48 protein-coding genes and 1 pseudogene (1 of these 49 running past the window's edge) are annotated in these 57671 nt (G+C 71.9%); 25 read left to right on the top strand and 24 right to left on the bottom strand.

Annotated elements, in window-relative coordinates; all coding sequences use genetic code 11:
- On the bottom strand, nt 1-823 hold the 5' portion of the coding sequence (gene lipA / locus SMA5143A_RS08765; protein WP_055537037.1) for a lipoyl synthase. It extends 143 nt beyond the left edge of the window; the window shows 823 of its 966 coding nt (coding positions 1-823); the start codon lies at nt 821-823; the stop codon falls past the left edge of the window.
- A 132-nt stretch (nt 824-955) separates the two neighbouring features.
- Nucleotides 956-1747: a lipoyl(octanoyl) transferase LipB gene (lipB, locus tag SMA5143A_RS08760; protein ID WP_107462336.1), complete on the bottom strand. Its 792-nt coding sequence runs from the start codon at nt 1745-1747 to the stop codon at nt 956-958.
- 334 nt (nt 1748-2081) lie between these two features.
- Between lipB and SMA5143A_RS08755 the strand changes: the two genes are divergently transcribed.
- On the top strand, nt 2082-3521 hold the full coding sequence (locus SMA5143A_RS08755) for a regulator (protein WP_099963954.1): 1440 nt from the start codon (nt 2082-2084) through the stop codon (nt 3519-3521).
- Nucleotides 3522-3597: 76 nt separating this feature from the next.
- On the opposite strand, the gene SMA5143A_RS08750 is transcribed toward SMA5143A_RS08755, so the two are convergent.
- Together SMA5143A_RS08750 and SMA5143A_RS08745 are read right to left on the bottom strand one after the other, a co-directional pair.
- Nucleotides 3598-5007, bottom strand: coding sequence for an NAD(P)/FAD-dependent oxidoreductase (locus SMA5143A_RS08750; protein ID WP_107462335.1), 1410 nt, complete (start codon nt 5005-5007; stop codon nt 3598-3600).
- A gap of 611 nt (nt 5008-5618) precedes the next feature.
- Nucleotides 5619-6542 carry a TIGR01777 family oxidoreductase gene (locus SMA5143A_RS08745; protein WP_107462334.1) on the bottom strand — a complete coding sequence of 308 codons (924 nt, stop codon included), beginning with the start codon at nt 6540-6542 and terminating at the stop codon, nt 5619-5621.
- A 102-nt stretch (nt 6543-6644) separates the two neighbouring features.
- On the opposite strand from SMA5143A_RS08745, the gene SMA5143A_RS08740 reads away from it, so the two are divergent.
- The gene (locus SMA5143A_RS08740) at nt 6645-7133 is read left to right on the top strand and encodes a GNAT family N-acetyltransferase (RefSeq protein ID WP_107462333.1); all 489 of its coding nucleotides are present in this window, start codon (nt 6645-6647) and stop codon (nt 7131-7133) included.
- Between the two features lie 151 nt (nt 7134-7284).
- Here the strand turns inward: SMA5143A_RS08740 and SMA5143A_RS08735 are convergent, their stop codons facing one another.
- A complete protein-coding gene (locus SMA5143A_RS08735) occupies nt 7285-8469 on the bottom strand; it encodes a MarP family serine protease (RefSeq protein WP_107462332.1) in 1185 nt (394 codons plus the stop codon).
- 428 nt (nt 8470-8897) lie between these two features.
- Between SMA5143A_RS08735 and SMA5143A_RS08730 the strand changes: the two genes are divergently transcribed.
- Nucleotides 8898-9641 carry a peptidoglycan recognition protein family protein gene (locus tag SMA5143A_RS08730; RefSeq protein WP_107462374.1) on the top strand — a complete coding sequence of 248 codons (744 nt, stop codon included), beginning with the start codon at nt 8898-8900 and terminating at the stop codon, nt 9639-9641.
- A 121-nt stretch (nt 9642-9762) separates the two neighbouring features.
- Nucleotides 9763-10053: a hypothetical protein gene (locus SMA5143A_RS08725; protein WP_107462331.1), complete on the top strand. Its 291-nt coding sequence runs from the start codon at nt 9763-9765 to the stop codon at nt 10051-10053.
- Here SMA5143A_RS08725 and SMA5143A_RS08720 read toward each other — a convergent pair.
- The 7 genes from SMA5143A_RS08720 to SMA5143A_RS08690 all read right to left on the bottom strand — a co-directional run bounded on the left by SMA5143A_RS08720 (nt 10043) and on the right by SMA5143A_RS08690 (nt 21115).
- Nucleotides 10043-10561 (bottom strand): DUF4240 domain-containing protein, encoded by a 519-nt coding sequence (locus SMA5143A_RS08720; protein WP_107462330.1) that lies wholly within the window; start codon nt 10559-10561, stop codon nt 10043-10045. The genes SMA5143A_RS08725 and SMA5143A_RS08720 overlap by 11 nt on opposite strands.
- A 99-nt stretch (nt 10562-10660) precedes the next feature.
- On the bottom strand, nt 10661-11740 hold the full coding sequence (locus tag SMA5143A_RS08715; RefSeq protein ID WP_107462329.1) for a helix-turn-helix transcriptional regulator: 1080 nt from the start codon (nt 11738-11740) through the stop codon (nt 10661-10663).
- Nucleotides 11741-11986: 246 nt separating this feature from the next.
- On the bottom strand, nt 11987-14689 hold the full coding sequence (gene aceE / locus SMA5143A_RS08710; protein ID WP_107462328.1) for a pyruvate dehydrogenase (acetyl-transferring), homodimeric type: 2703 nt from the start codon (nt 14687-14689) through the stop codon (nt 11987-11989).
- A gap of 455 nt (nt 14690-15144) precedes the next feature.
- Nucleotides 15145-15786: a GntR family transcriptional regulator gene (locus SMA5143A_RS08705; protein WP_107462327.1), complete on the bottom strand. Its 642-nt coding sequence runs from the start codon at nt 15784-15786 to the stop codon at nt 15145-15147.
- A gap of 257 nt (nt 15787-16043) precedes the next feature.
- Nucleotides 16044-17849, bottom strand: coding sequence for a 2-oxoglutarate dehydrogenase, E2 component, dihydrolipoamide succinyltransferase (gene sucB, locus SMA5143A_RS08700; protein ID WP_107462326.1), 1806 nt, complete (start codon nt 17847-17849; stop codon nt 16044-16046).
- 60 nt (nt 17850-17909) lie between these two features.
- Nucleotides 17910-19298, bottom strand: coding sequence for a dihydrolipoyl dehydrogenase (lpdA, locus tag SMA5143A_RS08695; RefSeq protein WP_107462325.1), 1389 nt, complete (start codon nt 19296-19298; stop codon nt 17910-17912).
- A gap of 278 nt (nt 19299-19576) precedes the next feature.
- Nucleotides 19577-21115: a leucyl aminopeptidase gene (locus SMA5143A_RS08690; RefSeq protein ID WP_107462324.1), complete on the bottom strand. Its 1539-nt coding sequence runs from the start codon at nt 21113-21115 to the stop codon at nt 19577-19579.
- Between the two features lie 388 nt (nt 21116-21503).
- Here SMA5143A_RS08690 and SMA5143A_RS08685 point away from each other — a divergent pair, with 388 nt between their 5' ends.
- Nucleotides 21504-22313, top strand: coding sequence for an endo alpha-1,4 polygalactosaminidase (locus SMA5143A_RS08685; RefSeq protein ID WP_107462323.1), 810 nt, complete (start codon nt 21504-21506; stop codon nt 22311-22313).
- Nucleotides 22314-22370: 57 nt separating this feature from the next.
- Here SMA5143A_RS08685 and SMA5143A_RS08680 read toward each other — a convergent pair whose 3' ends face one another.
- A complete protein-coding gene (locus tag SMA5143A_RS08680; RefSeq protein ID WP_107462322.1) occupies nt 22371-23168 on the bottom strand; it encodes an adenosylcobinamide-GDP ribazoletransferase in 798 nt (265 codons plus the stop codon).
- Between the two features lie 114 nt (nt 23169-23282).
- On the opposite strand from SMA5143A_RS08680, the gene SMA5143A_RS08675 reads away from it, so the two are divergent.
- The gene (locus SMA5143A_RS08675) at nt 23283-24065 is read left to right on the top strand and encodes a hypothetical protein (protein ID WP_107462321.1); all 783 of its coding nucleotides are present in this window, start codon (nt 23283-23285) and stop codon (nt 24063-24065) included.
- On the opposite strand, the gene SMA5143A_RS42940 is transcribed toward SMA5143A_RS08675, so the two are convergent.
- From SMA5143A_RS42940 to cobT, 3 genes and pseudogenes are all read right to left on the bottom strand, one after another.
- The gene (locus SMA5143A_RS42940; protein ID WP_375136471.1) at nt 23954-24739 is read right to left on the bottom strand and encodes a hypothetical protein; all 786 of its coding nucleotides are present in this window, start codon (nt 24737-24739) and stop codon (nt 23954-23956) included. The genes SMA5143A_RS08675 and SMA5143A_RS42940 overlap by 112 nt on opposite strands.
- Before the next feature lie 80 nt (nt 24740-24819).
- A pseudogene (locus tag SMA5143A_RS08665) lies at nt 24820-25356 on the bottom strand (phosphatidylglycerol lysyltransferase domain-containing protein); the annotation flags it as partial.
- Between the two features lie 261 nt (nt 25357-25617).
- Nucleotides 25618-26739, bottom strand: a complete 1122-nt coding sequence (cobT, locus tag SMA5143A_RS08660; protein WP_107462319.1) for a nicotinate-nucleotide--dimethylbenzimidazole phosphoribosyltransferase — start codon at nt 26737-26739, stop codon at nt 25618-25620.
- A gap of 348 nt (nt 26740-27087) precedes the next feature.
- Between cobT and SMA5143A_RS08655 the strand changes: the two genes are divergently transcribed.
- Nucleotides 27088-27981: a class I SAM-dependent methyltransferase gene (locus tag SMA5143A_RS08655; RefSeq protein ID WP_107462318.1), complete on the top strand. Its 894-nt coding sequence runs from the start codon at nt 27088-27090 to the stop codon at nt 27979-27981.
- Here the strand turns inward: SMA5143A_RS08655 and SMA5143A_RS08650 are convergent.
- Nucleotides 27970-29175 carry a bifunctional adenosylcobinamide kinase/adenosylcobinamide-phosphate guanylyltransferase gene (locus tag SMA5143A_RS08650; RefSeq protein ID WP_107462317.1) on the bottom strand — a complete coding sequence of 402 codons (1206 nt, stop codon included), beginning with the start codon at nt 29173-29175 and terminating at the stop codon, nt 27970-27972. The genes SMA5143A_RS08655 and SMA5143A_RS08650 overlap by 12 nt on opposite strands.
- Before the next feature lie 124 nt (nt 29176-29299).
- On the opposite strand from SMA5143A_RS08650, the gene SMA5143A_RS08645 reads away from it, so the two are divergent.
- A complete protein-coding gene (locus tag SMA5143A_RS08645; RefSeq protein WP_055715745.1) occupies nt 29300-29512 on the top strand; it encodes a hypothetical protein in 213 nt (70 codons plus the stop codon).
- 85 nt (nt 29513-29597) lie between these two features.
- Here the strand turns inward: SMA5143A_RS08645 and SMA5143A_RS08640 are convergent, their stop codons facing one another.
- Nucleotides 29598-30395 (bottom strand): class I SAM-dependent methyltransferase, encoded by a 798-nt coding sequence (locus SMA5143A_RS08640; RefSeq protein ID WP_107462373.1) that lies wholly within the window; start codon nt 30393-30395, stop codon nt 29598-29600.
- On the bottom strand, nt 30392-31021 hold the full coding sequence (locus tag SMA5143A_RS08635) for a DUF3043 domain-containing protein (protein ID WP_107462316.1): 630 nt from the start codon (nt 31019-31021) through the stop codon (nt 30392-30394). The genes SMA5143A_RS08640 and SMA5143A_RS08635 overlap by 4 nt, the downstream gene beginning before the upstream one ends.
- Nucleotides 31022-31355: 334 nt before the next feature.
- Between SMA5143A_RS08635 and SMA5143A_RS08630 the strand changes: the two genes are divergently transcribed.
- The 6 genes from SMA5143A_RS08630 (at nt 31356) to SMA5143A_RS08605 (ending at nt 40321) form a co-directional block, all read left to right on the top strand.
- Nucleotides 31356-32150: a PspA/IM30 family protein gene (locus tag SMA5143A_RS08630; protein WP_079049790.1), complete on the top strand. Its 795-nt coding sequence runs from the start codon at nt 31356-31358 to the stop codon at nt 32148-32150.
- A gap of 36 nt (nt 32151-32186) precedes the next feature.
- Nucleotides 32187-32465: a PspA-associated protein PspAA gene (pspAA, locus tag SMA5143A_RS08625; RefSeq protein WP_107462315.1), complete on the top strand. Its 279-nt coding sequence runs from the start codon at nt 32187-32189 to the stop codon at nt 32463-32465.
- Between the two features lie 218 nt (nt 32466-32683).
- Complete coding sequence (locus SMA5143A_RS08620; RefSeq protein ID WP_107462314.1) at nt 32684-33919, top strand: sensor histidine kinase; 1236 nt, start codon at nt 32684-32686, stop codon at nt 33917-33919.
- Nucleotides 33920-33941: 22 nt separating this feature from the next.
- Nucleotides 33942-34631: a response regulator gene (locus tag SMA5143A_RS08615; protein WP_107462313.1), complete on the top strand. Its 690-nt coding sequence runs from the start codon at nt 33942-33944 to the stop codon at nt 34629-34631.
- 156 nt (nt 34632-34787) lie between these two features.
- On the top strand, nt 34788-37910 hold the full coding sequence (locus SMA5143A_RS08610; RefSeq protein WP_107462312.1) for an efflux RND transporter permease subunit: 3123 nt from the start codon (nt 34788-34790) through the stop codon (nt 37908-37910).
- A 206-nt stretch (nt 37911-38116) separates the two neighbouring features.
- Nucleotides 38117-40321 carry a protein kinase domain-containing protein gene (locus SMA5143A_RS08605; protein ID WP_107462311.1) on the top strand — a complete coding sequence of 735 codons (2205 nt, stop codon included), beginning with the start codon at nt 38117-38119 and terminating at the stop codon, nt 40319-40321.
- Nucleotides 40322-40366: 45 nt separating this feature from the next.
- On the opposite strand, the gene nadA is transcribed toward SMA5143A_RS08605, so the two are convergent.
- Nucleotides 40367-41551 (bottom strand): quinolinate synthase NadA, encoded by a 1185-nt coding sequence (gene nadA, locus SMA5143A_RS08600; protein ID WP_107462310.1) that lies wholly within the window; start codon nt 41549-41551, stop codon nt 40367-40369.
- Nucleotides 41552-41869: 318 nt separating this feature from the next.
- On the opposite strand from nadA, the gene SMA5143A_RS08590 reads away from it, so the two are divergent.
- Entirely contained in the window at nt 41870-42226 is a 357-nt protein-coding gene (locus SMA5143A_RS08590; protein ID WP_055512670.1) for a HesB/IscA family protein, read from the top strand.
- A 125-nt stretch (nt 42227-42351) separates the two neighbouring features.
- Here the strand turns inward: SMA5143A_RS08590 and SMA5143A_RS08585 are convergent, their stop codons facing one another.
- Both SMA5143A_RS08585 and SMA5143A_RS08580 read right to left on the bottom strand, forming a co-directional pair.
- A complete protein-coding gene (locus SMA5143A_RS08585) occupies nt 42352-43989 on the bottom strand; it encodes a hypothetical protein (RefSeq protein WP_107462308.1) in 1638 nt (545 codons plus the stop codon).
- Nucleotides 43990-44103: 114 nt separating this feature from the next.
- A complete protein-coding gene (locus SMA5143A_RS08580; protein ID WP_055512668.1) occupies nt 44104-44313 on the bottom strand; it encodes a hypothetical protein in 210 nt (69 codons plus the stop codon).
- 135 nt (nt 44314-44448) lie between these two features.
- Between SMA5143A_RS08580 and SMA5143A_RS08575 the strand changes: the two genes are divergently transcribed.
- Nucleotides 44449-45423, top strand: coding sequence for a carbohydrate kinase family protein (locus SMA5143A_RS08575; RefSeq protein WP_181361791.1), 975 nt, complete (start codon nt 44449-44451; stop codon nt 45421-45423).
- A 21-nt stretch (nt 45424-45444) separates the two neighbouring features.
- Here the strand turns inward: SMA5143A_RS08575 and SMA5143A_RS08570 are convergent, their stop codons facing one another.
- Nucleotides 45445-46821 (bottom strand): cysteine desulfurase/sulfurtransferase TusA family protein, encoded by a 1377-nt coding sequence (locus tag SMA5143A_RS08570; protein ID WP_107462306.1) that lies wholly within the window; start codon nt 46819-46821, stop codon nt 45445-45447.
- Between the two features lie 283 nt (nt 46822-47104).
- On the opposite strand from SMA5143A_RS08570, the gene ctaC reads away from it, so the two are divergent.
- The 4 genes from ctaC (at nt 47105) to SMA5143A_RS08550 (ending at nt 51578) form a co-directional block, all read left to right on the top strand.
- Complete coding sequence (ctaC, locus tag SMA5143A_RS08565; protein ID WP_099963924.1) at nt 47105-48064, top strand: aa3-type cytochrome oxidase subunit II; 960 nt, start codon at nt 47105-47107, stop codon at nt 48062-48064.
- Nucleotides 48061-49806 (top strand): aa3-type cytochrome oxidase subunit I, encoded by a 1746-nt coding sequence (ctaD, locus tag SMA5143A_RS08560; RefSeq protein ID WP_107462305.1) that lies wholly within the window; start codon nt 48061-48063, stop codon nt 49804-49806. Before ctaC ends, ctaD begins: the two co-directional genes overlap by 4 nt.
- Nucleotides 49803-50201 (top strand): cytochrome c oxidase subunit 4, encoded by a 399-nt coding sequence (locus tag SMA5143A_RS08555; RefSeq protein ID WP_107462304.1) that lies wholly within the window; start codon nt 49803-49805, stop codon nt 50199-50201. Before ctaD ends, SMA5143A_RS08555 begins: the two co-directional genes overlap by 4 nt.
- 129 nt (nt 50202-50330) lie before the next feature.
- A complete protein-coding gene (locus SMA5143A_RS08550; protein ID WP_107462303.1) occupies nt 50331-51578 on the top strand; it encodes a L,D-transpeptidase in 1248 nt (415 codons plus the stop codon).
- Nucleotides 51579-51630: 52 nt separating this feature from the next.
- On the opposite strand, the gene SMA5143A_RS08545 is transcribed toward SMA5143A_RS08550, so the two are convergent.
- Nucleotides 51631-52032, bottom strand: a complete 402-nt coding sequence (locus tag SMA5143A_RS08545) for a response regulator transcription factor (protein ID WP_055715525.1) — start codon at nt 52030-52032, stop codon at nt 51631-51633.
- Nucleotides 52033-52186: 154 nt separating this feature from the next.
- On the opposite strand from SMA5143A_RS08545, the gene ctaE reads away from it, so the two are divergent.
- The 5 genes from ctaE (at nt 52187) to trpD (ending at nt 57627) form a co-directional block, all read left to right on the top strand.
- Nucleotides 52187-52807: an aa3-type cytochrome oxidase subunit III gene (gene ctaE / locus SMA5143A_RS08540; protein WP_055512653.1), complete on the top strand. Its 621-nt coding sequence runs from the start codon at nt 52187-52189 to the stop codon at nt 52805-52807.
- A 98-nt stretch (nt 52808-52905) separates the two neighbouring features.
- Entirely contained in the window at nt 52906-53715 is an 810-nt protein-coding gene (gene qcrC, locus SMA5143A_RS08535; protein ID WP_107462302.1) for a cytochrome bc1 complex diheme cytochrome c subunit, read from the top strand.
- Complete coding sequence (gene qcrA / locus SMA5143A_RS08530) at nt 53712-54770, top strand: cytochrome bc1 complex Rieske iron-sulfur subunit (RefSeq protein ID WP_107462301.1); 1059 nt, start codon at nt 53712-53714, stop codon at nt 54768-54770. Before qcrC ends, qcrA begins: the two co-directional genes overlap by 4 nt.
- The gene (gene qcrB / locus SMA5143A_RS08525) at nt 54767-56407 is read left to right on the top strand and encodes a cytochrome bc1 complex cytochrome b subunit (protein WP_107462300.1); all 1641 of its coding nucleotides are present in this window, start codon (nt 54767-54769) and stop codon (nt 56405-56407) included. The genes qcrA and qcrB overlap by 4 nt, the downstream gene beginning before the upstream one ends.
- Nucleotides 56408-56562: 155 nt before the next feature.
- Nucleotides 56563-57627, top strand: a complete 1065-nt coding sequence (gene trpD / locus SMA5143A_RS08520) for an anthranilate phosphoribosyltransferase (protein ID WP_107462372.1) — start codon at nt 56563-56565, stop codon at nt 57625-57627.
- The last annotated feature ends 44 nt before the right edge of the window (nt 57628-57671 follow it).

Below are 57671 nucleotides of genomic sequence, written 5' to 3'. Positions count from 1 at the left end.
CGAACTCGTGCGGCTTGACCCAGCGCTCCACGGGGTGGTGCCGGACGCTCGGCCGCAGGTACTGGGTGATGGTCACCAGCTCGCAGCCCGCGTCGTGCAGCTGCTTGAGCGCCTCGCTGACCTCCTCGCGGGTCTCGCCCATGCCGAGGATCAGATTGGACTTGGTGACCAGGCCGTAGTCGCGGGCCTCGGTGATGACCTTCAGGGAGCGCTCGTAGCGGAAGCCGGGGCGGATGCGCTTGAAGATGCGGGGGACGGTCTCGACGTTGTGCGCGAAGACCTCGGGGCGGGAGGCGAAGACCTCCTGGAGCAGCTCCGGTACGGCGTTGAAGTCCGGGGCGAGCAGCTCGACCTTGGTGTGGCCGCCCTCGCGGCCGGCGGTCTGCTGGTGGATCTGGCGGACCGTCTCGGCGTACAGCCAGGCGCCGCCGTCGGGGAGGTCGTCGCGGGCGACGCCGGTGATGGTGGCGTAGTTCAGGTCCATGGTGACCACGGACTCGCCGACGCGGCGGGGCTCGTCACGGTCGAGCGCCTCGGGCTTGCCGGTGTCGATCTGGCAGAAGTCGCAGCGGCGGGTGCACTGGTCGCCGCCGATGAGGAAGGTCGCCTCGCGGTCCTCCCAGCACTCGTAGATGTTGGGACAGCCGGCTTCCTGGCAGACCGTGTGCAGGCCCTCGCTCTTCACGAGCTTCTGCATCGCGGTGTACTCGGGACCCATTTTCGCCCGGGTCTTGATCCACTCGGGCTTGCGCTCGATGGGGGTCTGGCTGTTGCGGACCTCCAGGCGCAGCATCTTGCGTCCGTCGGGTGAGACTGCGGACACATCGGCTCCCTGTAGCTTCGATTCTTCGGCGCACCCCAGGGTACGCCCGTGCTGTTGTCGCTCCCCGAGGTGGGCAACCTTCGGCTCTCGGGTCGCATTCCCCGGGCGGCGGGCCCCCGGCCCGCCGGGACCTCACGCCGACGCGCGTTCCACGACCCTCGGCCGGAGGTCCGCGTTCTCCAGTACCTCCCGCAGGTGCTTCTCGGCGACCGGGAGGACCTCGGCGATCGTGATGTCGCGACCCAGCTCCGTCGCGAGGGACGCGACGCCCGCGTCGCGGATCCCGCAGGGGATGATCCGGTCGAACCAGCGGTTGTCGGGGTTCACGTTCAGCGCGAAGCCGTGCATCGTGACGCCCTTCGCCACCCGGATCCCGATCGCCGCGATCTTGCGGTCCTCGCGCCGCTGCCCCGCGTTGGAGGGCGCGTATTCGGGACCGTTGAGCCGGGGGTCGAACTCGTCGTCGTGCATCCGGGGGTCGAGGTCCAGGGAGAGACCGCCGAGACGCTGCTCGACGGGGTCGCCCAGCACCCACACCCCGCTGCGGCCCTCCACCCGCGTCGTCTCCACGCCGAACTCGGCGCACGTGCGGATCAGGGCCTCCTCCAGGCGGCGCACATGGGCCACGACGTCCACCGGGCGCGGCAGCTTCTGGATCGGGTACCCGACGAGCTGGCCCGGCCCGTGCCAGGTGATCTTGCCGCCGCGGTCCACGTCAATGACGGGCGTGCCGTCCAGGGGGCGCTCGTTGTCGGCCGTGCGCCGGCCGGCCGTGTAGACGGGCGGGTGCTCCAGGAGCAGCACGGTGTCGGGGACCTCGTCGACGAAGCGCGCCGCGTGCACCCGGCGCTGCTCGTCCCAGGCCTCCTGGTACTCGACGGCCTCCGTGCCGAACCCCATGCGGACGAACCGCAACCCACTCACGGCAAGCGCCTCCCTCGGCGGTACGGCCGTGCGGCGGTACCGCGATAGCTCTGTCAGGCGCGTGGCGCGCCCACGCCACTGTACGACCGTAGGACCGCGCGATGTTCGACGGCCGTCCCAGCGGCGCACGGGGCGGCGACCGCCGGCGTACGCCGCGCCTTCGCCCCGTCAGCCATGCGGCCAATCCTCACACGATCGGATGAACCGACGCGGAAGTGTGCGATCGGGCGCTTACTCTCCGCTACATTCACGCCGTTCACAAGGCCGCAAAGGCTTCTCACCAGGCAATCCGGGCACCGCGCCGACACCCGGAAGGCAGGAGACCGCACCGCAGATGACGGAACGACCCGCGCAGCGCACCCCCAACCGCCAGCTCGCCGCCCTCATCGCAGAAGCGGGGTTCTCCAACGCGGGACTAGCGCGTCGTGTGGACCAGCTCGGTCTCGAACACGGCCTCGATCTCAGATACGACAAGACCTCGGTCACCCGCTGGCTGCGAGGCCAGCAGCCGAGGGGCACCACGCCCGCGCTCATCGCCGAGGTGTTCACCCGCCGCCTCGGCCGCAGGCTCACCGCACAGGACCTCGGGCTCGACGCCTGCGCCCCCGTGTACGCGGGGCTGGAGTTCGCCGCGACCCCCGAGGAGGCCATCGACATCGTCAGCGGTCTGTGGCGCAAGGACTCCGGCAGCCACGCCGAACTGCGGAAGATCGCCTTCACCCCGGCCGGACTCGTCGTCCCCAGCCGGGACTGGCTGATCGGCCGCGCCGACGACCGGGTGGGCCGGGGCGACCCGGCCGCCACCCGCGTCCCCCCGCAGGGCCGCCCGGCCGTCCCCCGGCAGCGCAGCCAGACCGAGCGCGGCCCCGGCCAGAAGGTCACCTCCGGGGACATCGCCGCCCTCCGCTCGGTCGGCGAACTCTTCCGCGCCCTCGACAACGCCTACGGCGGAGGCCACGCCCGCCAGGCCCTCGTGCGCTACCTGGAGCACGAGGCCGAGCCGATGCTGCGCGGCGCCTACGGCGAACAGGTGGGCCGACGGCTCTTCGCGGCCGCCGCCGACCTCACCCGCCTCGCCGGCTGGACCTCGTACGACATCGGCGCCCACGGGCTCGCCCAGCGGTACTTCGTGCAGGCGCTGCGCCTGGCGCAGGCGGCGGGCGACCGGGCGTACGGGGCGTACGTCCTCATCACGATGAGCCGGCAGGCGGTCTACCTGGGGCACGGACGGGAGGCCGTGCAGCTCGCGCGCGTCGCCCAGCAGGGCGTCGGGTCCGCCGTGCCGCCGGTCGTGCAGTCGCTGCTGCACGCCGTCGAGGCCCGCGGGCACGCGGTCCTCGGTGAGGTACGGGCCTCCACGGCTGCGCTGGTCCGCGCCGAACGGGCCCTGGAGGCCGCCCGCCCCGGCGACGAGGTCCCCTACTGGGCGCGCTTCTTCGACGAGGCCCAGCTCGCCGACGAGTTCGGGCACAGCCACCGCGACCTCCAGCAGTACCGCGCCGCCGCCCAGCATGCCGAGCGGTCGCTCCAGCTGAGGGCGCCCGCCTTCGCCCGCAGCCGCCTGTTCTGCCGGGTGGTGCTCGCCTCCGCCCGCCTCGGGCTCGGTGAGCTGGACCAGGCCTGCCAGTTGGGCGCGGAGGCCGCCGGGCAGGCCGCGGAGATGCGTTCGGTGCGCGCCGTGGAGTACGTCCGCGACTTCGAGCGCCGTCTGGAGCCGTACCGGGACGCCGCCCCGGTGAGGGGCTACCGGGACAAGGTGGCCGCTCTGGGTTAGGAGGCGTGCGGCGGCCCCTGTGCCGCACGCTCAGGGGCGCCCGGAGACCCTCCGGGCGCCCCTCGCCGTGCCTCGGTCAGGCGGCCGTCTCGAGGGCCTCCTCCATGGGTGTCGGGTGGGCGTCCAGGTCCGTGAGGACGGCGTGGGCGGCCCGGCGCGCCGAGTGGAGGGCGCCCTGGACGGTGCTGGTGTCCCGGTGGTCGCCGCAGACGTACAGACCGGCCAGCAGCCGCACCGGGCGCCGCAGGTCGTGCGGCGCGGGCATCGCGGGCACGGCCTCGGGCTCGTGATGGACCGCCAGCAGCTCCCACCGGGCCGTGGACGTGCGGTACAGCCGGGCCAGTTGGGCGCGGACGGTGGCGTCCAGATGGGCCGCGTCCGGCGGTGTGCCGAGCACCGTGGAGGTGATGAGGGCGCGGCCCGCCGGTGCCCGGGTCGGGTCGACCTGGCTGATGACCGCCGTGTGAGAGACGGGGCCGCCCCGGTCGGCGTCGAGGATCAGCGCCCCCTCGCCCGGCGGGAGTTCGTCGGTGGCGTGGTGCAGCACGGTCACCGGGTGGAAGTCCGGTACGCGCAGCCCCGGCAGCAGCTCGGCCGCGGACCGGGCGTCCGTGGCCAGGACCACGGCCCGGCAGGGGAGTTCACCGTGGTCGGCCGTCGTCACCGAGGTCGTGCTGATCGCGGTGGCCCTGACCCCGGTACGGACGGTGCCCGGCGGCAGGGCCGCGGCGAGCAGTTCCGGGAGGGTGTCGGCGCCGCCCTCCGGCAGGCACAACCGGCCCGTCGCGAAGGCGTGCAGGGCCAGATCGGCACAGCGGCTGGAGGTCCGCAGGGCCGGGTCCGCGAGCAGGGCGGCCAGCAGGGGCCGTACGAAACCGTCGATCGTCCGGGGCGGGAAGCCTCGGGTCGCGAGGGCTTCGGCGATCGGGAGCTCCACGCGGGTGGCGAGCCGTTCCGGCGCGGTCGCGGCCAGTCGGGCCAGCGCCATGGCCAGCCGGGACTGGTCGGCCGGGGCGCCCAGCCGGCCCGGCCGGACACCCGCCGGCCGGGCCTGGAGGCGGCCCTGTGCGCGGCCTCCGTTCCGGGGCAGCCTGGGGGCGCTTGCGAGGGCGCGCGCGGCTGTGAGTGCGCCCCTTGCGCTCCGTAGGGGCGGGGTGGCGCCGGCCCGGTGGTGGTGACCGTCGGCGTACAGCAGGACTCCCGGGGCGAACGGGCGCAGGGGCAGGGTGTCCAGGCCCGGCGTGCGGCGCAGTTCGGGGTAGGACGTGCAGAGCAACTGGGCGGTGCGGTCGAGGCGGAAGCCGTCGATCTTCTCGGTCGACATCCGGCCGCCGATGGCGGGCGCGGCCTCCAGGACGGTGGTCGTCAGACCCGCCCTGGTCAGATGTCCGGCCGCGGCGAGGCCGGCCACGCCGGCTCCGACGACGATGACGTCCACGGTCTCCGTGTCCGCTGAGTACGTCGATTGGTACACCGACTCAAGCACGTGCCCCTCCCGAGGTCGCGCGGCTGCTGGGGACGTCATGCCCTCAACCGCCTTCTGGAATACCTGAGTTCGGGACGAGGGTGCGGTTCTCGGCGCTGACCGGGGAAGTCGCGCGCGACCCTCGCACGGGGGCATGCCGGGAAGGTGCGTGCGCCCGGCGTCCCCGCGACGCCTCCCTGGTCCCACCCCCACCGGCTCGGCCGGGGGGCCGGTGCGGTGCGGACCCGGGAGGCCGGGGGCTCGCGATGAGGGTCCGCGCCGGCCCCTGGCGAGCCCCGGAAGCGCCGGGCACAAGCCCGGTCCCTCCGTGGGGCGCTGGGCGCAAGCCCGGTCCGCCCGTGGGGTGCTGGGCGCAAGCCCGGTCCGCCCGTGGGGTGCTGGGCGCAAGCCCGGTCCGCCCGTGGGGTGCTGGGCGCAAGCCCGGTCCGCCCGTGGGGTGCTGGGCGCGAGCCCGGTCCGCCCGTGGGGTGCCAGACAACAACCTGTCCGCCCAGGGGCGCCGGCCGCGACCCGGTCCGCCCAGGGCGCCGGCCGCGACCCGGTCCGCCCAGGGCGCCGGCCGCGACCCGGCCGCGCCCAGGCACCGGGCGTCGCGTGCGGTCGGGGTCGCCTCAGTCCGTCTCGGCCGCGCGGATCGCCGCCTCGATGTCCGGGTGCGTGAACACGAAGCCCGACTCCAGGAGCCGGGTCGGTACGGCGCGCGTACTGCCGAGGACGTCGGACGAGACCCCGCCGAGGGCGAGGCGGAGGGCGGCCGCGGGCACGGGGAGGAGCGTGGGCCGACGCAGCACCCGGCCCATCGCCGCCGTGATCTCCGCGTTGGTCCTCGGGCTGGGCGCCGTCAGATTGAACGGCCCGGACAGCGACGGCGTCTCCATGAGGTGGCGCAGCGCCGCGACCTCGTCATGGAGGGAGATGAAGCTCCAGTACTGCCGCCCGTCGCCCATCCGTCCACCCACCCCGGCCTTGAACAGCGGGAACAGCGGCCCCCACGCGCCCCCGCCGCGCGCCACGACCAGCCCGGTCCGCGCGAACACCGTCCGCACACCGGCGTCCGCCGCGGGCTTCGCCGCCGCCTCCCACTCCACGCACACCGACGGCAGGAACCCCGCCCCGGCCGGCGCCAACTCGTCCACCACCCGGTCGCCCGTGTCGCCGTAGAACCCGATCGCGCTGCCGGCGACGAAGACGCTCGGCGGTGCGTCCAGGGAGGCGACGGCCTCGGCGAGCACCTTCGTGCCGAGCACCCGGCTGCGCCGGATCGTCTCCTTGTACGCGTCGGTCCAGCGGCGCGAGGCGACTCCCGCGCCCGCGAGGTTCACGAGGGCCGCGCACCCCTCCAGTCCGGCCGCGTCGACCTGTTGGGCCTCCGGGTCCCAGCGGACCTCGTCCGCCGAGCGCGGCGCACGCCGCACGAGTCGGCGTACCTCGTAACCGTCGGTGGTGAGGGACCGGGCCAACGCCGAACCGATCAGGCCGGACGCCCCGGCGATCACCACACGGGAACCGGGCGCCACGGGCGCATCTGTGTCCATGCCCCCCATCCTGCCCCTCCGTACGGCGAAACAACGGACCGGGCCCGCCGCGGCCGGCCGAGCCGCCGGACTGTCGCGGTGCGTCCCCGTACAGTTGTCCGTATGCCGCTTCCCCTCATACGGGTCGCGACCTCCGACGACGAGGACGCGCTCGCCCGGCTCGACCGGGCCACCTGGTCGACGCTGCACTCGGTGCAGGAACGCCCCCGGCAGCCGTACAAGCCGTTCTTCGACGACCGCTTCGGCCCCGGCGACCATCTCGTCGCGGAACTCGGCGGCGACGTGGTCGGCTACCTCCGACTGGGCCGGCCCACCTCGCTGGACTGCAACGCGCATGTCCGCCAGATCCAGGGGCTCGCCGTGGCGGAAGAGGCGCGCGGGGCCGGGGTGGCGCGGGCGCTGGTGCGGGCCGCGCTGGAGGAGGCGCGCGGCCGGGGCGCCCGGCGGCTCACCCTGCGGGTGCTCGGCCACAACACCCCGGCCAGGAAGCTGTACGAGTCCGAGGGGTTCGTGGTGGAGGGCGTCCTGCCCGAGGAGTTCCTGCTCGACGGGGCCTATGTGGACGACGTGCTGATGGGCGTCCACCTCTGACGCGACGTCACGGTGACGCCCACGCCGACGGCATGCCACCGCCCTGACCCGCGTCACAGGGGAGTGCCACCGTGCGCCGCGCATGACGGCGGGAAACCGCCCACCCCCGCACGGCGCCAACGCTCTCCAGCCCACCCTCTCCCCGGCATGCTCACGACGTGACGAGTTCCCCGGTGTCCACCGCCTTCGTCGCGTTCGCCGCGCTGTTCGCCTCGGGGGCGACCTCGTCGACCGTCAGGACGTACCCCGTCTCCGCGTCGGACGTGGAGCGGGCGAAGACGACGCCGTAGACCTGGCCCTCGGTGGTGAGGAGGGGGCCGCCGGAGTTGCCGGGGCGGACGGTGGAGCGGATCGAGTAGATCTCGCGGGTGACCGCGTCCGTGTTGTAGATGTTCCGGCCGGTCGCGTCGATGCGGCTGGCGACCGTGGCCGCCTGGAGGTCGAGCCCGCCGTCCTCCGGGTACCCGGCGACGACCGCCGCGTCACCCCGAGAGGCGGTGTCGTCGAAGCGGAGGACCGGCGCCTCCAGACCCGGCACATAGAGCACCGCGACATCCTTCTCCGGGTCGAAGAGCACGACCCGCCCCTCGAACGCCCGGCCCACGCCGCCCACCCGCACACTCGGGTCGTCGATGCCCGCCACCACGTGCGCGTTCGTCATCACGTGCTCGCGCGCGTACACGAAGCCGCTGCCCTCGCGGCCCTGCGTCCCCGCGACGCCCTCGATCTTGACCGTGCTGCGCTTGGCGGCGTTCGTCGCCGCGGCCGTCACACTGTCCCCGGAGGGCTTGGCGACCTCGGCCGTCGCCTCGTTCTCGAACGGGTTGAAGACCTGCGGGAAACCCGCCTCGGTCAGCGCGGACGTGGCGTTGGAGAACCAGGTCGGAGTGGTGTCCGGCATGGTGTTCTGCACGGCGCCCAGCAGCGCGGAGTTGCGGATCGAGTTGGTCACCAGCGGCGACGAGGACGCCCCGAGGACGCTCGCGGCCACCCACGCCACGATGAGCACGGCGATCGAATTGGCCGCCGCCCCGCCTATGCCGTCGGCCACGCGCAGCGGGCTGCGGTCTATCTCGCGGCGCAGCCGCAGCGCCAGCCGGCCCGCCAGTTCGTGCCCGATCACACCCGGCACCAGCACGGTGAGCACCGCCGTGACCGTCGCCGCGGGGGTGCCCGGCTCGACCAGCTCCATCATCCACGGCAGGATCCACACGCCCACCACCGCGCCGCCCACGAAACCGGCGAGGGACACACATCCCGCTACCAGGCCGCGACGGTAACCGGACGCCGCGTAGGCCAGGATCACCAGCATCAGCAGGATGTCGAGCACGTCCACTCCAGCGCCTCTCTCTTTCGGGACCCAGTAGTACGCGTGGGGTGGGCGCAGTGATCAGTCACGCCCGCACGGCACGCCGGTGGCGTGCGGGAATCGGCCACCGGTACGCCCGTCCGCCTGAATCGTGAAAACGACCCGGACCGGGACGATGGTTCCAATCCGTTCACCCGGGTGGCGCAACCCACAGGGCGGCGGGGGCGCATCGGAGTGAGGCTCGGTGCATGCGTGTGTTCCGGAAGTCGCGGGGATCGCCACGACGTCGGCCACTCCGTGCGGGGCGGCGCCGAACACGGACTCCGCGCGGCCTCACGGTCGCGCGAATACGGGGTCCGCGCGGCGCCACCGCCGCGCGGACCGCACCCGCCCCCCGGCCCGCCCGCCACCGGGGCACCCGGCGAGGGCTCCCCCGCCCGTCGCGCCCCGTCCTCCTGGCGCTGGCCTGTCTGCCCGGTGTCGCCGCCGTCCTCGCGCTGGTGCTGTGCGCGATCGGCGTGGACGGCTCGGGCGGCCGGGCTCCCAGCCCCGTGGCGGCCCGGCCCTCCCAGTCGCACAAGACGCACCAGGCACCCCGGCCGCCCATCGTGCCGAGGAGCCGCTGGCTCGCCGGGGACGGCCGCAGCCAGCCGCCCGCACGCTACGACGACCAGGTCGCCGCCGTCTTCATCCATCACACGGACTCACCGAACGGCTACGACTGCGCCGACGCGCCCCGCATCATCCGCTATCTGTACGCCGGCCAGACCGGCACCCGGGAGTGGGACGACATCGGCTACAACTTCGTGGTCGACCGCTGCGGCACCATCTACGAGGGCCGTGCGGGCGGCGTCGACCGCCCCGTCACCGGCGCCCACACCCAGGGCTTCAACCACCGCACGGCTGGTATCGCCGCCCTCGGCACCTTCACCGCCGGTGTCCCCGTCCCCCGGGCCATGACCGACGCGATCGCCGCCCTCGTCGCCTGGAAACTCGGCCTCTCCGACAGCGACCCGCGCGGCAGTGTGCGCCTCACCTCCAGCAACAGCCGCAGCCGCTACGCCGCCGGGACCACCGTCCTGCTGCCCACCCTCGCGGGCCACAGCGACGGCTACATGACCAGCTGCCCGGGCGCGGCCCTCGCCGAACGCCTGCCCGCCATCAGGGAACTGGCGGCCCGTCTCCAGGGCCGGTCGTGATCCCGGCCCCGCGGCCGGCCCGGATCCCGTGAGGTTCACAGACAGCCCGCCGCGGTCCCACAGACTCCTCCAAGATCCCCGCCCTACCGTCGTCGTGTCACATCGACCGGAGGTGGGGAACATGATCGGCGACCGTACGAAGAGCCCGGCGCGCGCAGGGCGGCGCACCTGGTCCGCCGCCCTGCGCGGCCCCTGGACGGTGGCCTGCGCGGCCGCCGTGGTCGTGCTCGGCCCGTCCGCCGTCACCGCCTCGGCGCTGGAGCGCGCCAACTCGGCCCCGCCGCACGGGGCGTCCGCGCCCGCACACCCGGCACGCGGCCACGAGGGGGAACACCAGGAGCCCCGGACGTACACCGCCGAGCAGACCCCCGCCTGTCTGCCGCGCACCCCCAGCCGGGGCTTCAGGGCCTGAAACGCTCCCAGAGCTTCGGGTAGCGCTCGGCCAGCGCGGACTCGTCCTCGAAGTCGACCGGGGAGCCCTCCGGCTCGCCGGGCGCGGGCGGAATGCCGAGGTCCGGCGCGACGAGACCGGTGAGCTGCTCGTACGCCTCGTCGGCGGCGTACCCCAACTCCTCGCCGTCGCCGTCGATCTCCTCGTCGAAGTCGTCCAGCAGATCGGCGAGCGCGTCGGGGTCGTGCACCGCGCCCTCGAAGACCTCCCGGCCCTGGCCGATCAGCCAGCACCGGAAGAAGTCGAACGCGTCGTCGCTGACGCCGTCGAGCAGCACCCAGGCGGCGCCCCACAGGTCCCAGGTGTAGGCGCGGTTGTAGCGGGACTCGAAGTGGCGGGCGAAGTCGAGCACCGCCTCCGGGTCCAGTCGGCCGAGCCGTTCCACGAGCAGGTCGGCCTGGTCCTCCGGGTCGCCCTCGGCGTCCTCCCGGGTCGTGTCCACCAGCTCCCAGAACTCCGTCTCGTCCATCACGGGTCCAGCATCGGGCCTCAGGGGGCCGGACGCACGTGGAGGACCACGGATCGGCCACGCCCGCCGGCCCGACCCGACGGGCCCGTGCGGCCCCTCTCAGCCCTGCGCCGCTCCCCGGTACAGCTCGGCGAGCCGCCGCGCGTCCTCCGCGAAACGGCTCCGCAGGCTTTCCGGTGCCAGCACCACGACCTCGGCCCCGAGCGCCGTGAGCTGGGTGCGGGCCACGTCCTCCGACTCGACCCGGAGCGTCACGGTCGCCCAGCCGTGCGGGTCGGGGGCGTCGTCCGTCGCCGCGAGGGCGTCCCGCGCCGACACGGGATCGACGACGTGCGGCAGCCTCCGCACGCCCTCCGGGGACAGCCGTACGACGACCTCGGCGTGCAGGATCGAGCGGGAGAAACGTTCCGCCTGATGGTCCCAGTACGCCGGCAGATCGAAGTCCTCGTCACGTGTGAAGCGGGCGTCCTCGGCCTCGACGCTGCTGAACCGGTCGATGCGGTACGTACGGAAGGGAGCGGAGCGGGTGCCGGAGCCGGTGTCCGGACGGGCGTCGGGGCGGACCGGAGCCTCGCGGCCGGGGCGGGCTCCGGGGACCGAGGGGGCGGCGGAGTCGGCGACGCGGGCGCACAGGTACCAGACGCCGGCCTTGAGGACGAGACCGTACGGCTCCAGCCGCCGTTCGACCTCGGTGTCGCCCCTGCGGTAGCGCGCCGTGATCCGCCGGTCGTCCCACACGGCGTCCGCGACGACGGGCAGCAGCTCCGGGGTCTTCGGCTCCTTGAACCAGCTCGGCGCGTCGAGGTGGAACCGCTGGGACGCCGTGCGCGAGGCGTCGCGGAGGGAGGGGAGGAGGGCCGCCGACACCTTCAGGCGGGCGGCGGAGGCGGCGTCCTCCAGGCCCATCTCGCGCAGGGCACCCGGAACGCCGCTGAGGAACAGCGCCTCGGCCTCGCTGCGGGCGAGACCGGTCAGCCGGGTGCGGTAACCGCCGATCAGACGGTAGCCACCGGCCCGCCCACGATCCGCGTACACGGGGACACCGGCCTCCGAGAGGGCCTGGGCGTCCCGGGTGACCGTGCGTTCGGACACCTCCAGCTCACGGGCCAGCTCGGCGGCGGTCATGGAGGGGCGGGACTGGAGAAGCAGCACCATCTTGATGAGCCGGGCAGCGCGCATGCGTTCATCATGCCGGGCCCTCCGGGGGGAGGGCGGTGGGGGTGCGTTGTCGGGTACGGGGGGTGGGGGTTGTTCGCGCAGTTCCCCGCGCCCCTGAAGGGATGGGCCTGCGGCCCGCCCTTCATATGAAAAGCACGGGCGCAGCCCGGACGCTTTTCAGGGGCGCGGGGAACTGCGCGAGGAACCACGAACCACCCGCACCCGCCGTCCGACGGGCGCCCCCCATTCAGAAGGCGCCCCACACCCTCACAGCCCGTACTTCTCGCGGGCCTCCTTCACCGCCGCCGCCCGGGTCTCCCCCCGCTTCGCCAGCTGCGCGAGCGCCGCCACGACGATGGACTGCGCGTCGACACCGAAGTGCCGGCGGGCCGCCTCGCGGGTGTCGGAGAGACCGAAGCCGTCGGCGCCGAGGGAGGAGTAGTCCTGCTCGACCCACTGGGCGATCTGGTCGGGAACCTGGCGCATGTAGTCGGACACGGCCAGCACCGGACCCTCGGCGCCCTGGAGCGCCTGGCGGACGTACGGGACGCGCTCCTCACCGCGCAGCAGCGCCGCGTCGGCCTCCAGGGCGTCCCGGCGCAGCTCGCTCCAGGACGTCGCGGACCACACGTCGGCCGCGATCCCCCACTCCTCGGCGAGGAGCTTCTGCGCCTGAAGCGCCCAGTGGATGGCCGTACCGGAACCCAGCAGCTGGATGCGCGGGGCGTTCGCCGGGACGGTCACGCCCGCGGACTCGGCCGTGTTGAAGCGGTACAGGCCCTTGACGATGCCCTCGTCGATACCGAGACCGGCCGGCTTCGCGGGCTGCGGGAGCGGCTCGTTGTAGACGGTCAGGTAGTAGAAGACGTTCGGGTCCTCACCGGGCGCGGCCTCGCCGTACATCCGGCGCAGACCGTCCTTCACGATCGTCGCGACCTCGTAGGCGAAGGCCGGGTCGTACGTGAGGGCGGCCGGGTTGGTCGCCGCGATGACCGGCGAGTGACCGTCGGCGTGCTGGAGGCCCTCGCCCGTCAGCGTGGTACGGCCGGCGGTCGCGCCGACGAGGAAGCCGCGGCCGAGCTGGTCGCCGAGCTGCCACATCTGGTCGGCCGTGCGCTGCCAGCCGAACATCGAGTAGAAGATGTAGAACGGGATCATCGCTTCGCCGTGCGTGGAGTACGCGGTCGACGCGGCGATGAAGTCGGCCATCGAACCGGCCTCGGTGATCCCCTCGTTGAGGATCTGGCCGTTCTCGGCCTCCTTGTAGTACATCAGCTGGTCACGGTCGACCGGCTCGTACGTCTGGCCCTTGGGCGAGTAGATGCCCAGGGACGGGAAGAGGCTCTCCATGCCGAAGGTGCGGGCCTCGTCGGGGACGATCGGCACCCAGCGCCTGCCCGTCTCCTTGTCGCGGACCAGGTCCTTGATCAGGCGGACGAAGGCCATGGTGGTGGCCACGTTCTGGGAGCCGGAGCCCTTGTCGAAGGAGGCGAAGGCCTTCTCGGCGGGGGCGGGCAGCGGCGCCACCGGGTGGACGCGGCGGGCCGGCGCGGGGCCGCCGAGGGCGGCGCGGCGCTCCTGGAGGTAGCGGACCTCGGCGGAGTCGGCGCCCGGGTGGCCGTAGGGCACGACGCCGTCGACGAAGTCGCTGTCCTTGATCGGCAGGTCGAGCAGGTCCCGCATCGTCTTGAACTCGTCCACCGAGAGCTTCTTCATCTGGTGGTTGGCGTTCTTCGACGCGAAGCCCTCGCCGAGGGTGTGGCCCTTGACGGTCTGGGCCAGGATCACTGTCGGCGCGCCCTTGAACTCGACGGCGGCCCTGTACGCGGCGTACACCTTGCGCGCCTCGTGACCACCGCGGGAGAGGTGGAAGCACTCCAGGATCTTGTCGTCGCTCAGCAGCTTCGCCATCTCGACGAGCGCCGGGTCCTTGCCGAAGAAGTCCTGGCGGATGTAAGCGGCGTCGCGGGTCTGGTACGTCTGCACCTGCGCGTCCGGTACCTCGCGCAGCCGGCGCACGAGCGCGCCGGTGGTGTCGAGCTGGAACAGCTCGTCCCAGGCCGAGCCCCACAGGCTCTTGATCACATTCCAGCCGGCGCCGCGGAACTGGGCCTCCAGCTCCTGCACGATCTTGAAGTTGGCCCGGACCGGGCCGTCGAGGCGCTGAAGGTTGCAGTTGATGACGAAGGTCAGGTTGTCCAGGCCCTCGCGGGAGGCGAGCGCGAGTGCCGCCGTCGACTCGGGCTCGTCCATCTCGCCGTCGCCGAGGAACGCCCAGACGTGGGAGGCCGAGACGTCCTTGATGCCGCGGTTGGTGAGATAGCGGTTGAAGCGCGCCTGGTAGATGGCGGAGAGCGGGCCGAGGCCCATGCTCACCGTCGGGAACTCCCACAGCCAGGGCAGACGCCGCGGGTGCGGGTACGACGGGAGGCCGTTGCCCGCGGACTCGCGGCGGAAGTTGTCGAGGTGGGCCTCGTTCAGCCGGCCGTCGAGGAAGGCGCGGGCGTAGATGCCGGGGGAGGCGTGGCCCTGGATGTAGAGCTGGTCGCCGGAACCGTCGGCTTCCTTGCCCTTGAAGAAGTGGTTGAAGCCCGTCTCGTAGAGCCAGGCGGCGGAGGCGAAGGTGGCGATGTGGCCGCCGACGCCGTACTTGGAGCCGCGGGTCACCATCGCGGCCGCGTTCCAGCGGTTCCACGCGGTGATGCGGCGCTCCAGCGCCTCGTCACCGGGGACGCCCGGCTCGGCGGCGGTGGGGATGGTGTTGACGTAGTCCGTCTCGAGCAGCTTGGGCAGCGCGATGCCGTTGCCCTCGGCGCGCTCCAGGGTGCGACGCATCAGGTACGCGGCACGGTGCGGGCCGGCCGCCTTGGTGACGGCGTCCAGCGAGGCCTGCCATTCGGCGGTCTCCTCCGGATCCCGGTCGGGGAGCTGGTCGAGCGCGCTCGGCTGGATGGCGTTGGGGTCGGTCATTGCGCCGCCTTCCTCAGTCGAAGGGGGTTCCCTCATCGGTAAGGGTTCGGGGGTGCCCTTGGTCTTTGGCAGGACAGGGCTGGGGCTTCGGTGGAAGCCCGTCGGCGACTGTAACCCGCTGATCGATGATCGATCAAAGGGTTCTTGAGCAAAACCTCTTGATCACGAGAAAGTCGGCACGGGGTGCCTTCGGCGGAGACACCGGGTGCCGTGGTGGGGCGGGGTTTTCGCAGGTGGGGCGGCGTTTGAGCGGGGGTGCGCCCAATAGATCGGGGGGTGTGGGGTGCGTGGGGCGGGTGCGGGTGGGTGGGGGTTGCTCGCGCAGTTCCCCGCGCCCCTGAAGGGAACGGGCCTACGGCCCGCCCTTCATGAAAAGCACGGACCGGCAGTCGGCAACGGTCCCCGACACCCACTCACCGGCGGCCGAAAACGAGCGCCCGGTCGCCCCGGAACCGCTACGCCGGCTCGTCGTCGGTGTGCGGGGCGCAGCCCAGGACGTGGGACTTGACCAGGTCCGCGATCCGCGGATCCCGGCGGCGGAACGCGGCGACCAACTCCTCGTGCTCCTCCGCGTACGACTGCTGCACCGTGCCGAGCCAGCGAATGCTGAGCGCCGTGAAGACCTCGATGCCGAGGCCCTCCCAGGTGTGCAGCAGGACGGAGTTGCCGGCGGCCCGGACCAGCTCGCGGTGGAAGGCGACGGTGTGCCGTACCTGGGACGTGCCGTCGGCGTTGCGGTCCGCCTCGTAGAGCGCGGCGACATGCGGCTCGAGGGCCGAGCAGTCCCCCGCCAGCCGCTCGGCCGCCAGCTCCGCAGCGATCGCCTCCAGACCGGCCCTGACCGGGTAACTCTCCTCCAGATCGGCCGCCGTGAGGTTCCGCACCCGTACGCCCTTGTTCGGCGCGGACTCGATCAGCCGCAGCGACTCCAGCTCGCGCAGCGCCTCCCGCACCGGCGTCTGGCTGACCTCCAGCTCCGTCGCGATGCGCCGCTCCACGATCCGCTCACCCGGCTTCCAGCGCCCGCTCACGATCCCCTCCACGATGTGCTCGCGGATCTGTTCGCGCAGCGAGTGGACGACGGGCGCGGTGGTCATGCGGGCTCCTTCGGCGGGGGACTGAGCCCCAAGGGCGTTGACCCATAGACAATAAAGCCGCGACGCCGACCATGAGGGGCGCACGGGGGCGCTTTCTCGCAGGTGAGACGAGACTTACACGCTCCCATGACGGCCCCGTCTGTAAAGACCCGTACCGGCCGAGCTGCGAAGCCCCTACGCGACGTGCCGCCCCGGGAAAACAGCGGTGCCCGCCCGGAAGCTCCGGACGGGCACCGTCGTACTGCGGTGGTGGACCCTTACAGGCCGAGCTCGACCTCGAACTCGCCCGCCTCCAGGATCGCCTTGACCGCCGTCAGGTAACGGGCCGCGTCGGCGCCGTCGACCAGACGGTGGTCGTAGGAGAGGGTCAGGTAGGTCATGTCGCGGACGCCGATGACCGTGCCCTCCTCCGTCTCGATCACGGCGGGGCGCTTGACCGTGGCGCCGATGCCGAGGATCGCGACCTGGTTCGGCGGCACGATGATCGTGTCGAAGAGCGCGCCGCGCGAGCCGGTGTTGGAGATGGTGAAGGTCGCCCCGGACAGCTCGTCCGGAGTGATCTTGTTGGCCCGGACCTTGCCCGCCAGGTCGGCGGTGGCCTTGGCGATGCCGGCGATGTTGAGGTCGCCCGCGTGCTTGATGACCGGGGTCATCAGGCCCTTCTCGGAGTCCACGGCGATGCCGACGTTCTCCGTGTCGAAGTAGGTGATCGTGCCCTCGGCCTCGTTGATCCGGGCGTTGATGGCCGGGTGGGCCTTCAGCGCCTGGGCCGCCGCCTTCACGAAGAACGGCATCGGGGAGAGCTTCACACCCTCGCGGGCCGCGAAGGAGTCCTTCGCCTTGGCACGCAGCTTCATCAGACGGGTCACGTCGACCTCGACGACCGAGGACAGCTGCGCCTGCTCGTGCAGCGCCTTGACCATGTTGTCGCCGATGACCTTGCGGATGCGCGGCATCTTGATGGTCTGGCCGCGGAGGGGGGACGCCTCCAGGACCGGGGCCTTCTTCGACGCGGCGGCGGCCGGAGCCGCGGCGGCCGGGGCCGGGGCGGCGGCAGCGGCCTTCGCGGCCTCGGCGGCGGCGATGACGTCCTGCTTGCGGATACGACCACCGACACCGGTGCCCTTGACGGACGCCAGGTCGACACCGTTCTCCGCGGCGAGCTTGCGGACCAGCGGGGTCACGTACGCACCCTCGTCCGTCGCCTTGGCGGCGGCCGGGGCGGCGGCGGCCGGAGCCGGGGTCACCGGGGCGGGCGCCGGAGCGGGGGCGGCCGGGGCAGCGGCGGCGGGCGCCGGGGCCGGCGCGGCGGGGGCGGCCGGCGCGGGGGCCGGAGCCGCGGGGGCGGCCGGGGCGGGCGCGGGGGCAGCCGGGGCCGGGGCCTCGGCGGCGGGCGCCGGAGCCGGGGCGGCCGGAGCCGGAGCGGCGGCCGGGGCGGCACCGGGAGCGCCGATGACGGCCAGCTTGGCGCCGACCTCGGCGGTCTCGTCCTCGCCGACCACGATCTCCAGCAGCACACCGGAGGTGGGCGCCGGGATCTCGGTGTCGACCTTGTCCGTGGAGACCTCGAGCAGCGGCTCGTCGGCCTCGACGCTGTCGCCGACCGCCTTGAGCCAGCGGGTGACGGTGCCCTCGGTGACGGACTCGCCGAGCGCGGGCAGGACCACGTCCGTGCCCTCGGCGGAGCCGGCGCCGGCGGCGGCCGCGGCGGTCGGGGCCGGAGCGGGGGCGGCCTGCTCGGTGGAGGGCGCGGCAGCGGCGGGCTCGGGCGCGGGGGCCGGAGCCTCCTCGGCGGCCGGGGCGGGGGCGGCGGCGGGCGCGCCCGTGCCGTCGTCGATCACGGCCAGCTCGGCGCCGACCTCGACCGTCTCGTCCTCGGCGACCTTGATGGACGCGAGGACACCGGCGGCGGGGGAGGGGATCTCGGTGTCGACCTTGTCGGTCGAGACCTCGAGCAGCGGCTCGTCGGCCTCGACACGCTCACCCTCGGCCTTCAGCCAGCGGGTGACGGTGCCCTCGGTGACGCTCTCGCCGAGCGCCGGAAGGGTTACGGAAACCGCCATGGTTTCTGTTGCTCCTTAACGAATTGCGGAAGTCTGGATCGTCGCTTCGTCGACCGAGGGTCAGTCGTGCGAGTGCAGCGGCTTGCCGGCCAGGGCCAGGTGGGCCTCGCCCATCGCCTCGTTCTGCGTCGGGTGGGCGTGGATGAGCTGCGCGACCTCGGCGGGCAGCGCCTCCCAGTTGTAGATCAGCTGGGCCTCGCCGACCTGCTCGCCCATGCGGTCGCCCACCATGTGGACGCCGACCACGGCACCGTCCTTGACCTGGACGAGCTTGATCTCGCCCGAGGTGTTGAGGATCTTGCTCTTGCCGTTGCCCGCGAGGTTGTACTTCAGAGCGACGACCTTGTCCGCGCCGTAGATCTCCTTGGCCTTGGCCTCGGTGATGCCCACGGAGGCGACCTCCGGGTGGCAGTACGTCACACGGGGGACACCGTCGTAGTCGATCGGGACGACCTTCAGACCGGCCAGACGCTCCGCCACCAGCATGCCCTCGGCGAAGCCGACGTGCGCGAGCTGGAGCGTCGGCACCAGGTCACCGACGGCGGAGACGGTCGGGACATTCGTCCGCATGTACTCGTCGACCAGGACGTAGCCGCGGTCCATGGCGACGCCCTGCTCCTCGTAGCCGAGACCGGCGGAGACCGGACCGCGGCCGACGGCGACGAGCAGCAGCTCGGCCTCGAACTCCTTGCCGTCGGCGAGGGTGACCTTGACACCGTCCTGGGTGTACTCGGCCTTCGAGAAGAAGGTGCCCAGGTTGAACTTGATGCCGCGCTTGCGGAACGCGCGCTCAAGAAGCTTGGAGGAGTTCTCGTCCTCGACGGGGACGAGGTGCTTCAGGCCCTCGATGACCGTGACGTCCGTACCGAAGGACTTCCAGGCGGAGGCGAACTCGACGCCGATGACACCGCCGCCGAGGACGATCGCCGACTTCGGCACGCGGTCCAGGACGAGGGCGTGGTCCGAGGAGATGATGCGGTTGCCGTCGATCTCCAGGCCCGGCAGCGACTTCGGCACGGAGCCGGTCGCCAGCAGGACGTGGCGGCCCTGGACGCGCTGGCCGTTGACATCGACGGAGGTGGGGGAGGACAGCCGGCCCTCACCCTCGATGTACGTGACCTTGCGGGAGGCGATCAGCCCCTGAAGGCCCTTGTACAGACCGGAGATCACACCGTCCTTGTACTTGTGGACGGCCGGTACGTCGATGCCCTCGAAGGTGGCCTTCACACCGAACAGCTCGCTCTCGCGGGCCTGGTCGGCGATCTCGCCCGCGTGCAGCAGGGCCTTGGTGGGGATGCATCCCCGGTGCAGGCAGGTGCCGCCGACCTTGTCCTTCTCGATCAGGGCGACGTCCAGGCCCAGCTGCGCCCCGCGCAGGGCCGCGGCGTAACCACCGCTACCACCGCCGAGGATCACTAGGTCGAAAACGGTGCTGGCGTCGTTCGCCACGTCACGTCCTCCATGCATGTGCGCCGTACGCCGGTCTCCAGTGACCGGGCGGCGGCTGGTGTCCGGCCGCTCTTCTTCGGCCCTGTGGTGGGGGCCCTGTCCTGCCGAGCCCCATCTTCGCACTTGTCGGGAGGGAACGAGACGCCGGGCCGGGGTGTGAGACACCACACGCTCACATGTGACGGGGCCGAACGCCGAAGGGGCGCGGGCGACCGCGCGACCGGCCACAGCCGGACCGCGGTCGCCCACGCCCCTCGGATGTCGTGCGGTGGCGGACGTCAGCCCAGGTCACCCGCGGCGGCCCGCTCGGCCAACCGCACCAGCGTCCGCACCGCGGAACCCGTACCGCCCTTGGGGGTGTACCCGAACGGGCCGCCCTCGTTGAACGCCGGACCCGCGATGTCGAGGTGCGCCCACGTGATGCCCTCGCCCACGAACTCCTTCAGGAACAGGCCGGCGACGAGCCCGCCGCCGTACCGCTCGCCCATGTTCGCGATGTCGGCGGTGGGGGAGTCCATGCCCTTGCGCAGGTGGTCCGGGAGCGGCATCGGCCACGCGGCCTCGCCGACCTCCTCCGCCGCCTCGTGCACGGCGGAGCGGAACGCGTCGTCGTTCGCCATGATGCCGAACGTCCGGTTGCCCAGCGCCAGCATCATCGCCCCGGTCAGCGTCGCCACGTCGACGATCGCGTCCGGCGCGTCCTCCGACGCCTTGGCGAGCGCGTCGGCCAGCACCAGCCGGCCCTCGGCGTCGGTGTTCAGCACCTCCACCGTCTTGCCGCTGTACATGCGCAGCACGTCACCCGGCCGGGTGGCGGTGCCGGACGGCATGTTCTCGGCGAGGGCGAGCCAGCCGGTGACGTTGACCTCCAGGCCGAGCCGCGCGGCGGCGACGACCGCGGCGAACACGGCGGCGGCACCGCTCATGTCGCACTTCATCGTCTCGTTGTGCCCGGCGGGCTTCAGAGAGATGCCGCCCGAGTCGTAGGTGATGCCCTTGCCGACGAACGCCAGGTGCTTCGTGGCCTTCGCGTGGGTGTAGGTCAGCTGCACCAGCCGGGGCGTGGCGGCGGAGCCCGCGCCGACGCCGAGGATGCCGCCGTAGCCGCCCTTGGCGAGCGCCTTCTCGTCGAGCACGGTCACCTTGATGCCGTGTTCCTTGCCGGCGCCCTGCGCGATCGCGGCGAACGCCGCCGGGTCGAGGTCGTTCGGCGGGGTGTTGATCAGGTCGCGGGCGCGGTTGAGTTCCTCGGCGACCGCGACGGCGCGCTCGACGGCGGCCTTGTGGGCGCGGTCGCGCGGCTTGGCGCCGAGCAGCGCCACCTCGGCGAGCGGGGCCTTGCCGCCCTTGGCCTTGGCGCCGTCCTTGGCCTGACGGCCGTTCTCCTTGTAGGTGTCGAACGAGTACGCGCCGAGCAGCGCGCCCTCGGCGACGGCACCCACGGCGTCGGTGTCGGCGAGCGGCAGGGCGAACGCCGCCTTCTTCGAGCCGGCCAGGGCACGGGCCGCGGCACCGGCCGCCCGGCGCAGCGTCTCCGCGCCGAACGAGCCGTCCTTGTCGGGCTCCGCTCCCAGGCCCACCGCCACCACGAGCGGCGCCTTGAAGCCGGACGGGGCGGGCAGCTTCGTCACCTCGCCCTCGGCGCCCGAGGCGCCGAGGGTCTCCAGGAGGCCGGCCAGCCTGCCGTCGTACGCCTTGTCCACGGTCTCGGCACCCGGGGCAACGACCGGGCCCTTGGCGCCCTTCGCGACACCGACCACGATCGCGTCGGCGCGGAGGCCGGACGCGGCGGCGGTGCTGAGAGTGAGAGCAGTCACGGTGGTGAAATCTCGCTTCCGATTGAGTTTTGGGTAGCCGAACGGATCGGGTCGACGTGCCGGGCACGAGCCTAGGCCCTTGTTCGGTCCGTCGGATCTGGGGCGCGGGGGCCGGTTCCGCACCGGCCGGCCGGACGGCGTTCGCTGCCACCAGCCTCCCTGACTTTCCGCCCGGCCCATGCAGGGAGATCCCCATGACTTCGGCATAGGGGGAACCCTTGTCACGGGTAGCCGATGTCGGTCACTCGTGCGGACGGTGGTCACGGGCCACGAACGAGCCACGGCCCGCGGCGTGGTGCCGACGTCGCACAGCGGGAGGTCGGTGCGTGCGGGTGCGGGTCGGCGATCATCCTTGGAGTATGTTGCCGCCCGCCCCGGAGCCCTTGCTATGAGACGCGCCCCCGCCCGCAGCGCCCTGTTGACCCTGCTCCTGCTGGTCGGGGGCTGCGCCGCCGCCCCCGACGACAAGCCGGGCGCGGACGCCGGCCCGAGGACGGGCGACCGGTGGCGGCCGAAGCCCGGCACGGACTGGCAGTGGCAGTTGAGCGGGCGCCTGGACACCTCGGTCGACGTGCCCGTGTACGACATCGACGGCTTCGACCACTCCGCGGAGACCGTCGACGGCCTCCACGACGACGGCCGCAAGGTCATCTGCTATCTGTCCACCGGCGCCTGGGAGGACTGGCGTCCGGACGCCGACGAGTTCCCCGAGTCGGTGATCGGCAGGGGCAACGGCTGGGAGGGGGAGCGCTGGCTCGACATCCGCCGCCTCGACGTCCTCGAACCGCTGATGGCCGCCCGGATCGACATGTGCGCGGAGAAGGGCTTCGACGCGGTCGAGCCGGACAACATGGACGGCTACCGCAACCGGACCGGCTTCCCCCTGAAGGCCGCCGACCAGCTCCGCTACAACCGTCTCGTCGCCCGCCTCGCCCATGAACGGGGCCTGGCGGTGGGCCTGAAGAACGACCTCGACCAGATCCCCGCCCTCGTCGACGACTTCGACTTCGCGGTCAACGAACAGTGCGCCCAGTACGAGGAGTGCGACACCCTCACCCCGTTCGTCGACGCGGACAAGGCGGTCTTCCACGTCGAGTACGAGATGAAGACGGCCGACTTCTGCCCCGAGTCCCGGCGGCTGCGGCTCAGCTCCCTGCTGAAGAAGTGGGAGCTGGGGGTGTGGCGCGAGGCCTGCTGACCCCGGCGCGCGGCGGGCCGCCCCGGTCGGCCGGTCACCCGACGGCCGCCCCCGGGCTCACCCCAGGGTGAACACGACCAGCGCCGCCGTCGCCGCCGTCTCGGCCAGCCCTCCGAACACATCGCCGGTCACCCCGCCGAACCGCCGTACGCAGTGCCGCAGCAGCGACTCGGCGACGGCGCAGCCGAGGGCGACCGCGAGCACCGTACGGGCGAGGTCGTACGGCCCGAGCAGTGCGCCCGCGCCGGCCGCAGCGCACCCCACGACCGCCGTCACCAGCACCGCGCCCCGCATCGGCACGGCGCCCGCCACCGCGGCCCCCAGCCCCTCGGGCCGGGCGGCCGGAACGCCGGTGCGGGCGGCCAGGGTCAGGGCCAGCCGGGCGGTGGTCGCCGCGACGACGGCCGCGACCGTGCCCAGGGCCCAGGACTCCCCGTACGCCTCGGTGAGGGCGGCGACCTGGGCGAACAGGACGAGTACGAGGGTGATGACGCCGAACGGACCGATGTCCGACTGCTTCATGATCCGCAGCGCGTCCTCGGCGGGTCTGCCGCTGCCCAGCCCGTCGGCGGTGTCCGCGAGCCCGTCCAGATGCAGTCCCCGGGTGAGCACGGCCGGTACGGCGACCCCGGCCACGGCGGCGAGCAGGGGCCCCGCGCCCAGGAACAGCAGCAGCCCGCCGAGCGCGGCCGCGGCGGCGCCGACCACCAGCCCGGCGGCGGGCGCACACAGCATTCCCACCCGTGCGGCGTCGCGGTCCCACCGGGGCACCCACACCGGCAGCACGGTCAGGGTGCCGAAGGCGAAACGCAGGCCGTCGGAGAGGGTGGGCGCGGGCGCCGGGGTCGTGGACACCGGCGCAGGCTACCCGGCGGCCGGTGAGGCGAGAACGGCGCCCAGAGGGGCCGGGGAGGCCCGAACGGCAGCACTGTGCGAGGCAGTCGGGGCGTATCCGCATAAAGTGCCCCTATGGGTCACTGGTGGCAACGGAACATCACCGAGCCGGGCAAACTGCCGTTGCTCCTCGCGCTCGCCGCGTTCGTCCTGACCTTCCTGATCACCCGGCTCATCACCCGGCTCATCCGGGCCGGCAAGGGGCCCTTCCGCAACATCAGCGGCAGCGGCGGCGTCCACATCCACCATGTCGTCCCCGGTGTCCTCCTCACCGTCGCCGGCGGCTTCGGTTCGGTGGCCTCCGACGGGCACGGCTTCGGCTCGCTGTTCTCCGCCGTGATCTTCGGCATGGGCGCCGGGCTGGTGCTGGACGAGTTCGCGCTGATCCTGCACCTCGACGACGTGTACTGGTCGGAGCAGGGCCGCAAGAGCGTCGAGATGGTCGTGCTGACGGCGGCCCTGGTGGGCCTCGTCCTCAGCGGCTTCCTGCCCTTCGGCGTCAACGACCTCAGCGAGGAGGAGCTCCAGGACCGGGGCGCCGCCCTGCTCACCATCGGCACGAACTTCCTCATCGCCCTGATCGCCCTCAGCAAAGGCAAGGCCCGCACGGCGATCTTCGGGGTGATCATCCCCCTCATCGCCGTCGTCGGAGCCGTCCGCCTGGCCCGCCCGACCTCCGCCTGGGCCCGCCGCTTCTACCGCCGCCGCCCGCGCGCCCGTGCCAGGGCCCTGCTGCGGTCCTACCGTCACGACCGCCGCTGGTCGGGCCCGAGCCGCCGTCTCCAGGACTGGATCGGCGGCACCCCGGACCTGCCCTCCGGGCCGGCGCCACCGCCCGACCGGGCGGAACGCCGCTGACGCACGGCCAGGAGCCCGCACAGCGCCAGCACGGCCGCGATCGCCGCCAGGTGCTCCTTGCCCGCGAGGTTCTCCTTGACCAGCACCTCGACGACCATCGCCACGACGACCGCGCCCGCCGTGACGTGCGCCCGCAACCGCCACCCGAGGAACACCGCGAGGCCCACCACGGCCGCCGACGGCCCGGTGTCGACGACCTGGGCGTCCGAGGCGGGCAGCCCCACGAAGGGGACGTCGGGGCCGAGCGCGATGCCCACGCGCGCGTACAGCGTGCCGGCCAGCGTCGCCAGATACGCCACGGCCAGCGTCCGCCCCTTCCCCAGGCAGATCTCCGCGATCCCGAACACGAGCAGGATCTGCGCGAGCGCACCCCACACGGGCAGATCCAGCGCGGGGACGAACAGGGAGAGCGGGGTCCGCAGCAGCGCCAGCCACAGCGGGTCCTCGGCCCGTACGGCGCCCACGCCCTCGATGAACCCGTAGCCCCAGGACTGCCGGTGCACCACGTGGACGACCGCCGCCAGACCGACGGCGGCGACGGTCATCGGGGCGGCCCGCAGCCGGCGCGCCAGGGCCGGGCGCACGGTGTCGTACAACGGCCCCCATTCGGCGCGGGCCGCCCGGCCGGCCCCGTTCATCCGCCGGCCCGCATCTGTGTACGTCCTCGTCCCCATGTCCCGTGCGTCTTTCCGGACGCCGGGTCCCGACGCGGACGGCCGCGCGTCCGTCGCCGGACGCCCGTCCCCCTACGCGGTCACCGGCGTGACTCCAGGTGTCTGCGGTGCAGCCACTTCGGCAGTCCCGGCGCCTCCAGGAAGCCCTCCGCGCGGGCCGCGGCGACGGCGATGCGCGGCAGGTCCGCGCTCTTCTCGAAGAGCAGGAACCGCGGCTCCCAGATGGGCCGGTACTTGGCGTTGGCCCGGTACAGCGACTCGATCTGCCACCAGCGGGAGAAGAAGCTGAGCAGCGACCGCCACAGCCGCAGGACCGGTCCCGCGCCGAGGCGCGCGCCACGTTCGAAGACCGATCGGAACATCGCGAAGTTGAGCGAGACCTGCGTGATCCCGATCTCGTCGGCCCGCTGGAGGAGGTCGATGACCATGAACTCCATCAGCCCGTTGTCGGCGTCGCGGTCCCGTCGCATCAGGTCGAGGGAGAGCCCGTGCGGCCCCCACGGCACGAAGGACAACAGGGCCCGCGGCTCACCCCGCTCGTCGGCGCACTCCAGCATCACGCACTGCCCGTCCGCCGGGTCGCCGAGCCGTCCGAGCGCCATGCTGAACCCGCGCTGAGGGGTCGCAACTGGGGCAATGGCCATATTCGGATCCTATGGCCGGTCCGCCGGTCGCTCCCGGCCGCTGGTGTGCCCCTTCGGGTGGTGACGCGTGAGCGGGGCGGCGCGTGAGCGGGGTGGCGCGTGAGCAGGGTGGCGCGTGACCGGGGGTGCGTGACCGGGGCGGCGCGGCTCGGGGGGTGCCGAGCCGGCCGTTCCGTTCCGCTCCCGCCACGGGGGTGTGCCCCGCTGATGGTGGGGTGTGCCCCCGGCGGCGTCCTACGTCGCGTCGTACTCCTCCGCGAGGTTCTTCTCCTCGGTCCCGCTGTCGTCGGCCGTCTTCTCGGGCTCCGTCGGCTCACGCTCCGGCAGCTCCGCGGCCAGCGCCGCCGCGGCCTGCACCAGGGGCAGCGCGAGCAGCGCACCCGCGCCCTCCCCGACCTTCACCCCGTGGTCCAGCAGCGGCTCGATCGCCATCCGGTCCAGCGCCTTGGCCTGCGCCGGCTCGCCACTGCTCTGCCCGGCGAGCCACCAGTCCGGCGCCCGGAAGGCCACCCGCTGGGCGACCAGCGCGCACGCCGCGGACACCACGCCGTCGAGGATGACGGGCATCTTCCGCACCGCGCTCTGCAGCAGGAACCCGGTCATGGCGGCGAGATCGGCCCCGCCCACCGCCGCCAGCAGCTGCAACTGATCCCCGAGTACGGGCCGCGCCCGCCGCAGGGCGTCCCGTACGGCGGCGCACTTGCGCATCCAGGCCAGATCGTCGATCGCCCGGCCGCCCCGCCCGGTCACCACCGACGCGTCGGTCCCGCACAGCGCGGCGACGAGGACGGCCGCGGCCGTGGTCCCGCCGACGCTGAGGTCCCCGAGCACGACCAGGTCCGTCCCGGAGTCGGCCTCCTCGTCCGCGACGGCGACGCCCGCCCGGAACGCGGCCTCCGCCTCCTCAAGGGTCAGCGCGTCCTCGATGTCGATACGCCCTGAGCCGCGCCGCACCCGGTGCCGTACGACCTCCTCGGGCAGCGACCCGGGGTCGCAGTCCAGGGCCAGGTCGACCACCCGGACCGGTACGTCGAGGCGCCGGGCCAGCACCGCCACCGGGCTGCTTCCGTCGAGCACGCCCCGCACCAACTGGTCCGCCGTGCCCGCGGGTCGGGCGGAGACGCCCAGTTCGGCGACGCCGTGGTCGCCCGCGAACAGCACCACTCGGGCCCGGCCGATCGGCCGCACCGGCACGGCGGACTGCGCCGCCGCCAGCCACTCACCGAGGTCGTCCAACCGGCCCAGCGCCCCGGGCGGCACGATCTGCCTCTCCCGCCGCGCCTCGGCGTCGCGGCGCACCCCGCCGTCGGGGCGCTCGATCAGATCGGTGAAGTCGTCGAGATTAAGCGAGCTCATTCGCCGAACAGTACCGGCAGCGATCGAACACGACCGCGCCACACCGAAACCGACCGCACACCGACCGCACCCGGACCCACACCCCGAACCGACCGGGGCGGGGGCGACGGGCCGACGGCGAGCCCAGGGGCGGCGGCGGGGGTGGGGCGGGCCCGCGAGCGAGGGAGCCGGGCCCCGCCCTCCCCCGCCCTCTCCTCCCCTCCCCTCCCCTCCCCGTCCGGGGGCTCCCCACGGCTCGTCGCCCAGCCGAGGGCACGTCGTTGCGCTCCGGATCGCGATCGTCTACGTACCGTTCTGCGGTGAATGTCCTCATATCCGCTTACTCTCCCCTCGCCCCCAGGAGCCGCCATGCCCCCCACCCCCCGGCCGGACCCCGGCCCGCCCGCCCCGGGTGTCGATCCCTTTCGGGAAGCGCGCCGGGACGACTGCCCCTGGTGCGGCTCGCGGCGGCTGCGGACGCGGGTGCGGGCGCCGGAGGGGTCCCGGCGCACACCGGGCACCTTCGTGGTGGACGAGTGCCGGGACTGCTCCCACGCCTTCCAGAACCCCCGGCCCACCGCCGACGGGCTGCTCCTGCGCCACCACCGGCACCCCACCGAGGGGCACGTCCGCTCCGAACTCGCCGGCCGGCTCCGCCGCCGGCACCACCGCACCGCCGCCCGCGCGATGCTGCCGTACATCGAGCCGGAGAGCTGGCTCGACGTCGGCACCGGGCACGGCTACTTCCCGGAGGCCGCGCGCGAGGTGCATCCGTACACCGCGTTCGACGGCGTCGACCCCACCCCGCGCGTCGAACGCGCGCGGGCGGCCGGGCGGATCGAGGAGGCGTACCAGGGCCTCCTCACCGACCCGGAGATCACCGCCCGGCTGCGCGCCCGCTACGACGTGGTCAGCATGTTCCACCACCTGGAGCACACCGCCGACCCCCGCGCGGAACTCCGCGCCGCCCGCACGATCCTGCGCCCCGACGGCCATCTCCTCGTCGAAGTGCCGGACCCCGCACGCCCGTTCGGCACCCTGACCATGGTCCCCCGGTGGCCGGGCCGGGCGCACGACCGGCCCCGCCCGCTCCATCTGATGCCCCTGCGCAACCTCCTCGCCGAACTGCGGTCGCTGGGCTACGAAGTGGTCGCCACCCGCTCCTGCGCCCCCTTCCCGCCCCGCGCGCACCGGATCATCGCGCGCCGCACAGCGCTTCCGGCCGCCCCCGTGGCCCCGCCGCCCGACCCCTCAGCCCCGTAGCGACACCGCCTGACCCGCCACGACCAGCAGCACGTGCTCGCACTCCGCCGCGAACGCCGTGTTCAGCCGCCCGAGTTCGTCCCGGTAGCGGCGCCCGGAGGCGGTGGCCGGCACGATCCCCGACCCGACCTCGTTGGAGACGGCGACGACGGTCCGGCGGGTCTGCCGCACGGCCTCCGCCAACTCGGTCACACGCGCCCGGAGCGCACGCTCCCCACCGCCCGCCCACTCCGCGTCGTCCCACGCCCCCACCTCGTCCATGACGTCCGTCAGCCACAGCGACAGACAGTCGATGAGCAGCGGCGGCCCGTCCTCCTCCTTGAGCAGGGGGACGAGGTCGCAGGTCTCGACGGTGCGCCAGGAACCGGGCCGCCGCTCGCGGTGCGCGGTGACCCGCGCCGCCCACTCGCCGTCCCCGCCCCGGGTGCCGCCCGTCGCCACGTACAGCACGTCCGGGAACGCCTCCAGCCGCCGCTCCGCCTCGACCGACTTCCCGGACCGCGCCCCGCCCAGCACAAGCGTGCGACGCGGTACGTCCGGCACGTCCTCGTAGGCGCCCACCGCCAGCGTCGTCCCGTCCGGCACGGCGCGCGCGCCCGCCGCCGCGAGCCGGCGCGGCAACTCACCACCCGGCGGCACGTCATGGTCCAGATGGACGGCGACGACATCGGTCGTCGGCCCCACGGCTCCCGCCGCCCGCAACCGTGCCAGGGCGTCGGGTCGCCCCAGGACATCGGCGAGCACCATGTCGTACGGCTCCGCCGACCGCTCCTCCAGCCCGGCGGGCGCGCTCCCCGGCGGCAGATACAGCAGCCGCTGGCCGCCCGGCCCGGTCACCGCGTACCCCGTGCCCGGCGAGTCCAGCGCCTGCGCCCGCACCCGGTGCCCGGTCAGCAGCGCCAGCTCCCGCCCGTCCGGCACCCGCCCCGGCTGCGGCAGACCCGCCGGAACCTCCATGGCGGGCCCGGCGTGCGGATGCGACAGCAGCACCTGGCGTACGCCGGTCAGAGAGCGCCCGGCGCGCGCGGCCGCGAGAGCGGCGCCGGGAGTGAGGTCGAGCAGCAGTGTGCCGTCCACGAGCAGCGCGGTCGCCCCGCGCGCGGCATCGCCGAGCGCGGTCGCGCACGCCGCGCACGGACAGTCGGGGCGGGGAAGCCCCGCGGGGGCGCCGGTGCCGAGCAGTGTCAGTTCCACGCCTTCGATTTTCCCGCGTCCCGAGGAACACCCGCAGGTCTTGTGCGTCCGACTAGGCTCAGGGGGAACCCGATCTTGCCCGGCGCCGGTGAGCGGTGCCGGGCCGGTACTTACGGAGGCTCACATGGCGGCATGGACGTGGCGGTTCGAGAAGGCCGACGGGACGGAGGTCCAGCCCGCGGTCCAGCCCGAGGAGTTCACGACCCAGGGGGATGCCGAGTCATGGATCGGTGAACAGTGGAAGGCCCTCCTGGAGGGCGGCGCGGACCAGGTCCGCCTCTTCGAGGACACGACGGAGATCTACGGCCCGATGAGCCTCCACGCCCAGGAGGCGTAACGGCGAGGAACGGCCCCCGCGCCCCTCGAAGGGGCGCGGGGGCCGTTCCTCGCAGGACGGGAAGGGGCGGCGGGGGGCGCGAACCCTAACCCCGCACCCCGCACACGTGCAGCAGCGCCGCCACCTGGCGATAAGGATCGGTCCGCCCGGCCCGCTCCTCCGCCGCGAGCAACGCCTCCAGGGCCTCCCGGCTCTCCGGCACGACCGCGTCGTCGGCCGCCAGATCCGTGAACACCCGCACCCCGTACCACGCGTGCAGCGGCGCCCCGATCCCCCCGAGCGTGTCCGTCAGCGTGTCCAGCCGGTCCGCCCGCACATCGAGGCCCAGCCGGTTCCGGTACGCGGTCGTGTCGAACGCCGAGAGCGCCCCCGCCCAGTCCCCGGCGAGCCCCGCCCGCATCGCGAGCGCGTCGCCGTTGCGCACCAGCAGCGACAGAAACCCGCCGGGCGCCAGCATCCGGGCCAGCCCCGCCAGCAGGGCGTCCGGCTCCTCGACGTACATCAGCACGCCATGGCACAGGACCACGTCGAAGCCGCCCGGCAGGAAGTGCACACCGGTGTCCCGGCCGTCGCCCTCGACGATGCGCATCCGGCCGCGGATGCCCTCGGGCTCCGCCGCCAGCGCCTCCCGCGCCACGGCGATCAGCCGCGGCTCCCGCTCGATCCCGGTCACCTCGTGCCCGGCCCGCGCCAGCCGCAGCGCCTGTGTGCCCTGCCCCATCCCGACGTCGAGCACCCGCAACCGCTGCCCCACGGGGAAACGCGCGGCTATCTGCTCGTCGACCTGGCGGGCCACCAGCTCCTGTCGTACGACCTCACGCAGCGTCCCCAGCCGGTTGAGCCAGGCCTCGGCGGCGTCCCCGGAGAAAGCCGTCGTGCTCAGGGCCGCTCTCCGCGCTTGACCTGCGGCTTCGGCAACCTCAGGCGACGCATCTGGAGGGTGCGCATCAGGGCGTAGGCGACGACGCCCTTCTTGTTCTGGTCGGGGTAGCGGACGTTCAGCTGCTTCTTCAGACGGATCGCCAGGCCGACCGAGTCGACCACGATCAGGATGATCACGAACAGCCACAGCAACAGCGCGATGTTCTGCAACGCCGGCACCCGCACCATGCTCAGCACGAGGATGAGGACGGCCAGCGGCAGGAAGAACTCGGCGATGTGGAAACGCGAGTCCACGTAGTCGCGGGCGAACCGGCGGACCGGGCCCTTGTCCCGCGCGGGCAGATAGCGCTCGTCGCCGGTGGCCAGCGCCTGGCGCTGCTTCTCCAGCGCGGCGCGCCGCTCGTCACGGGAACGCTTGGCTGCCTCCTTGCGCGTCGTCGGCGTGTTGGCGACGCTGCGACGCTGGGACTGGGACTCACTCCGCTTGGGAGTGGGCCGCCCCTTGGGGGCCTGCGGGTCACGGGTCTGCTTGGAGTCGGTCACCGACGCCTTCTCGGCGACCGCTTCCTTCTCGCTCTTGGCGCGGCTACGAAACACAAAACCCAAGGGTACGGGGTGCCGGGGCATGGACCCCAGTCCCGCGGGGAACGATCCGGCAACACCCGGCGTCTGTGCTGGGGACAGAACGGGACCGAACGTGGACCGGGGAACCGGAGAAGACGGAAACGGGGGAGTGCGGTGAAGATTCGTCCGTAGGGAAGCTGACGCTTTCCGGGGGTCCGCCCGTACACAACCCCGGGGGACACCTACTCCCTACGCCGGATCGGAGCCGTCCACAGTCGTCCTTGGGGAGGAGCGCATCCGTCCCCGAACAGTGCGGTAATGGATGCGGGGCCCGTACTGTGGGTTCTGTCGAGAGACCGGTGAGCTGGAGTCCGTCAGAAGGGGGCGCGCGAAGCCCATGAGCGGTGTCATGAAGCGTATGGGGATGATCTTCCGCGCGAAGGCGAACAAGGCCCTTGACCGGGCCGAGGACCCGCGCGAGACCCTCGATTACTCGTATCAGAAGCAGTTGGAGCTGCTCCAGAAGGTGCGGCGCGGTGTGGCCGACGTGGCCACGTCCCGCAAGCGTCTGGAACTCCAGCTCAACCAGCTCCAGTCCCAGTCCTCGAAGCTGGAGGACCAGGGCCGCAAGGCGCTCGCGCTGGGCCGTGAGGACCTGGCCCGCGAGGCGCTCTCCCGGCGTGCCGCGCTCCAACAGCAGGTGACGGACCTGGAGACCCAGCACTCCACCCTCCAGGGCGAGGAGGAGAAGCTCACCCTCGCCGCCCAGCGGCTCCAGGCCAAAGTCGACGCCTTCCGCACGAAGAAGGAGACGATCAAGGCGACCTACACCGCCGCCCAGGCCCAGACCCGGATCGGGGAGGCCTTCTCCGGCATCTCCGAGGAGATGGGCGACGTCGGTCTCGCCATCCAGCGCGCCGAGGACAAGACGGCGCAGCTCCAGGCCCGCGCCGGCGCCATCGACGAACTGCTCGCCTCCGGTGCCCTCGACGACCCGTCCGGTATGCACAAGGACGACATCCAGGCCGAGCTGGACCGCCTCTCCGGCGGTACGGACGTCGAGCTGGAACTCCAGCGCATGAAGGCGGAGCTGGCGGGAGGCACGTCCGGGCAGCAGGCCATCGAGGGCGGCCAGGGCTCCGCCCAGCAGCAGTCCCAGCGCCAGGACACCCCCCGCTTCGACAAGCAGTAGTCATCCCGTGTGAGTCCCGTGCCTGAGGAGGGCGACATGATCGTACGGATCATGGGGGAGGGGCAGGTGGAGCTGGCCGACAGCCACTTCGCCGAGCTGAACAAACTTGACGACGAGCTACTGACCGAGATGGAGAGCGGCGACGGCCCCGGCTTCCGCCGCACCCTCCACGCCCTCCTGTCCAAGGTCAGGGAACTGGGCACCGCCCTCCCGGACGAGGCCCTGGAACCCTCCGAGCTGATCCTCCCGTCCCCGGACGCGACCCTGGAGGAAGTCCGGGACATGCTCAGCGACGACGGCCTGATCCCGGGCTAGCAGCAAGGGGGAAGGGGCGCAGCCCCCTTCCCAGGGGCGCGGGGAACTGCGCGACAAGCCACAACGGACCCGCACCCGCCGACGAACCCGCCCCCCGAGCCGTAAGGCGCCGACGCGGGGTCGAAGGGGCGGCGGCCCCTGGGACGGGACGGGTAGGGGCGGCGGGGACGAACCCCACGGCTACCGCCCCCCGCCAGGGCCCCGTACCGTAAACCCCCGTGAGCACCCTCCAGCGCACCAGGACCTGGCTGACCGCGCACCCCCTCGCGCTGGACGCGGCCCTCGCTCTCGGCGTCCTCACCTGCATGCTCGCCGGCTCCTTCGTCGACCCCCACGCCCAGCACCCCGACAAGTGGGGCACCCGCACCCCCGACGCCGTCGGCGTCACCCTCATGGTGCTCGCCGCCGCCGCCCTCGTCGCCCGCCGCCGCTCCCCCCTGCCCGTCCTGGCGGCGACCTCCGCGCTCACCCTCACCGAGCTGGTCACCGGCGACCCCCGCGCCCCCGTCGCGATGGCCGCCGTCATCGCCCTCTACACCGTCGCCTCCACCACCGACCGCCCCACCACCTGGCGCGTCGGCCTCCTCACGATGACCGCCCTGACGGCCACGGCCATGCTCGTCGGCCCCGCCCCCTGGTACGACCAGGAGAACATCGGCATCTTCGCCTGGACCGGCATGGCCGCCACCGCCGGGGACGCGGTCCGCAGCCGCCGGGCCTTCGTGGCGGCGATACGGGAACGCGCCGAGCGGGCCGAACGCACCCGCGAGGAGGAGGCCCGCCGCCGGGTCGCCGAGGAACGCCTGCGGATCGCCCGCGACCTGCACGACGTCGTCGCCCACCACATCGCCCTGGTCAATGTGCAGGCCGGCGTCGCCGCACACGTCATGGACAAGCGGCCCGACCAGGCCAAGGAGGCCCTGGCCCACGTCCGCGAGGCCAGCCGTTCCGCGCTGGGCGAACTGCGCGCCACGGTCGGCCTGCTCCGCCAGTCCGGCGACCCCGAGGCCCCCACCGAACCCGCCCCCGGCCTGACCCGGCTCGGTGAACTCGTCGGCACCTTCCACAGCGCGGGCCTCGCCGTCGACGTGGTCCACGCCGACGAGGGCAGCACCCTCCCCGCCGCCGTCGACCTCGCCGCGTACCGCGTCATCCAGGAAGCCCTCACCAATGTGCAGAAGCACGCGGGGACGCAGGCGAAGGCCGAGGTCAGCGTCGTCCGCGTGGGACCGAACGTGGAGATCACCGTCCTCGACAACGGCGCCCGGAACGTCGGCACGTCGGACGCCGACGGCGCGGGCGGCGGGCACGGCCTCCTCGGCATGCGCGAACGCGTCACCGCCCTCGGCGGCACCCTCACCACCGGCCCCCGCTACGGAGGCGGCTTCCGCGTCCATGCGATCCTGCCGCTCACCAGCCGCACGGCCCGCGCGGAAGCACCCGCGCGACCCTGACCACCGCACCGGGGGACCCCGTATGACCATCCGCGTCCTGCTCGCCGACGACCAGGCCCTGCTGCGCAGCGCCTTCCGGGTGCTCGTGGACTCGGAACCGGACATGGAGGTCGTGGGGGAGGCGTCGGACGGCGCGGAGGCGGTACGGCGGGCCAAGGAGGAGCGGGCCGACGTCGTCCTGATGGACATCCGGATGCCCGGCACCGACGGACTCGCCGCCACCCGGATGATCAGCGCCGACCCCGAGCTGGCCCACGTCCGGGTCGTCATCCTCACCACCTTCGAGGTCGACGACTACGTCGTGCAGTCCCTGCGCGCCGGAGCCTCCGGGTTCCTCGGCAAGGGCGCCGAACCGGACGAGCTGCTGAACGCCATCCGGGTCGCCGCCGGCGGGGACGCGCTGCTCTCGCCGTCCGCGACCAAGGGCCTGATCGCCCGCTTCCTCGCCCAGTCGGACGACCCCGACGGGGACCGTGAATCCGACTCCGCCCGCTCCGAACGGCTCGCCACCCTGACCGGCCGGGAGCGCGAGGTCCTCGTCCATGTCGCCGCCGGCCTGTCCAACGACGAGATCGCCGAGCGTCTCGAAGTGAGCCCGCTGACCGTGAAGACCCACGTCAACCGGGCCATGGCGAAGCTCGGCGCCCGCGACCGGGCCCAGCTGGTGGTCTTCGCGTACGAGTCGGGCCTGGTACGCCCAAGGGTGGAGTGAACTCCCCCCGTACTACTGCGGCCGGAGTATGCGCGGGATAAGGAAATGGACCCGCGGAGCGACGGATCGGGCTCCTCCGTGGGCCAGGGTGTGGGGTGAGCGCACATCGGCGCTCGTCCTTTCGCTCCTGCCACAAGAAGAGAGATCCGGTCACCCATGTCCTGGCTGTCTCGGTTCAGCCTCGCGCAACGGGCCCTCGTCGGTCTGGTGTCGATCATCGCGCTCGCCTTCGGGGCGATCGCGATACCCCAGCTCAAACAGCAACTGCTGCCCACCATCGAACTGCCGATGGTGTCCGTGCTCGCGCCGTACCAGGGCGCCTCCCCGGACGTGGTCGAGAAGCAGGTCGTCGAACCCATCGAGGACAGCCTCGAATCCGTCGACGGCATCACGGGCGTCACGTCCACCGCCAGTGAGGGCAACGCCCTGATCATGGCGTCCTTCGACTACGGCCCCGGCACCGACCAGCTCGTCGCCGATGTCCAGCAGGCCGTCAACCGGGTCCGCGCGCAGCTCCCGGACGACGTGGATCCGCAGGTGATCGCCGGTTCGACGGACGACATGCCGACCGTCGTCCTCGCCGTCACCTCCGACCAGGACCAGCAGGCCCTCGCCGACCGGATCGACCGCACGGTCGTCCCCACCCTGGAGGACATCGACGGCGTCGGTCAGGTCACCGTCGACGGCGTACGGGACGTCCAGGTCACCGTCACCCCCGACGACGCGAAGCTCGCGAAGGCCGGCCTGACCACGGCGGCCCTCTCCCAGGCCCTCCAGGCCGGCGGCGTCACCCTGCCCGCGGGCTCCTTCGACGAGGACGGCGCCAACCGCACCGTCCAGGTCGGCGGCGGCTACACGTCGCTGAAGCAGATCCAGGACCTGCGGGTGCGGCGCGAGGGCGGCAAGAAGCCCGTACGGCTCGCCGACGTCGCCACCGTCAAGGAGGAGGAGGCCAAGGCCGACTCCCTCACCCGCACCAACGGAGAGCCCAGCCTCGCGGTCATGGTCACCATGGACCGCGACGGCAGCGCGGTCGCCATCTCCGAGGCCGTCGAGGGCAAGCTGGCGGACATGCGCCGGGACCTCGGCTCGGACGCCACCGTCACCGTGGTCAGCGACCAGGGCCCGGCGGTCTCCAAGTCCATCGACGGCCTGACCACCGAGGGCGCGCTCGGACTGCTCTTCGCGGTCCTCGTCATCCTGGTGTTCCTCGCGTCGATCCGGTCCACCCTCGTGACGGCCGTGTCCATCCCGCTGTCGGTGGTCCTCGCCCTGATCGTCCTGTGGACCCGCGACCTCTCCCTGAACATGCTCACCCTCGGCGCGCTCACCATCGCCATCGGCCGTGTCGTCGACGACTCGATCGTGGTCCTGGAGAACATCAAGCGCCACCTCGGCTACGGCGAGGAGCGCCAGGAGGCCATCCTCAAGGCGGTCCGCGAGGTCGCCGGCGCGGTCACCTCGTCCACGCTGACGACGGTCGCCGTGTTCCTCCCGATCGGCCTCACCGGCGGCATGGTCGGCGAGCTGTTCGGCAGCTTCTCCCTGACGGTGACGGCGGCCCTGCTGGCCTCCCTCCTCGTCTCGCTGACCGTCGTCCCCGTCCTGTCGTACTGGTTCCTGCGCGCCCCGAAGGGCACGCCCGAGGACGCCGACGAGGCGCGCCGCAAGGCCGAGGAGAAGGAGGCGAGGAGCCGCCTCCAGCGCTTCTACGTGCCCGTCCTGCGCTTCGCGACCCGGCGCCGCCTCACCAGCGTGGTCATCGCGGTGGTCGTCCTGCTCGGCACGTTCGGCATGGCCCCGCTGCTGAAGACCAACTTCTTCGACCCGGGCGACCAGGAAGTCCTCAGCATCAAGCAGGAGCTGAAGCCCGGCACCAGCCTCGCCGCGACGGACGAGCGGACGAAGAAGGTCGAGAAGCTGCTCGCCGGCACCGAGGGCGTCAAGGACTACCAGGTCACCATCGGCTCCTCCGGCTTCATGGCGGCCTTCGGCGGCGGCACCGACTCCAACCAGGCCTCGTACAACGTGATGCTGGAGGACTCGGCGACCGCCGAGGACGTCCAGGAGCGCGTCGAGGACGGTTTGAAGGACCTGTCCGGCATCGGTACGACGACCATCGCGGTCGGTGACGCCTTCGGCAGCCAGGACCTGAGCGTGGTCGTGAAGGCCGCCGACGCGGATGTCCTGCGCAAGGCGGCCGAGCAGGTCCGGGACGCTGTCGCGACGCTGGACAACGTCACCGACGTCACCAGCGACCTCTCCCAGAGCGTGCCCCGCATCTCGGTCAGGGCCACCGACAAGGCGGCCGCGGCCGGCTTCGACGACCAGACCCTCGGCGCCGCCGTCGCCCAGGCCGTGCGCGGCACGACCAGCGGCCGGGCGATCCTCGACGACACCGAGCGGGACATCGTCATCACGTCGGCGAAGCCCGCCGACACCCTGGACGAGCTGAAGAACCTGCGGCTCGGCCCGGTGAAGCTCGGCGCCGTCGCGGACGTCGAGCTGGTGGACGGCCCGGTCGCCATGACCCGGATCGACGGCCAGCGGGCCGCCACGATCACGGCGAAGCCGAAGGGCGACAACACGGGCGCGGTCAGCGCGGACCTCACCGCCAAGCTGAACGGACTGACGCTCCCCGCGGGCGCCACCGCCGACATCGGCGGTGTCTCCCAGGACCAGGACGAGGCGTTCGCCTCGCTGGGCCTCGCGATGCTCGCGGCGATCGCCATCGTCTTCATGCTGCTGGTGGCGACCTTCCGGTCCCTGGTGCAGCCGCTGATCCTGCTGGTCTCCATCCCGTTCGCCGCCACCGGCGCCATCGGCCTGCTGGTCGCGACCGGCACCCCGATGGGCGTCCCGGCGATGATCGGCATGCTGATGCTGATCGGCATCGTCGTCACCAACGCGATCGTGCTGATCGACCTGATCAACCAGTACCGGCGACAGGGCTACAGCACCGTCGAGGCGGTCATCGAGGGCGGCCGCCACCGCCTCCGCCCGATCCTGATGACGGCCCTGGCGACGATCTTCGCCCTGCTGCCCATGGCCCTGGGCATCACCGGCGAGGGCGGCTTCATCGCCCAGCCGCTGGCCGTGGTGGTGATCGGCGGTCTGATCACCTCGACCCTGCTCACCCTGCTGCTGGTCCCGACCCTCTACACGATGGTCGAGATCCGCAAGGAACGCCGGGCGAAGAAGAAGGCCCTGAAGGGCGCGGGCGCCACGTCCGCCGCGACGGAGGCCGGCACCGAGCGGACGGAGACCGCCGGGGTGTGACACCCCCCGACCGGCACGGCCGGGCACCGGACCGACATGGCCCGGTGCCCGGCCGTCGCGCTTCCCCGGATTACGTATCCTGGCGCTCGACTGGCTTCACGGCTTCACGGGCCGCACCATCACGGCTTCACGGCTCACAACTTCACGGTTTCACGCCTTCATGGCGTTCAGGGCCTGCACAGATCGCACGGGGGAGGGATGCGGGCGTGCCGCTGCACAGCGACGACCCGAAATCGGTCGGCGGCTACCGGCTGGTCGACCGGCTCGGCACCGGAGGCATGGGCGTCGTCTACCGGGCGCGCACCCGGTCGGGGCGCGACGTCGCCGTGAAGGTGGTGCACGCCCAGTACGCCGAGGACGCCGTCTTCCGCACCCGGTTCCGGCAGGAGATCGAGGCCGTCCGCAGGGTCAGCGGGGCCTTCACCGCGTCCGTCGTGGACGCCGACGCGGAGGCCGTGCGCCCCTGGATGGCCACCCAGTACGTGCCCGGGGCCTCGCTCGCCCAGCGGATCCGCGACCGGGGCCCGCTGCGCGACGGCGAACTGCGCCGCCTGGCCCTCGGCCTGGTCGAGGCGCTGCGGGAGATCCACCGCGCCGGTGTCGTGCACCGCGACCTGAAACCGGCGAACGTCCTGATCGCCGGGGACGGCCCCCGCGTCATCGACTTCGGGATCTCCCGCGCCGCCGAGAACCACACCCTGACCGAGACGGGCCAGATGATCGGCACCCCGCCCTTCATGTCCCCGGAACAGCTCACCGACGCCCGCACGGTCGGCCCCGCCTCGGACGTCTTCTCCCTCGGCAGCCTGCTGGTGTACACCCTCACCGGCAAGGGCCCCTTCGACGCCGACAGCCCCTATCTGACCGCGTATCGGGTGATCCACGACGCGCCCGTCCTGGACGAGGTGCCGCCTCCGCTGCGCGCGATCCTGGAGCAGTGCCTCGCCAAGGACGCCGCCGACCGCCCCGGCCTCGACGAGCTGGCGGAGGCCTTCGCGGCGGTCCTGCCCGAGGGGGACCCGGAGGAGCCGGCGACCGTGACACCGGCCACGGACGTCCACGCCGTGACCCGACCCGGGCGCCGGCTCCGGCGCCGCCCCGTGCTGGCCGCGGCCGGAACCGTCGGCGCGCTGGTCCTCGCGCTGACGGCGTATCTGCTGGCGCCCGGCTTCGCGGAGAGCGGTGAGGCGAAGACCCCCGGGCCGTCCCCGACCCCCCGCTGGGTGGCGCCCCCGAGCGGCTGGAAGCCCTGGCAGACGACGGTGTACGAGACCGCGGCGTCCGGGGCCCGCAAGCCGCTGGAGGCGGACAACGGCATGTCGGGCAGTGACCCCGAGTGCGTGGTCGAAGGGCACGCCGTCTACTGCGGGGGCGACGGGATCCTGCCGGTCCGGGTGGACGGCCGCTCCGGCAGAACCGTGTGGCGCGCCGACACCGCCCCGGCCGGCACGGAGCGGGGGTCGTACTACTCGTCGGTCCTCGGCGTCCGGGACGGCATCGTGCTGGTGCACCAGAGCGTGTCCTCCGGCGCCCCGGTCCAGGACCCCTCCTACCTCCTCGCCCTCGACGCCGGGACGGGCGAGCGGCTGTGGACCCGTGAGGTCACCAACCCCGAGCTTCCCCTTCCCCTTGTCCTCGCCGGCGACCTCGTCCTCGCCCCGGAAGTCGGCGGCCGTAGGGCGACGGCCCGGGCGCCGCGCTCCGGTGCCGCGCGCTGGACCGCGGAGTTCCCCGCGGGCCACAACTGTGAGCGGACCACGACGACGGACACGCGCCTGTACGCGTACTGCGTCCCGAACACCCGGGAGGCGCGGGCCGCGATCGGGCACGCCCTGCTCGTGGCGGTGGACACGACCGACGGATCGGCCCGGCGGCTGAAGGTCCCGCTCGACGCCACCCTCCTGGAGGAGTACGACGGGCGGGTGGCCCTGGCCCTGGAGCGGGCCCCCGACACCTCGGTCGACAGCGGCTTCACGTCGTTCGTGCTCGTCGACCCGGACAGCGGTGCCCGCACCACCGTCAAGCTGCCCGAGCTGTACGAGGGAAGGCCGGCGATGGCCGACGGGAAGGTGCTGTTCACCGAGTCCAGCGGCCGGGTCACCGCTGTCTCGCCGCGGACGGGCAAGCGGCTCTGGCGGGTCAGGACCAGCCTGGAGAAGCCGGGCACCCCGGTGCACGACCGGCGTGCGGGCACCGTCTACCTGGTGAGTTCCAGCGGCCGGATCGCGGCCCTCGACGAGAGCAGGGGCACCCTGCTGTGGGAGACGCTGCCCCGCACGGCGCCCGCGCTCATCGGCTCGCCCCGGCAGCGGGCCCTGCTCTACGGCGGTGCGCTGGTCGTGGCGATCTCCGACGGCACCCTCTGCTCACTCGACCCGGCCCACCCCGAGCGGAAGCCCGTCTCGGGGTGAGCGCGCGGCGTGTGCGGGCTACGGCAACGCCGGCATCCGCGCGGGCTACGGCAGCGCCAGCATCCGCTCCAGTGCCAGCTTCGCGAACGCCTCGGTCTCCTTGTCGACCTCGATCCGGTTGACGAGGGTGCCCTCCGCCAGCGACTCCAGTGTCCACACCAGGTGGGGCAGGTCGATGCGGTTCATGGTCGAGCAGAAGCAGACCGTCTTGTCGAGGAAGACGATCTCCTTGTCCTCGGACGCGAAACGGTTCGCCAGCCGCCGCACCAGGTTCAGCTCGGTGCCGATGGCCCACTTGGAACCGGCGGGGGCCGCCTCCAGCGTCTTGATGATGTACTCGGTGGACCCGACGTGGTCCGCCGCCGCCACGACCTCGTGCTTGCACTCGGGGTGGACGAGGACGTTGACCCCGGGTATGCGGGCCCGTACGTCGTTCACGGAGTCCAGGCTGAAGCGGCCGTGCACCGAGCAGTGGCCCCGCCACAGGATCATCTTCGCGGCCCGCAGCTGCTCCACCGTGACGCCGCCGCCCGGCTTGTGCGGGTTGTAGACGACGCAGTCCTCCAGCGACATGCCCATGTCCCGCACCGCGGTGTTGCGGCCCAGGTGCTGGTCGGGCAGGAACAGCACCTTCTCGCCCTGCTCGAAGGCCCAGTCCAGGGCCCGCTTCGCGTTCGACGAGGTGCAGATGAGGCCGCCGTGCTTGCCGGTGAACGCCTTGATGTCGGCGGAGGAGTTCATGTACGAGACCGGCACGACCTGCTCGGCCACGCCGGCCTCGGTCAGCACGTCCCAGCACTCGGCGACCTGCTCGGCGGTGGCCATGTCGGCCATCGAGCACCCGGCGGCGAGGTCGGGGAGGACCACCTTCTGGGCGTCGGAGGTCAGGATGTCCGCCGACTCGGCCATGAAGTGCACACCGCAGAAGACGATGTACTCGGCCTCGGGCCGCGCCGCCGCGTCCCGGGCCAGCTTGAAGGAGTCGCCCGTGACGTCCGCGAACTGGATGACCTCGTCGCGCTGGTAGTGGTGGCCGAGCACGAAGACCTTGTCGCCGAGCTTCGCCTTCGCCGCCCGGGCACGCTCCACCAGGTCGGGGTCGGAGGGGGAGGGGAGGTCGCCGGGGCAGTCGACTCCGCGCTCGCTCCTCGGGTCGGCCTCACGGCCGAGCAGCAGCAGGGCGAGGGGCGTCGGCTGTACGTCGAGCTCCGGGGTCTGGGCGGTGGTCACGACACGCACCCTTTCTGTTCTGCGGCTCGCCGGCCCGAGGGGAGCCGGCGGGACATACGGGCTAGCCTTTTCGTCGAAATGACGCTATCTATCATAACCGCTTCACGTCACGTTGACGATGCCCATAGCGTCGATGTGACATGAATCCCGGCGGGCCGACCGGACACCCGTGCGGCGGCCGGTGCCCAGCACGCGGGCCATGTGCGAGCATGAAGAAGGACGCGGTGGAAAACCGCTCGCCCCGGACGGAATGAATCCGGGACCCCGGCGGTTGCACTCGTCGGCAAGCAGTCTCCGTACAACCCGGGAGAGATGTAGATGTCCGTATCGGACGAGACCACCACCGTCACCGACGGCATCATCCTGACCGACGCCGCCGCGGCCAAGGTCAAGGCCCTGCTCGACCAGGAAGGCCGTGACGACCTGTCGCTGCGCGTCGCCGTCCAGCCCGGCGGCTGCTCCGGCCTGCGCTACCAGCTCTTCTTCGACGAGCGTTCGCTCGACGGTGACGTGGTCAAGGACTTCGACGGTGTGAAGGTCACCACCGACCGCATGAGCGCCCCCTACCTCGGCGGCGCCACCATCGACTTCGTCGACACCATCGAGAAGCAGGGCTTCACCATCGACAACCCGAACGCGACCGGCTCCTGCGCCTGCGGCGACTCCTTCAGCTGAGCCCGCCCGCACGCCGTACGGCGCGCGCTGAGCACGGCCCGTACGGCGCGCGCTGAGCACGACGAAGGCGGCGTCCCCCTCCGAAGGGGGCGCCGCCTTCGTCCGTTCCCGGCTCGCGGCCGGCCCTACTGCGGCTGCGTCTCCCGGATCCCGCCCTCGTGGATCTCCTCGCCGTCCGGTCCGACCACCTCGCGGTCGCCCAGCGGCCCGTCCAGTCGCACGGTGCGCTCCATCGCCTTGGCGATCATGACGCAGACCCGGCCGGGCTGGGAGGTGCCGGTCACGGTGACCGTCACCTCGCCCGACTTCTCGGTCGCGGTGACCGTGTACTCGCTGCACACCCCGCCCCAGAAGCTGACGGTCAGCTCCCTGCCGTCGGCGGTGTAGCCCTGTACCGGGACGTTCCGCGTCGTGGGGTCGGCCGGCGGCCGGTCGCCGGGGACGTTCGGGTCCTCGGGCCCCTCGGTCGGCTCCTCCGGCTGGGCGGAGGGGGCCAGGTACTTCGGGTCGACGGCCGGGTGCGTCACGGTGAAGCCCTCCGCGGCCTTCCGCGGCCGCACCTCGAACAGCCAGGACGGCACCAGCGCCGGCCGGCCGCCGACCTGGTGGGAGGCCAGCCCGAACACCGCGTCCTCGACCGGCACGGGCAGGGTCCGCGGCATCGACGGCGACGGCGTGCCGTCCTCGCGGGCGTGGCCGACGCCCTGCCCCGACTCGTTCAGCAGCTTCAGCGCCCGCTCCGCGTCGACCACCGGGTACCTGTCGCCCTTCACCGGTGCCTTCACATTGCCGCTGCCGCCGACCACCGTGCCGTCGGCGCCGACCTGGAGGTTGGTCGCCCAGCCGTACGTGGGCAGCCCGCCGACCTCGGGGTCGGCGTTCACCACGCGGACGTCGTCGAGGAGCCGGGAGACGTCGAGCTTGGCGTCGTCCTGGCCGACGGCCTTGAGGATCGGCGTCGCCGCCTTCCTCGCCGCGGCCTCGCTCACCGGGTCGGCGTCACCGGCCGGGGGCACGGCGGTGCAGACGACGACCTTCTGGCAGTTGTCGGTGCCCGGTGTGAACCGGCTGAACGTCCACGCGCCCGGCGCCTTCCTGCCGACCTGGAGGGTGGGGCCCGATCCGTCGCCCGTGGTGCCGACCCGCCAGCTCTCGCCCTCGGCCCTCGGCTCGCCGTCGACGCCCAGCGCCTTGGCGAGCCGCGCCACCTCGGCGGCCGTGACCTGCCCCTCGGCCCGGTACACGGGGGCCGAGTCCGGGCCGTCGGGCAGCTTGCCGTCGGCCTGGTACGTCACCCCGTTGGGGTCGGGTTCACCGGGAGCGATGCCGTTCGAACCGCTGCCGCCGTAGCCGTCGAGCGCCAGCGGCGGAGGAGTGCCGTCGGAGCCGGCCGAGCGCCCGGAGCCATCGCCGGACCCACCGGACGTGGTCGCCGCGAGAAACGCCCCACCGCCGCCGACGAGCAGCACCGCCGCGGCCACGGAGGCCACGACCACGCGGGACCGCCGCCGTGCCGCCCGCCGGGTGTCCTCGACCTCGGCGGCCTCGGCCTGCCCGACCTCGGCGACCTCGGGCACGTCCCCCGTACGGGCCTCCCGCGCCTCGTCGTCGCCGGCCCCCGTGGCGGGAGCCCCCTCGGCCTCGGCCGAGTCGGTCTTCCCGGCCGCCTCGGCCCGGTCCCCGGCAGCCCTGAGCTCCTCGGTCGCGTCGGGCCGGGTGCCCTCGTCCGGTTTCTCGGGGTGGTCGGGTCGCTCGGCGTTCACCGCATCGCTCCTTCGGCTGGTCGTACACCGCCTCCCCTATACGGGGGACAGCGATGGGACGCGGCGGAGGAGCCGACGGTTCCCTGTCCGTCGAGCGGGTGCGCGGCGGACCCCTCAGTCGCCGTAGTCCGACATCGCGTCCACCAGCCGCGCGGAGGTCGCGGGAACCGTCACCCCGTGGATGAGCGAAGGGGGCACCGGAGCCGTAATGACCTTCGCGGGGGCCGCCCAGTGCGGTGCCATCCGGGCGCAGTCGCCGCGCAGCGCCGCGAGGCCGCCGTCCGGGTCGAACGGGACGGTGCCGTGGATCTTGGGGTTCGTCATATCGGCACCGTACGCACCGGGAACCCCACGAAGAAAGACCTACTATCGGGTAGTTTTGCCTGCTTCTGAGGGCCCGGACGACCCGGTAGCGTGAACTGTCAATCCCCTCTCCCTCCGCAGGAGCGTGTCCTCGCCGTGCGTATCGCAGTCTCCGGTTCCATCGCCACCGACCATCTGATGACCTTCCCGGGCCGCTTCGCCGACCAGTTCGTCGCGGACCAGCTGCACACGGTCTCCCTCTCCTTCCTCGTCGACCAGCTCGACGTCCGCCGGGGCGGTGTCGGCGCGAACATCGCGTTCGGCATGGGACAGCTCGGCACGAAGCCGATCCTCGTCGGCGCGGCCGGCTCCGACTTCGACGAGTACCGCGCCTGGCTCGACCGGCACGGCGTCGACACGGCCTCCGTGCGCATCTCCGAGACGCTGCACACGGCCCGCTTCGTCTGCACCACCGACGCCGACCACAACCAGATCGGCTCCTTCTACACCGGTGCCATGAGCGAGGCCCGTCTCATCGAGCTGAAGACCGTCGCCGACCGCGTCGACGGCCTCGACCTGGTCCTCATCGGCGCCGACGACCCGGAGGCGATGCTCCGCCACACCGAGGAGTGCCGTTCGCGCGGCATCCCCTTCGCCGCCGACTTCTCCCAGCAGATCGCCCGCATGGAGGGTGAGGAGATCCGGATACTGCTGGACGGCGCGACCTACCTCTTCTCCAACGAGTACGAGAAGGGCCTCATCGAGAACAAGACCGGCTGGTCGGACGCGGAGATCCTCGACCGGGTCGGCCACCGGGTGACCACCCTCGGAGCGCAGGGCGTCCGCATCGAGCGCGTCGGCCACGACCCGATCGAGGTCGGCTGCCCGGACGAGGAGCGCAAGGCCGACCCCACCGGCGTCGGCGACGCGTTCCGCGCCGGCTTCCTCTCCGGGCTCGCCTGGGGCGTCTCCCTGGAGCGCGCGGCCCAGGTCGGCTGCATGCTCGCCACGCTGGTCATCGAGACCGTGGGCACCCAGGAGTACCAGCTGCGCCGCGGCCACTTCATGGAGCGCTTCACCAAGGCGTACGGCGACGACGCCGCCGGCGAGGTCAAGGCCCACCTCACCTGACGGCCCACCCCGCCTGACGGCTCAGCCCACCCGGCGCACCACATACGCCGAGCCCCGCTCCGCCGTTTCCTCTCCGACGTACTCCTGGCCCCGCATCTCGCACCACGCCGGGATGTCCAGACGGGCCGCCTCGTCGTCGGAGAGGACACGGACCGTGCCGCCGACGGGGACGTCCGCGATCACCTTCGCCAGCTCGATGACGGGGATGGGGCACCGCTTGCCGAGGGCGTCCACGACCAGGGCGTCCTCGCGCACCACGGCGGCCGGGGCCGGCGCGCCCAGCTTCTCCCGCACCGCGGCGACCGCCCCCGGCAGCACCGCCAGGAACCGCTCGACGTCCTCCTCCGCCGTGCCCGCCGGCAGCGACACCCGTACGTTGCCCTCGCTCAGCACCCCCATGGCGCGCAGCACATGGCTCGGCGTCAGCGTGCTGCTCGTGCAGGAGGACCCGGACGACACGGAGAACCCCGCGCGGTCCAGCTCGTGCAGCAATGTCTCCCCATCCACATAGAGACAGGAGAAGGTGACGACACCGGGCAGCCTCCGCTCCGGATGTCCGACCACCTCCACGTCCGGCACCAACGCCGGCACCCGTGTCCGGATCCGCTCCGTCAGCTCCCGCAGCCGTACGGACTCCGCTGCGGCCTCCGCCCGAACCGCCCGCAGCGAGGCCGCCGCCGCCACGATCGCCGGGATGTTCTCGAACCCGGCGGCCCGCCCCGACTCCCGCTCGTCGGCGGGTCCTTGGGCCGCGAACCGCACCCCCTTGCGCACGACGAGCAGCCCCACCCCGGACGGACCGCCCCACTTGTGGGCACTCCCCGTCAGGACCGACCAGTCCCCGTCGACGCGGCCCCACCCCAGCGACTGCGCGGCGTCCACCAGCAGCGGCACCCCCGCCTCCCGGCACCCCGCCGCCACCTCGGCCACCGGCTGCTCCGTCCCCACCTCGTGGTTGGCGGACTGCAGACACGCCAGCGCGGTGTCGGGGCGCAGGGCCTCGGCGAACGAGGGCGCGGACACCGCTCCCGACCGATCCACCAGCACGTGGGTGACCGTCCCGCCCCCGGCCTCGTGGACCTCCGCCGCGTGCAGCACCGAAGAGTGTTCGACGGACGACACGATCAGGTGGCGTCCCGCGCGCCGCCGTCCCGCCAGCACCCCGGCGACCCCGGAGTGCACCGCGCGTGTCCCGGACGAGGTGAACACCAGCTCGTCCGCCCGGCACCCCACGGCCTCGGCGGCCGCCTCACGGGCCGCGTCCAGCAGCATCCGCGCCCGCCGCCCCTCCCGGTACAGCCGGGCGGGATCGGCCCACCCCTCGTCCAGGGAGGCCAACAGCGCCTGCCGTGCGACGGGGTGGAGGGGAGCGGAGGAAGCAGAGTCGAAGTACGCCACAGGTCAACGCTAAAGCCTCGGGGCGAGTGAAACGGGGGCGCGGGGAACTGCGCGAACAACCACAACCTGCCTGAACCCGCCAAACCCCCCGAACTGTCGAGCTATTAGGCGCACGGCATGACCCACGGAGTGTTGGGCCCCCCTCCCCGCGCGACCCCAAATCGCGTCCAGTAGGGTTTGGTCCGCATAAACATCCAAACCCCTGCCCGCCGCAGGGCGGCGACCGACCAGCGAGAAGGCCGCAGCCTGACCTGCGCGGGCGAGACTCTCGGGAAGGCGCTACGTGAGTCCCAACGGCTCCGACCGCTCGCCGCGGCGCCCGATGCGGCGGAAGCTGCTGCAGGCACTGACTGCGGGCCTGGTCCTGGCGACCGCCACCGGTTGCACATACAAGGACTTCCCTCGCCTTGGTATGCCCACCCCGACCACGGAAGAGGCTCCGCGGATCCTCTCCCTGTGGCAGGGTTCCTGGGCGGCCGCGCTCGCCACGGGCGTACTGGTCTGGGGCCTGATCCTGTGGAGTGCTTTCTTCCACCGGCGCAGCCGCACCAAGGTCGAGGTTCCCCCACAGACCCGGTACAACATGCCCATCGAGGCGCTGTACACGGTCGTTCCGCTGATCATCGTCTCGGTGCTGTTCTACTTCACCGCCCGCGACGAGTCGAAGCTCCTCGACACGTCCAAGAAGCCCGACGTCACGGTCAACGTGGTCGGCTTCCAGTGGAGCTGGTGCTTCAACTACATCGAGAACGTCGACGGCTCCACCGGCGACGCGGCCAAGGACGCCAACCTGGCCGCGATCCCGGAGCGGTACAAGAAGGACTTCCCGGCCAACGCCGGCGGCGTCTACACCTGCGGTATCCCCGGTGAGAAGAACCCGCAGACCGGCAACCCCGGCCCGACCCTCTGGCTCCCCAAGGGCAAGACGGTCCGCTTCGTCCTCACCTCGCGTGACGTCATCCACTCCTTCTGGGTGGTGCCGTTCCTGATGAAGCAGGACGTCATCCCGGGCCACACCAACGCCTTCCAGGTGACCCCCAACCAGGAAGGCACCTTCCTGGGCAAGTGCGCCGAGCTGTGCGGTGTGGACCACTCGCGGATGCTCTTCAACGTCAAGGTCGTCTCCCCCGAGCGCTACGAGCAGCACCTCAAGGAGCTCGCGGAGCAGGGCCAGACCGGTTACGTCCCGGCCGGTATTGAGCAGACGAAGCACGAGAAGAACCGGGAGACGAACGTACTGTGAGCATCCTCAACGAACCTCAGGGTGCCGAGGCGGCGGGGTCCCACTACGAGGACGAGCAGCCCGTCCGGCGCCAGCGCCGCGGTGAGGTCGTCGTCAAGTGGCTGACGACCACCGACCACAAGACGATCGGCACGCTCTACCTGGTCACGTCGTTCGCGTTCTTCTGCATCGGCGGCGTCATGGCGCTCCTCATGCGCGCCGAGCTGGCCCGTCCGGGCACGCAGATCATGTCGAACGAGCAGTTCAACCAGGCGTTCACGATGCACGGCACGATCATGCTGCTGATGTTCGCGACGCCGCTGTTCGCCGGATTCGCCAACTGGATCATGCCGCTGCAGATCGGCGCGCCCGACGTGGCGTTCCCGCGGCTGAACATGTTCGCGTACTGGCTGTACCTCTTCGGCTCACTGATCGCGGTGGCCGGCTTCCTCACCCCGCAGGGTGCGGCCGACTTCGGCTGGTTCGCCTACTCCCCGCTGTCGGACGCGGTCCGCAGCCCGGGTGTCGGCGCCGACATGTGGATCATGGGTCTGGCCTTCTCCGGCTTCGGCACGATCCTCGGCTCGGTCAACTTCATCACCACGATCATCTGCATGCGCGCACCGGGCATGACCATGTTCCGCATGCCGATCTTCACCTGGAACGTGCTGCTGACCGGTGTCCTGGTCCTGCTCGCCTTCCCGGTCCTCGCGGCCGCGCTGTTCGCCCTGGAGGCGGACCGCAAGTTCGGGGCCCACGTCTTCGACCCGGCCAACGGCGGCGCACTGCTCTGGCAACACCTCTTCTGGTTCTTCGGCCATCCAGAGGTGTACATCATCGCGCTGCCGTTCTTCGGCATCATCTCCGAGGTCATCCCGGTCTTCTCCCGCAAGCCGATGTTCGGCTACATGGGCCTGATCGGCGCGACCATCGCGATCGCCGGCCTCTCGGTCACGGTGTGGGCGCACCACATGTACGTCACCGGTGGCGTGCTCCTCCCGTTCTTCTCCTTCATGACGTTCCTCATCGCCGTACCGACCGGCGTGAAGTTCTTCAACTGGATCGGAACGATGTGGAAGGGCTCGCTGTCCTTCGAGACCCCGATGCTCTGGGCGACCGGCTTCCTGATCACCTTCACCTTCGGTGGTCTGACCGGTGTCATCCTGGCCTCGCCCCCGATGGACTTCCACGTCTCCGACTCGTACTTCGTGGTGGCGCACTTCCACTACGTGGTGTTCGGCACCGTCGTCTTCGCGATGTTCTCCGGCTTCCACTTCTGGTGGCCGAAGTGGACGGGCAAGATGCTCGACGAGCGCCTCGGCAAGATCACGTTCTGGACGCTGTTCATCGGCTTCCACGGCACGTTCCTCGTCCAGCACTGGCTGGGCGCCGAGGGCATGCCGCGTCGTTACGCCGACTACCTGGCGGCCGACGGCTTCACCGCCCTGAACACGATCTCGACGATCAGCTCCTTCGTGCTCGGCCTGTCGATCCTGCCGTTCCTCTACAACGTGTGGAAGACGGCCAAGTACGGCAAGCCCGTCGGCGTCGACGACCCGTGGGGCTACGGCCGTTCCCTGGAGTGGGCGACCTCCTGCCCGCCGCCGCGGCACAACTTCCTCACCCTGCCGCGGATCCGCAGCGAATCCCCGGCGTTCGACCTGCACCACCCGGAGATCGCCGCGCTCGAGCAGCTCGCGCACGGCGCTCCCCGCGCCAACGAGCTCGCGGGCAGCGGCAGCGGCAAGGAGGCCGGCAAGTGAAGATCCAGGGCAAGATGTTCATCTGGCTGAGCGTCTTCGTCCTCGCCATGGCGATCGTCTATGGCGTGTGGTCGAAGGAGCCGGCCGGTACCACGGCGCTCTTCCTGGCCTTCGGCCTGTGCATCATGGTCGGCTACTACCTGGCCTTCACGGCCCGGCGGGTCGACGTCGGCGCACAGGACAACAAGGAGGCCGACGTCGCGGACGACGCGGGCGAGCTGGGCTTCTTCAGCCCGCACAGCTGGCAGCCGCTCGCCCTCGGCATCGGCGGCGCGCTGGCCTTCCTGGGCGTCGTCTTCGGCTGGTGGCTGCTGTACTTCTCCCTGCCGGTCATCCTGGTCGGCCTGTGGGGCTGGGTCTTCGAGTACTACCGCGGAGAGAACCAGAACCAGTAACACGCGCTGAGCGGCGGAAGCCCGGACACTCCGACAGGAGGTCCGGGCTTCCCTCGTTTGCCACACCGGATGTCCCCCACTCGGCCCACTCGGCGCGCCGCGCCCCACGGCCGTTCCTACGTTGAAGCCATGAGCACTACAGCGCGAAACCGCACGGTCCTCAGCTGCACCCTGCTGGTCGTCTCGCTGGGAGCGGGCGTCACCGCCTGCGGTTCCGGCGGGCACCCGCTCTCGGGCAAGCCGTACGACGCGGGCGACCAGGTCTCCTTCAACACCCCCTCCGGCGACGGCGAGAAGGCCGACCCGGACAAGCCCCTGGAAGTCACCGCAGAGGACGACGGACGCATCACCGACGTCACCGCCGTGGACGCCGCAGGACGCTACGTGGCGGGCGAACTCTCCGCCGACGGCAGCCGCTGGCACTCCACCTCACCGCTCGCCGCCAACGCCCGCTACACGGTCCGGGTGAGCACCGAGGACGACGACGGCGCCCCCGGTCGCGAGGAGCGGTCCTTCGACACCGGCCGGCCGCTCGCCAAGAAGCGCCTGAACGTCACCTTCGGGCCCAAGGGCGGCAAGTACGGCGTCGGCCAGCCCGTCACCGCCGAACTCAGCAGGGCCGTCAAGGACAAGGCGGCCAGGGCAGTCGTCGAACGCGCGCTCAAGGTGGAGTCCACGCCCGCCGCGGAGGGCGCCTGGCACTGGGTGGACGACAAGAAGCTCCACTACCGGCCCAAGGAGTACTGGCCCGCGGGCGCGACCATCAAGGTCCGCAGCAACCTGGAGGGCATAAAGATCGGTGACCGCCTCTGGGGCGGCAAGGCCGACCCCCTGACGCTCACCACCGGCGACAAGATCATCGCTGTCACGGACGCCGCCGCGCACCAGATGACCGTCTACAAGAACGACAAGGTCATCAAGGAGATCCCGGTCACCACGGGGATGCCCGGCTACGACACCCGCAACGGGGTCAAGGTCGTCCTGGCCAAGGAAGGCACCGTGCGCATGACCAGCGCCAGCATAGGCGCGTCGGACTTCTACGACCTGGTCGTCCACAACTCCGTCAGGGTCACCAACAGCGGCGAGTACGTCCACGCCGCCCCCTGGTCCACCGGCTCCCAGGGCTACGCCAACGTCAGCCACGGCTGCACCGGCATGAGCAGCGCCAACGCCGAGTGGTTCTACGACACGATCAACGAGGGCGACATCGTCAAGGTCGTCAACTCCGCCGGCGACACCATGGCCCCCTTCGGCAACGGCTTCGGCGACTGGAACCTCGACTGGCAGAAGTGGCGCGAGGGCAGCGCCCTCACGGCCGGCACCAAGCAGGCCCCCCGCTCCGAGATCCACGCCCGCCTGCGCCCCGAATCGGCGTGAGGGAAGGGCCGCGCCCCCTCAAGGGGTCCTCAGGGGCGCGGGCGAGTACGGCCTAGGCGCTCAGCGCCCGCTTCCCGCGCAGCAGGGACGCCAGCGCCGACGCGAACTCCACCGGGTCCACCGGCAGCGTCACCGCACCGTCCGCGCGGCTCCACGTCGCCAGCCACGCGTCCTGCGGCCGGCCGATCAGCAGCAGCACCGGCGGGCACTCGAAGACCTCGTCCTTGATCTGGCGGCACAGGCCCATGCCCCCCATGGGCACGGCCTCACCGTCGAGGACGCAGACATCGATACCGCCCTTGTCCAGCTCCTTCACGACGGCCGCGGGGGTCGCGCACTCGAGGAACTCCACGAACGGGACGTCCGGGGCGGGGCGCCGGCCGGTCGCCAGCCGTACTTGTTCACGGGTGTTGGAGTCGTCGCTGTACACCAGCACCGTGGCGGTCGGGCGCATTGTTCCTCCGTTACGCAGAAGATTCAGACGTCGTACGGACAGGGACCGATGCGCGGATGCTACTCCCTTGAACACCACGTCAACACCGGTACGGAAGGGAGCAACACTCCGAACGGCACCCCCCGGAGTGAGGGCGGGATAAGCGACCGACATAATGTCGGTCGTGGCGACAGCAACGACAGTAGATACCGGGCACGCGCACCCGTCGGTCAACCGGCCGAACCTCACCAGCGTCGGAACCATCATCTGGCTGAGTTCCGAGCTGATGTTCTTCGCGGCCCTCTTCGCGATGTACTTCACCCTGCGATCGGTGACGGGTCCGACGTTCTGGGCCGAGAAGGCCGACACCCTGAACTTCCCGTTCTCGGCGACCAACACCACGATCCTGGTGCTCTCCTCCCTGACCTGCCAGCTCGGCGTCTTCGCCGCCGAGCGCGGGGACGTGAAGAAGCTCAGGATGTGGTTCATCGTCACGTTCGTGATGGGTGCGATCTTCATCGGCGGTCAGGTCTTCGAGTACACCGAGCTGGTCAAGCACGAGGGCCTGTCGCTCTCGTCCGACCCGTACGGCTCGGTCTTCTACCTGACCACCGGCTTCCACGGCCTGCACGTGACGGGCGGCCTCATCGCCTTCCTGCTGGTCCTCGGGCGCACCTACGCGGCCAAGAGGTTCACCCACGAGCAGGCGACCGCGGCCATCGTCGTGTCCTACTACTGGCACTTCGTCGATGTCGTCTGGATCGGCCTCTTCGCCACGATCTACATGATCAAGTAATCGGGCGGACGAGCCGGGCGGACCGTATGCCCGCCTCGATCCCGAGAACGACCCTTCCAGAAGCACCGACGCAGAAGATCCTGACACCGGGGTAATCCGTGAAAAAGCTCTCCGCACGACGACGCCATCCGCTGGCGGCGGTCGTCGTCCTACTCATCGCGCTGGCGGCCACCGGGGGGCTGTACACCGCCTTCGCGCCCGCGGACAAGGCGCAGGCCGATGAAACCGCCCAGACCCTCACCATCGAGGAGGGCAAGAAGCTCTACTTGGTGGGCTGCGCAAGCTGCCACGGCAAGGGCGGCGAGGGCACCTCCGACGGGCCGAGCCTGGTGGGCGTGGGCGCGGCGGCCGTCGACTTCCAGGTCGGCACGGGCCGTATGCCGGCGCAGCAGCCCGGCGCGCAGATCCCGAAGAAGAAGAACATCTACTCGCAGGCCGAGATCGACCAGCTCGCGGCGTTCATCGCCTCGCTGGGCGCCGGTCCCGAGATCCCGACCGAGAACGCGTACAACCCCGAGGGCGCGGACATCGCCGAGGGCGGCGAGCTGTTCCGGACGAACTGCGCTCAGTGCCACAACTTCACCGGCAAGGGCGGTGCGCTGTCCGAGGGCAAGTACGCGCCGAGCCTTGAGGGTGTCGACCCGAAGCACATCTACGAGGCCATGCAGACCGGCCCGCAGAACATGCCGTCCTTCCCCGACACCACGCTGTCGGAGGAGAACAAGAAGGACATCATCGCGTACCTCGAAGCGGTCAACAGCGATGACACCGTGGAGCCCGGTGGCCTCAGCCTCGGCGGACTCGGTCCCGTCAGCGAGGGCCTGTTCGGCTGGGTCTTCGGTCTCGGCACGCTGATCGCTGTCGCCGTGTGGGTCGCCGCTCGGACCGCAAAGGCCAAGAAGTCATGAGTAGCCAAGACATTCCAGAAGAGAACCTGCCTGCTGAGCAGGGCGACGCGCACGGCGCGGTGAAGGTCGCGGACGAGGAGAACCCCTTCGCGGACCCCGGCCTCCCGCCCCACGAGCACCGGATCCAGGACATCGACGAGCGGGCCGCCAAGCGGTCCGAGCGCACGGTCGCCCTGCTGTTCACGGTGTCGATGCTGTCCACCATCGCGTTCATCGCCTCGTATGTCGCGATCCCCGTCGACCGGTCGATCTACGTCTGGCCGATCGGGCACATCAGCGCGCTGAACTTCGCGCTGGGCGGCACGCTGGGCCTGGCCCTGTTCTGCATCGGCGCGGGCGCGGTCCACTGGGCCCGCACCCTGATGTCCGATGTGGAGGTCGCCGACGAGCGTCACCCGATCGAGGCCTCTCCCGAGGTCCGCGCGAAGGTCCACGCGGACTTCAAGCAGGGTGCCGCCGAGTCGGGCATCGGCCGGCGCAAGCTGGTGCGCAACACGATGATCGGCGCGATGGCGATGGTCCCGCTCGCCGGTGTCGTCCTGCTGCGCGACCTCGGTCCGCTGCCCGGCACCAAGCTGCGGCACACCACCTGGGCCAAGGGCAAGAAGCTCGTCAACATGAACACGGGTGAGCCGCTGCGTCCCGCGGACGTCGCGGTCGGGTCGCTGACCTTCGCCATGCCGGACGGCCTCGACGAGCACGACCACGACTTCCAGAAGAACATCGCCAAGGACGCCCTGATGATCGTCCGGATCCAGCCGGACAACATCAAGTCCAAGAAGTCACTGGAGTGGGGTCACGAGGGCATCCTGGCCTACTCGAAGATCTGCACCCACGTCGGTTGCCCGATCTCCCTGTACGAGCAGCAGACGCACCACGTGCTCTGCCCCTGCCACCAGTCCACCTTCGACCTCGCCGACGCGGGCCAGGTGATCTTCGGTCCCGCGGGTCACGCCCTGCCGCAGCTGCGGATCACCGTCGGCGAAGACGGCTACCTCGAAGCCCTGAGCGACTTCGAAGAGCCCGTCGGTCCTGCCTTCTGGGAGCGCGGATGAGCACTGCAACCACCACAGACGCGCGCGACAAGCGCGGGAAGGCACCGGCCGGCGAGCGCGTCGCCGACTGGGCCGACGGCCGGCTCGGGATCTACTCCCTGGCCAAGGCCAACATGCGCAAGATCTTCCCCGACCACTGGTCGTTCATGTTGGGTGAGGTCTGCCTCTACAGCTTCATCATCATCATCCTCACGGGTGTGTACCTGACGTTGTTCTTCCACCCGTCGATGAACGAGGTGGAGTACCACGGCCCGTACGTCCCGCTGCAGGGCCAGCTGATGTCCGAGGCGTTCAACTCGACCATGCACATCTCGTTCGAGGTGCGCGGTGGTCTGCTGATCCGGCAGATCCACCACTGGGCCGCGTTGGTCTTCCTCGCCGGCATGTTCGTGCACATGATGCGCGTGTTCTTCACCGGCGCGTTCCGCAAGCCGCGTGAGGTCAACTGGCTGTTCGGCTTCCTGCTGTTCGTCCTCGGCATGTTCACCGGCTTCACCGGTTACTCGCTCCCGGACGACCTGCTCTCCGGCACCGGTGTCCGCTTCATGGAGGGCGCGGTCCTGTCCGTGCCGATCGTCGGCACGTACCTGTCGTTCTTCCTCTTCGGCGGGGAGTTCCCCGGCGGCGACTTCGTGGCCCGGTTCTACTCGGTGCACGTGCTGCTGCTGCCCGGCATCATGCTCGGCCTGATGGTGGCGCACCTGATCCTGGTCTTCTACCACAAGCACACGCAGTTCGCGGGCCCCGGAAAGACGAACAACAACGTCGTCGGCATGCCGCTGCTGCCCGTGTACATGGCCAAGGCCGGAGGCTTCTTCTTCCTGGTCTTCGGTGTCATCGCGATCATCTCGGCGATCGCCACGATCAACCCGATCTGGACGATGGGTCCCTACCGTCCGGACCAGGTGTCGACCGGCGCCCAGCCCGACTGGTACATGGGCTTCTCCGAGGGCCTGATCCGTGTGATGCCGGGCTGGGAGATCAACTTCTGGGGTCACACGCTCGTCCTGGGTGTGTTCATCCCGCTGGTGATCTTCCCGCTGGTCCTGGTCGCGATCGCGGTCTACCCGTTCATCGAGTCCTGGGTCACCGGCGACAAGCGCGAGCACCACATCCTGGACCGCCCGCGCAACGCCCCGACCCGTACGGCCTTCGGCGTCGCGTGGATCACCTGGTACATGGTTCTGCTGATCGGTGGTGGAAACGACCTCTGGGCGACCCACTTCCACCTGTCGATCAACGCCATCACCTGGTTCGTGCGGATCGCGTTCTTCGTGGCCCCGGTCCTCGCGTTCATCGTCACCAAGCGCGTCTGCCTCGGCCTCCAGCGCCGCGACAGGGACAAGATCCTGCACGGTCGCGAGACCGGCATCATCAAGCGCCTGCCGCACGGTGAGTTCATCGAGGTCCACGAGCCGCTCAGCCAGGAGCAGCTGCACACGCTCACGGCGCACGAGCAGTACAAGCCGGCCGAGATCGGTCCCGCGGTCGACGAGAACGGCGTCACCCGCAAGATCACGCGTCGCGAGAAGCTGCGGGCCAAGCTGAGCAAGGGCTACTACGGCGAGGACAACCAGATCCTCAAGCCCAGCGTCGAGGAGTACAAGGAGATCACGAGCGGCCACGGCCACCACTGATCCCCCGCGTCGCCACACACGGTCGAAGGGCCCCCGTCCGATCTTCGGACGGGGGCCCTTCGCCGTGCTCGGAGCTGGATAGGGTGAGAGCCATCGATGACCTCGCGTCCGCGGGCGGTGACCGTCCCCGCGGCTACGACCACCAGGAGCGGCTGATGAGCGCTGTGACCCCCGCCGGAGGCGACACCGCGGCGGACCGTTCCTGGCCGCAGGTGCTGAACGCGCTCCTCGCCGGGCAGGACCAGGACGCCGGCGCCACGTTCTGGGCGATGGACCAGATCATGCGCGGTGAGGCGACGGACGCGCAGATCGCCGGGTTCGTGGTGGCGCTGCGGGCCAAGGGCGAGACCGTCGACGAGATCACCGGGCTGGTGCGGGCGCTGTACGAGCACGCCAAGGTGATCGAGGTGTCGGGGCGGACCGTCGACATCGTCGGCACGGGCGGCGACGGCGCCAAGACGGTCAACATCTCCACGATGTCGTCGATCGTCGTCGCCGGTACGGGCGCCAAGGTCGTCAAGCACGGCAACCGGGCCGCGTCCTCGGCCTCCGGCGCGTCCGACGTACTGGAGAAGCTCGGCGTCAATCTGGAGCTGACCCCGCAGCGGGTCGCGGAGGTCGCCGAGGAAGCGGGCATCACCTTCTGCTTCGCGGTGAAGTTCCACCCGGCGCTGCGTCATGTGGCCGCCGCGCGTGGGCAGTTGGGCATCCGTACGGTGTTCAACGCGCTCGGGCCGCTGGCGAACCCGGCGAAGGTGCGGGCCCAGGCGGTCGGCGTCGCGGACCCCCGAATGGCGCCCATCATGGCGGGTGTCTTCGCCGAACGCGGCAACTCGTCGCTGGTGTTCCGCGGCGACGACGGGCTGGACGAGCTGACGACCACGGCGACGTCGCGGGTGTGGATCGTGCGCGACGGCAAGGTCACCGAGGAGGCGTTCGACCCGCGCGAGGTGGGCCTGGAGCTGGTGCCCGTGGAGGCGCTGCGCGGGGCCGACGCCTCGTACAACGCGGATGTCGCGCGGCGGCTGCTGGGCGGGGAGACCGGGCCCGTGCGGGATGCGGTGCTGTTGAACTCGGCGGCCGCGTTGGTGGCGTTGGAGCCTGCGTCCGCGCCGCTGGCGGAGCAGTTGCGGGGCGGGATGGCCAGGGCCGCGGAGTCGATCGACTCCGGGGCGGCGCGGCAGGCTCTCGAGCGGTGGGTCGCGGCCACGAACAGGTAGGGGGACGGGTGCGGGGAAAAGCACGGGGCGCAGCCCCTGCTTTT

It is taken from the genome of Streptomyces sp. MA5143a, assembly GCF_900290235.1.
Classification (GTDB): Bacteria; Actinomycetota; Actinomycetes; order Streptomycetales; family Streptomycetaceae; genus Streptomyces.
This window is presented reverse-complemented; position numbering and strand designations above follow the sequence as displayed.

Coding starts and splice junctions, on each gene's coding strand:
- SMA5143A_RS08755 (WP_099963954.1), top strand. CDS start 2,082: ATGACGGAACGACCCGCGCAGCGCACCCCCAACCGCCAGCTCGCCGCC.
- SMA5143A_RS08745 (WP_107462334.1), bottom strand. CDS start 6,542: ATGGACACAGATGCGCCCGTGGCGCCCGGTTCCCGTGTGGTGATCGCC.
- SMA5143A_RS08740 (WP_107462333.1), top strand. CDS start 6,645: ATGCCGCTTCCCCTCATACGGGTCGCGACCTCCGACGACGAGGACGCG.
- SMA5143A_RS08725 (WP_107462331.1), top strand. CDS start 9,763: ATGATCGGCGACCGTACGAAGAGCCCGGCGCGCGCAGGGCGGCGCACC.
- SMA5143A_RS08720 (WP_107462330.1), bottom strand. CDS start 10,561: ATGGACGAGACGGAGTTCTGGGAGCTGGTGGACACGACCCGGGAGGAC.
- SMA5143A_RS08715 (WP_107462329.1), bottom strand. CDS start 11,740: ATGCGCGCTGCCCGGCTCATCAAGATGGTGCTGCTTCTCCAGTCCCGC.
- aceE (WP_107462328.1), bottom strand. CDS start 14,689: ATGACCGACCCCAACGCCATCCAGCCGAGCGCGCTCGACCAGCTCCCC.
- SMA5143A_RS08705 (WP_107462327.1), bottom strand. CDS start 15,786: ATGACCACCGCGCCCGTCGTCCACTCGCTGCGCGAACAGATCCGCGAG.
- sucB (WP_107462326.1), bottom strand. CDS start 17,849: ATGGCGGTTTCCGTAACCCTTCCGGCGCTCGGCGAGAGCGTCACCGAG.
- SMA5143A_RS08685 (WP_107462323.1), top strand. CDS start 21,504: ATGAGACGCGCCCCCGCCCGCAGCGCCCTGTTGACCCTGCTCCTGCTG.
- SMA5143A_RS08675 (WP_107462321.1), top strand. CDS start 23,283: ATGGGTCACTGGTGGCAACGGAACATCACCGAGCCGGGCAAACTGCCG.
- SMA5143A_RS42940 (WP_375136471.1), bottom strand. CDS start 24,739: ATGGGGACGAGGACGTACACAGATGCGGGCCGGCGGATGAACGGGGCC.
- cobT (WP_107462319.1), bottom strand. CDS start 26,739: ATGAGCTCGCTTAATCTCGACGACTTCACCGATCTGATCGAGCGCCCC.
- SMA5143A_RS08655 (WP_107462318.1), top strand. CDS start 27,088: ATGCCCCCCACCCCCCGGCCGGACCCCGGCCCGCCCGCCCCGGGTGTC.
- SMA5143A_RS08645 (WP_055715745.1), top strand. CDS start 29,300: ATGGCGGCATGGACGTGGCGGTTCGAGAAGGCCGACGGGACGGAGGTC.
- SMA5143A_RS08635 (WP_107462316.1), bottom strand. CDS start 31,021: ATGCCCCGGCACCCCGTACCCTTGGGTTTTGTGTTTCGTAGCCGCGCC.
- SMA5143A_RS08630 (WP_079049790.1), top strand. CDS start 31,356: ATGAGCGGTGTCATGAAGCGTATGGGGATGATCTTCCGCGCGAAGGCG.
- pspAA (WP_107462315.1), top strand. CDS start 32,187: ATGATCGTACGGATCATGGGGGAGGGGCAGGTGGAGCTGGCCGACAGC.
- SMA5143A_RS08615 (WP_107462313.1), top strand. CDS start 33,942: ATGACCATCCGCGTCCTGCTCGCCGACGACCAGGCCCTGCTGCGCAGC.
- SMA5143A_RS08610 (WP_107462312.1), top strand. CDS start 34,788: ATGTCCTGGCTGTCTCGGTTCAGCCTCGCGCAACGGGCCCTCGTCGGT.
- SMA5143A_RS08590 (WP_055512670.1), top strand. CDS start 41,870: ATGTCCGTATCGGACGAGACCACCACCGTCACCGACGGCATCATCCTG.
- SMA5143A_RS08580 (WP_055512668.1), bottom strand. CDS start 44,313: ATGACGAACCCCAAGATCCACGGCACCGTCCCGTTCGACCCGGACGGC.
- SMA5143A_RS08550 (WP_107462303.1), top strand. CDS start 50,331: ATGAGCACTACAGCGCGAAACCGCACGGTCCTCAGCTGCACCCTGCTG.
- SMA5143A_RS08545 (WP_055715525.1), bottom strand. CDS start 52,032: ATGCGCCCGACCGCCACGGTGCTGGTGTACAGCGACGACTCCAACACC.
- ctaE (WP_055512653.1), top strand. CDS start 52,187: ATGTCGGTCGTGGCGACAGCAACGACAGTAGATACCGGGCACGCGCAC.
- qcrA (WP_107462301.1), top strand. CDS start 53,712: ATGAGTAGCCAAGACATTCCAGAAGAGAACCTGCCTGCTGAGCAGGGC.
- qcrB (WP_107462300.1), top strand. CDS start 54,767: ATGAGCACTGCAACCACCACAGACGCGCGCGACAAGCGCGGGAAGGCA.
- trpD (WP_107462372.1), top strand. CDS start 56,563: ATGAGCGCTGTGACCCCCGCCGGAGGCGACACCGCGGCGGACCGTTCC.